Origin of the sequence: Burkholderia sp. Bmkn7, assembly GCF_041103175.1 — a bacterium.
GTDB classification, from domain to species: Bacteria; Pseudomonadota; Gammaproteobacteria; order Burkholderiales; family Burkholderiaceae; genus Burkholderia; species Burkholderia cepacia.
The window spans coordinates 1,415,958-1,473,628 of record NZ_JBGCUH010000002.1; the positions used below are offsets into that span (position 1 = coordinate 1,415,958).

Sequence of the window (57,671 nt, forward strand, 5' to 3'; positions counted from 1 at the left end):
TCCCGTCAGTTCTTCCATCAGTTGGGCTTCGGCCTGCGGTGCGAGCGCACCTTCGGGAATGTAGACGTCGATCATCGGCATGATGGTGTCCTGGTTCGGTGAGGATGGCGTCGCTTCGATGCCGGGCGACGTGAATCCAGTGTACGAACCGCGTGCCGGCACGCGGAGTGGCGAAACTGCCATTTGACGATGCCATTTCCGACACCGCACCCTACGACGGTTGCGCGCGCTTATCGCGTGAAGCGACGGCGATACTCGCCGGGGGAGATGCCGGTCTCGCGCTTGAACAGTTGCCGGAAGCCGCTGATGTCCGCATAGCCGACGCGCTCGCAGACGGTGTCGATCGCGAGCGTCGTTTCCGCGAGCAGCCGCTTCGCGACTTCGATCCTGAGCGTCTGCAGATACCTGAGCGGCGGCGCGCCCACGGCGTCCCTGAAACGGCGATGGAGCGTGCGTTCGCTCATCGCGACGTGATCGCTCAGCCGGGCGAGGCTGAACGGCTCGCGCAGGTGCTTTTCCATCCAGCGTTGGGCGCGTGCAATGGCCGCATCGTCGTGCCCGTCATGCCCCATCCGGCCGAGATCGATGAATGAATCCTGCGACACGCGGTTCACGTCGATCAGCATGACCTTGGCGACGGCCGCGGCAAGGCGCGCGTTCGCGAGTTTGTCGACGACCCGCAACGCGAGATTCTGATACGACGTGACGGCGCCGCCGCACAATATGCCGTCCTGTTCGGTCAGGACGTCCGACGCGCGCAATGCCACGTCCGGATAGCGTACGCGGAAGCTCGATGCTTTCGACCAGTGCGTCGTGGCGACGCGGCCGTCGAGCAGCCCGGCTTCCGCGAGCAGGAACGCGCCCGTGCAGTACGTCGCGATCAGTGTGCCGCGCGCATGTTGCCGGCGCAGCGCGTCGAACAGCGGCGCGAGTGACGCGGGCCGGGCGAGCAGCCGCTCGAGATCGGCGACGAACGGAGCGGTGAGCCAGATCGCATCGGCGGTGCCGTGACCGTCGATCGTGCCGTCGACCGCGGCGGCCTGGCCGGAAGCCGTGCGCACCGGCTTGCCGTCGATCGATTCGATGCGCCAGCGAAACGGGGCCTGCGGCCGGCCGATACGTAATGACGGGGCGAGATGATTGGCTGCCGTGAAGATGTCGGTCGGCGCGGCGATGCCAGACGCAAGGGCATGGTCGACAGCCCAGATCCGGATGAGTGGCATGGGTGGCGGGAATGGCCATGGACAGGGTCGATCCTACCATCGGTGCCACGCGGTCATGGAGGCGGTTGCAGGCGCGCGATGCGCCGGCTCGCGGCGTGCGCGGCAGTCGGGCTTTCCGCTCGCATCGTCGGTAGGGGGCAGGGATGGCACGGAACGCGCCGCTGAAAGCGACAAGGCCGCCCGGCGCTGAAGCGCACGGGCGGCATTGCCGGTCAGGCGAGTGCGTTGTCGCTCAGCACTCGCCCTTCTTCGCGTGCCCCGGCGGGCAGTGATAGCCGCGGCGATCCGGGCCGTGTTCGCGGTCGCGATAACGCTGGTGATCTTCCCATTCGCGGCGTTCCCAGTAGCGGTGGCCGTCCCAGTAGCGGTCGCCGTGCCAGCCGACGATGACCGCGGGTGCCGGGGCGACCACGACGGGCGCGGGCGCGACGACGACCGGTGCGGGCGTGCCGATGTTGACGTCGACGTTGACGGCGTGGGCGAGGCCGGACAGCGAAAGGCCGAGGCCGGCGAAGGCAAGGGCGATCAGCGAGCGTTGCATGTTCTTTTCCGTGATGTCGTTGTGAAAGGCCGGCGCGACGCGATGGAAGCGAGGGGGGATCGTTCCACCGGGGGAAACGCCGCACCGACACATGCAGTGTGCTGGTGCGCGACGGAAAACGCGAGGCGGGTTTGTTACGGCGGATTGGCGGCCGGCAGGGGCAGGGTACAGGCGCCGGGTCGCGTCATTTGACAATGGCGGCCCGCGTTTGCGGATGATTGCGCGCGTCGCGCGGCACCGGCCTCGCGAATTTGACATTCGACGGCGAACGGCGCGCCAGGCGCGATTAATGGCGCGTTACAAAGTGACACGCGGCAGGTGGCGGGATCGCCACGCCTGCCGCGCGGAAAGCGGGATGCCGGCCCTCGGGCCGGCGGTCTTCATCGACCGGTTACAGGTAGAACATCCGGTCTTCTTCGGGGCGCGGCGGATGGCCATCGTCGTCCGAACCTTCTTCCTCGCCGCTGTCCTCGTAGAACGCGAGCACGGCGTCGAGCACCTGGTCGGGATCGTCGATCACCTGCATCAGGTTCATGTCTTCCGGATTGATGAGGCCCATCGGGATCAGCTGGTCGCGGAACCATTGCAGCAGCCCCTTCCAGAACTCGCTGCCGACGAGGATGATCGGCACGAGGCGCGACTTCTTCGTCTGGATAAGCGTGAGCACTTCCGACAGCTCGTCGAGCGTGCCGAAGCCGCCCGGCATCACGATCACCGCATCCGAATTCTTCACGAACGTGACCTTGCGCGTGAAGAAGTGACGGAAGCGCAGCGAGATGTCCTGGTAGTGGTTGCCGGCCTGTTCGTGCGGCAGCTCGATGTTCAGGCCGACCGACGGTGCCTTGCCGGCGTGCGCGCCCTTGTTCGCGGCTTCCATGATGCCGGGGCCGCCGCCGGAGATCACGGCGAAGCCTGCATCGGACAGCTTGCGCGCGATCTGCGCGGCCAGCTTGTAGTGCGGCGTGTCGGGTTTGAGGCGGGCAGAACCGTAGATGCTGACGGCCGGGCGGATCTCCGACAGGTACTCGGTCGCCTCGATAAACTCTGCCATAATCGTGAACATCTGCCACGATGCGCGGGCCTTCTTGGCCGTCGCGCGCTCTTGATCTGCGAGTGAACGCAGACTCGGAATCACTTTTCTCTTGTTCATAATGCCTGAAGAACGAAATCTGGAAGGTAAGACCCTGCTATTGGTTGACGGTTCGAGCTATCTGTATCGGGCTTACCATGCGATGCCTGATTTGCGTGGCCCTGGCGGGGAGCCGACCGGAGCGCTCTACGGAATCATCAACATGCTGCGCCGTATGCGCAAGGAAGTCAGTGCAGAGTATAGCGCTTGCGTGTTCGATGCAAAGGGCAAGACGTTCCGTGACGACCTTTATGCCGACTATAAGGCAAACCGTCCGTCGATGCCGCCCGATCTTGCGTTGCAGGTCGAGCCGATCCACGGCGCCGTGCGTGCGCTCGGCTGGCCGCTGCTGATGGTCGAAGGCGTCGAGGCCGACGACGTGATCGGCACGCTCGCGCGCGAAGCCGAGCGGCACGGGATGAACGTGATCGTGTCGACGGGCGACAAGGATCTCGCACAGCTCGTGACCGACCGCGTCACGCTCGTCAACACGATGACCAACGAGACGCTCGATCGCGACGGCGTGATCGCGAAGTTCGGCGTACCGCCCGAGCGCATCATCGATTACCTTGCGCTGATCGGCGACACCGTCGACAACGTGCCGGGCGTCGAGAAGTGCGGGCCGAAGACGGCCGTGAAATGGCTGGCCCAATACGACAGCCTCGACGGCGTGATCGAGCATGCGGGCGACATCAAGGGCGTGGTCGGCGACAACCTGCGTCGCGCGCTCGACTTCCTGCCGCTCGGCCGCAAGCTCGTGACCGTCGAGACGGCCTGCGATCTCGCGCCGCACCTCGAATCGATCGAAGCGTCGTTGAAGACGGACGGCGAAGCCCGCGACCTGATGCGCGACATCTTCGCACGCTACGGCTTCAAGACCTGGCTGCGCGAAGTCGACAGCGCGCCGCCCGAAGGCGGCGGCGCCGATGCGCCGGAAGGCGAGCCTGCACCGGTGGTGGCGGCCGACATCGTGCGCGAATACGACACGATCCAGACCTGGGAGCAGTTCGACGCGTGGTTCGCGAAGATCGATGCGGCCGCATTGACCGCGTTCGACACCGAGACGACTGCGCTCGACCCGATGCTCGCGCGGCTCGTCGGCCTGTCGTTTTCGGTCGAGCCGGGCAAGGCCGCGTACCTGCCGGTCGCACACCGCGGCCCCGACATGCCCGAGCAACTGCCGATCGACGAGGTGCTTGCGCGCCTGAAGCCGTGGCTCGAATCGGCCGATCGCAAGAAGGTCGGCCAGCACCTGAAATACGACGCGCAGGTGCTCGCGAACTACGACATCGAACTGAACGGCATCGAGCACGACACGCTGCTCGAATCGTACGTCGTCGAATCGCACCGCACGCACGACATGGACAGCCTCGCGCTGCGCCATCTGGGCGTCAAGACGATCAAGTACGAAGACGTGGCCGGCAAGGGCGCGAAGCAGATCGGTTTCGACGAAGTGGCGCTTGCGGAGGCCGCCGCATACGCGGCCGAAGATGCGGACATCACGCTGCAGCTGCATCACGTGCTGTATCCGCAGGTTGCACGCGAGCCGGGCCTCGAGCGCGTGTATCGCGAGATCGAAATGCCCGTGTCGCTCGTGCTGCGCAAGATGGAACGCACGGGCGTGCTGATCGACGATGCGCGCCTGCAGGCGCAGAGCACCGAAATCGCGACGCGCCTGATCGAGCTCGAAGCGCAGGCGTACGAACTGGCCGGCGGCGAATTCAATCTCGGCTCGCCGAAGCAGATCGGGCAGATCTTCTTCGAGAAGCTGCAGCTGCCGGTCGTGAAAAAGACGCCGAGCGGCGCGCCGTCGACCGACGAGGAAGTGCTGCAGAAACTGGCCGAGGACTACCCGCTGCCGAAGCTGCTGCTCGAGCATCGCGGGCTGTCGAAGCTGAAGTCGACCTATACCGACAAGCTGCCGCGCATGGTGAACCCGTCCACGGGCCGCGTGCACACGAACTACGCGCAGGCCGTCGCGGTCACGGGCCGTCTCGCGTCGAACGACCCCAATCTTCAGAACATTCCGGTGCGCACGGCCGAGGGCCGGCGGATCCGCGAGGCGTTCATCGCGTCGCCGGGCCACCGGATCGTGTCGGCCGATTATTCGCAGATCGAACTGCGGATCATGGCGCATATCTCGGGCGATGCGTCGCTGCTGCGCGCGTTCTCGCAGGGCGAGGACATTCACCGCGCGACGGCCGCCGAGGTGTTCGGCGTGACGCCGCTGGAAGTCAATTCCGACCAGCGCCGGATCGCGAAGGTGATCAACTTCGGGCTCATCTACGGGATGAGCGCGTTCGGCCTCGCGTCGAACCTCGGCATTACGCGCGATGCGGCGAAGCTCTATATCGACCGCTATTTCGCCCGTTATCCGGGCGTCGCGCAGTACATGGAAGACACGCGCTCGGCGGCGAAGGAGAAGGGCTACGTCGAAACCGTTTTCGGTCGCCGCCTGTGGCTGCCCGAGATCAACGGCGGCAACGGCCCGCGCCGCCAGGCGGCCGAGCGCGCGGCAATCAACGCGCCGATGCAGGGCACGGCGGCCGACCTGATCAAGCTGTCGATGATCGCGGTGGACGACTGGCTCACGCGCGACAAGCTCGCGTCGCGGATGATCATGCAGGTGCACGATGAACTGGTGCTCGAGGTGCCCGACGAGGAACTGTCGCTGGTGCGCGAGAAACTCCCGGAAATGATGTGCGGCGTCGCGAAGCTCAAGGTGCCGCTCGTCGCCGAAGTGGGGGCCGGCGCGAACTGGGAAGAGGCACACTGACGCACCGCCACGCGGTTCCCGATTCCTGCGGCATATTGTTGCAGGGATGCTGAATATCGAGATGGTTTGCTTGTGGTCAACGCGCAAGCTCCCGGACAATGCATGTCATGGACACGGGGGCTTGCGCACCCCGCGTTCCCGGGGCGGTCGCATCGAAGTGCTTCGAACTGCACATCGATGATGTCCGAACCGGTTAATCCAACGGGTGGCGCGAATGCATCGCGTTCGCGCTGTCCGGCGGCAGCAGTGTCGAATCGCAAAGGGGGAACAGATGCATCGGATCATCATCGTAGGCGGAGGCGCGGGCGGCCTGGAACTGGCGACGCGGCTCGGCGACCGTTACGGCGCGCGCGGCAATCGTCCCGCGCGTGCGCTTGTCACGCTCGTCGACCGCAATCCGACCCACATCTGGAAACCGCTGCTGCATGAGGTCGCGGCCGGCAGCATGGATCCGTTTACGCAGGAGCTCGAATATGCGGCGCAGGCGCGCTGGCATGGCTTCGAATTCCAGCAGGGCGAGCTGACCGGGCTCGACCGCGCGGCGAAACGCCTGACGCTGTCACCCATCAACGACAGCGACGGCGAGGAACTGCTGCCGGCGCGCGAGCTGGAATACGACACGCTCGTGATCGCGATCGGCAGCACGACCCACTTCTTCGGCGTGCAGGGCGCATCGGAAAACGCGATCGCGCTCGATACGGTCGGCGAGGCCGAGCGTTTCCGCAAGCGGCTGATCGCCGCGTGCATGCGTGCGGAACATCAGGCGCCGGCGCCGACCGCGCGTGGCGAGGCGGCCGAGCCGCGCATCCAGGTCGTGATCGTCGGTGGCGGCGCGACGGGCGTCGAGTTGTCCGCCGAGTTGCGCAACACCGCGCAGGTGTTGTCGGCCTACGGGCTGCACAAGCTCGACCCGCGGCACGACGTCGGCATCGTGCTGATCGAATCGGGGCCGCGAATTCTCCCGGCGTTGCCGGAGCGCGTGTCGTCGGCGACGGCCGAACTGCTCGAAAAGATCGGCGTGCGGCTGATGCTTGCCGAGCGCGTGACCGAGGTGGCGCCCGGCGCCGTTCATACGGCGAGCGGCAAGACGGTGCGCGCCGATCTGACGGTCTGGGCCGCGGGCATCAAGGCGCCGTCCGTGCTCGCCAATCTCGATGGCCTCCAGGTCAACAAGCTCGGCCAGCTTGACGTGCGCCGCACGCTGCAGACCTTTACCGACGACAACGTGTTCGCGCTAGGCGATTGTGCGGCATGCGCATGGCCCGGCAACGAGCGCAACGTGCCGCCGCGCGCGCAGGCTGCGCATCAGCAGGCGAGCTTCCTGCTGAAGGCAATCGGCTGTCGGCTCGACGGGCGCCCGCTGCCCGAATTCACCTATCGCGACCTCGGCTCGCTCGTGTCGCTCGGCCACTTCAGCGCGGTCGGCAACCTGATGGGCGGGCTGATCGGCGGCAACATGCTGATCGAAGGGCTGTTCGCGCGCTTCATGTACATGTCGCTGTACCGGATGCACATCGCCGCGCTGCACGGCTATCCGCGCATGATGCTCGACACGGTTGCGCACTGGCTGCGGCGCACGACGCTGCCGCGCGTCAAGTTGCACTGAGCGCGCGTTCGCGGGGGAAGCGGGCGGGGAGCGCACGTCGTGCGTCGTCCCTGCCCGTCGTTTTTTTGCGTGCTGCCGTGCCGGCATGTGGCGGGCAACATCGACCGCGTGTTTTCCGTTTCAATTCGCCACCATCCGATCGCGCGACGGCGATCGACATGCGGCTTGTTGCATCGCGATTCGATGGGGCGCCTGCGGTTTTTGCGCGGCGATCGACGTGTCGAAGCAACGCGCCGTAATCGAGTCTTACATATCCGACAGTTGACGTGACAACGGATTATTGGGCATCTTGTCCGGGTTTCCGTTTGCGGCGGGGTGCCAACCGCCGCGACATCCGCGCCGCATGCCGGCGCGATGCCACGTCATGCCGTATCCGCGATCGTGACGTCGGCGCCCAATCGAGGAGTGCATTCATGTTGAAACCCGAAGTCGACAGCCTGGTTCCCCACGTTCCGTTCTCGCGCCGCAAGTTCATGCAGGCCGCGCTGGGCGGTGCCTTCGCAGCGGCGGTGCTGCCCGTATCGGCGCAGACGGTCACGACCGACAGCGAAGGGCTGGACGTCGACACTGTCGAGATCCGCTCGGGAGACGCGAGCGTGCCCGCGTATCGCGCGCAGCCGAAGGACAAGACGAACCTGCCGGTCGTCATCGTGATTCACGAGATCTTCGGCGTGCACGCGCACATCGCCGACGTCTGCCGCCGCTTCGCGAAGCTCGGTTATCTCGCCATCGCGCCCGACCTGTTCGTGCGGCAGGGCAATGCGGCGAAGTATCCGACGATCAAGGATCTGTCCGAGCACATCATCAGCAAGGTACCGGACCGGCAGGTGACCGAGGATCTCGATGCGACCGTCGCGTGGGCTGGCAAGAACGGCGGCGACCTGTCACGTCTCGGCGTGGTCGGGTTCTGCTGGGGCGGCCGTCAGAGCTGGCTGTATGCCGAGCACAACCCGCACGTGCGTGCGGCCGTTGCATGGTACGGGTTCGTCGAAGGCAAGACCGACGAGATGACGCCGTTCAACCCGGTCGATCATGCATCGTTGCTGAAGGTGCCCGTGCTCGGGCTCTATGGCGAGAAGGACGCGAACATCACGCAGGCATCGCTCGCCGACATGCGCAAGGCGATCCAGGCGAGCGATTCGAAGCTCGCGCGCGAATCGGAGATCGTCGTGTATCCGGATGCCGGCCACGCGTTCTTTGCCGATTACCGGCCGAGTTATGTGAAGGCCGATGCGGAGGAGAGCTGGAAGCGCGCGATCGCGTGGTTCCACAAGTACGGCGTGATGTAAACGGCAAGCGGCGGCACATGCCGCCGCTGCGTTGTGGCCGCGCTTACGGTGTCGGGCCGGTTGCGATCGGTCGCGACGGATCGGCGCTCCATTCGCTCCACGAGCCCGGATACAGCGACGCGCCGTGCAGGCCCGCCACCTCCAGTGCAAGCGCATTGTGGCAGGCGGTGACGCCGGAGCCGCATTGCAGGATCACGCGGTTCGGTTCGGTGCCCGCCAGCACCGCGGAAAACGCTTCGCGCAGTTCATGGCCGGTCTTGAAGCGGCCGTCCGCGGCGAGGTTGTCCTTGAAGAAGCGGTTGCGCGCACCGGGGATGTGGCCGCCCACACGATCGATCGTTTCGTTTTCGCCGCGGTAGCGGTCGGGTGCGCGCGCATCGATCACGACGCGCGTGGGTGTGCTCACGTTGGCGAGCACGGCTGCCGCGTCGACCGTCGATTCGAGCGGCGCCGCCGCGCGGAAATCGCCGGCGGCCGGGTGCGGCACGTCGGTCGCCAGAGGCTGGCCGGCTGCTTCCCAGGCCTGCAGGCCGCCGTCGAGCACGGCGACCGAATCGTGGCCGAGCCAGCGCAGCAGCCACCACAGGCGCGCCGCATAGGCGCCGCCCTGCGCGTCGTACGCGACGACTTGCTGGCCCTGCTTGAGGCCTCGGCTCGCGAGCAGCGTGGCGAGTGCGTCGCGGGTCGGCAGCGGATGGCGGCCGTTGGTGCCCGTCTTGCGGCCCGACAGGTCGCGGTCGAGATGAAGATACTGTGCGCCGGGGATATGGCCGGCCGCATACGCGGCTTCGCCGGCGGCGGGATCGGCGAGATCGAAGCGGCAATCGAACAGTACGACGCTGCCGGGCGCCGCCGCCAGGCGCTCGGCGAGATTGGCGGCGGAAATGAGCGTGGTGTAGTGGGTGTGTGGCATGACGGCTCCCTGGAGTGCGAATGGCCTGACATTCCAAGTCTAAACAAAAAAAGACGGGCCGAAGCCCGTCTTTTCGTCTGCCGGATGCCGTGCGGCGTCAAAGCGCCGCACCGGCTGTCAGATGTCGCCGAGGTGGCGGCGCAGGAACTCGTGGAAGTGCTGCATGCCGTCTTCCATCGGGCTCTGGTACGGGCCGACCTGCGACTCGCCGCGTGCCATCAGCGCACGGCGGCCTGCGTCCATCCGCATCGCGATCTCGTCGTCCTCGACGGCCGTTTCCATATAGGCGGCGCGTTCCGCCTCGACGAATTCGCGTTCGAACAGCGCGATTTCCTCGGGGTAATAGAACTCGACGATGTTGGTCGTCTTTTGCGGGCCTTGCGGGATCAGCCACGACACGACGAGCACGTGCGGATACCACTCGATCATCAGGCCCGGGTAGTAGACCATCCAGATCGCGCCGAACTCCGGCGGCACGCCGTTGCGGAACTTGAGCACCTGCTCGTGCCATTTCTGGTAAGTCGCGCTGCCCGGTTTCGCGAGTGCGTTGTGCACGCCGACCGTCTGCACGCTGTACCAGTCGCCGAACTCCCACTTGAGATCGTCGCACGACACGAAGCTGCCGAGGCCCGGGTGGAACGGGACGACATGGTAATCCTCGAGATAGACCTCGATGAACGTCTTCCAGTTGTAATCGCACTCGTGCACTTCGACGTGATCGAAGTGGTACTCGGAGAAATCGAAGTGATGCTTCGTGCCGAGATCGGCGAGATCGCGCGCGACATTTCGGCCTTCGGCTTCGAACAGCAGCCCCTGCCAGTTCTGCAGCGGGCTCTTGCCGAGGTTCAGGCACGGCTTGTCGGGGAAGTGCGGCGCGCCGAGCAGCTGGCCTTCCAGGTCATACGTCCAGCGGTGCAGCGGGCACACGATGTTCTGCGTGTGGCCACGCCCGTTGAGCATGATCGCCTGCCGGTGGCGGCAGACGTTCGACAGCAGTTCGATCTGGTTCGCGGGGTTGCGAACCAGCACGCGACCTTCCTTCTCGGACGGCAGCGCAAAATAATCCCCCGCCTCGGGCACCATCAACTCGTGCCCGACGTAACGAGGTCCTTTCTTGAAGAGGGTTTCGATCTCGCGCTCGAGTAGCGCCTCATCGAAGTATGCAGTGACTGGAAGCTGGCTGTGGGCCGACTTCAACTGAAGCGCATCGCTCAGATTGGACATTCCCACTCCCGGTGTTAGCGTGAAAGCAGTGAACAACCCAACCATCGAAAAATCGATTTAGGGAAACGGGCAATTATACCCGGTTCGCCTCGCAAGGCTAGGATTAAGTGCCTGATTTGTGTCAATTTTTTGTCGGGCGGCAATCGGAAGGCGCACAATGTGCGTCGAAGGTGGGGCCGGAATATGTAGCGGGTGCCCAAGACGGCAGGTCGGAAAATTCTCTTTTGCCGTAGAATGTCCGACTTGTTTTGAAATTTGACACCCTCGTCCATGGCGAAAACCGCATCCCCAGGCGCCACGCCGCCCGGCAATGGCACCGAACCGTTGCCGGACAATTATGAGATGGCGCTCGCGGAGCTCGAGACGCTGGTTGCCCGGATGGAAGGCGGCGCGTTGAGCCTCGAGGATTCACTGACGGCATATCGCCGCGGTGCGACCCTCGTTGCGTTTTGCCAACAGCAGCTTGAGAAGGTGGAACAGCAGGTTCGCGTGCTCGACGGCGCGACGCTGAAGCCGCTTTCGTCCGGAACGGCCGCCACGGACGGCGAAGACGACGATCTATGACATTCGAACAATGGATGCGGTCCGTGCTTGACCGTGTCGAGGACGCACTCGGCCACTATTTGCCCGCTGAAACCGCGGTGCCGGTGAAACTCCACGAGGCGATGCGCTACGCGGTCCTCGGCGGCGGCAAACGCGTTCGCCCGCTGCTGTGCCATGCAGCAGGCGAACTGACCGGCGCGACGGAAGCGGCGCGCAATGCGGCGGCGGCGGCACTGGAGATGATCCATGTCTACTCGCTCGTGCACGACGACATGCCGTGCATGGACGACGACGCACTGCGTCGCGGCAAGCCGACCGTGCACGTGCAGTACGACGAGCCGACGGCACTGCTGGTCGGCGACGCGCTGCAGTCGCAGGCGTTCGTCGCGCTGACCGACGCCGCTGCGCTGTCGCCGGTGCAGCAGGCCGCGCTCGTGCGCGAGCTCGCGCTGGCGAGCGGCTCGATCGGCATGGCCGGCGGGCAGGCGATCGACCTGGCGAGCGTCGGCCTCAAGCTGACGCGCGAGCAGCTCGAGACGATGCACCGGATGAAGACGGGCGCACTGCTGCGCGCGGCCGTGCGGATGGGCGCGCTGGCCGGCGAGACGCCGTCGGCGGAAACGATGGCGGCGCTCGATGTGTACGCAGGGGCCGTGGGTCTGGCCTTCCAGGTCGTCGACGACATTCTCGACGTCACGACCGATTCGGCGACGCTCGGCAAGACGGCCGGCAAGGATGCGGCGAACGACAAGCCGACCTATGTATCGATCCTCGGCCTCGAGGCGTCGCGCGAGCTCGCAGCACAGCTGCGCGCCGAAGCGCACGACGCGCTGAAACCGTTCGGCGCACGCGCTCAGCGTCTCGCCGAACTTGCCGACCTGGTAGTGAACCGGGTCAGCTGACGCGAAAGCCCGCCGCCGCGCACATGCTACGGTGCGTGCAACAGAATGCGGGCGCGTTTGATTTCCTACAATGGAACGACGATGTACGACTTGCTGAAAACCATCGACGACCCGGCGGACTTGCGCCGCCTCGATCGTCGCCAACTTCAACCGCTCGCGGATGAACTGCGCGCGTTCGTGCTCGACAGTGTGTCGAAGACGGGCGGCCATTTGTCGTCCAACCTCGGGACGGTCGAGCTGACGATCGCGTTGCACTACGTGTTCAACACGCCGAACGATCGCATCGTCTGGGACGTGGGGCACCAGACCTACCCGCACAAGATCCTGACGGGGCGTCGCGACCAGATGCATTCGCTGCGTCAGCAGGACGGCATCTCGGGTTTCCCGCGCCGTTCGGAGTCGGAATACGACACGTTCGGCACCGCGCACTCGAGCACGTCGATCTCGGCCGCGCTCGGCATGGCGATCGGCAGCCAGCTGAACGGCGACGACCGCTTCTCGATCGCCGTGATCGGCGACGGCGCGATGACCGCCGGCATGGCGTTCGAGGCGATGAACAACGCGGGCGTGTCGGAAGACGCGAAAGTGCTCGTGATCCTCAACGATAACGACATGTCGATCTCGCCGCCGGTCGGTGCGCTGAATCGCCATCTCGCACGCCTGATGTCGGGCCGCTTCTACGCGGCTGCGCGCGCGGGCGTCGAGCGCGTGCTGAGCGTTGCACCGCCGGTGCTCGAACTCGCACGCAAGCTCGAGGAGCACGCGAAGGGCATGGTCGTGCCGGCCACGCTGTTCGAAGAGTTCGGCTTCAACTACATCGGCCCGATCGACGGTCACGATCTCGATTCGCTGATCCCGACGCTGCAGAACATCCGCGAATTGCGCGGCCCGCAGTTCCTGCACGTGGTGACGAAGAAAGGCCAGGGCTACAAGCTCGCCGAAGCCGATCCCGTGCTCTACCACGGCCCGGGCAAGTTCAATCCGGCCGAAGGCATCAAGCCGTCCGCCACGCCCGCGAAGAAGACGTACACGCAGGTGTTCGGCGAGTGGCTGTGCGATGAAGCCGAGCGCGACACGCGCGTCGTCGGCATCACGCCCGCGATGCGCGAAGGCTCGGGCATGGTCGAGTTCGAGAAGCGCTTCAAGGATCGCTACTACGACGTCGGCATCGCCGAGCAGCACGCGGTGACGTTCGCTGGCGGCCTCGCGACCGAAGGGCTCAAGCCGGTCGTCGCGATCTACTCGACGTTCCTGCAACGTGCGTACGATCAGCTGATCCACGACGTCGCGCTGCAGAACCTGCCGGTCGTGTTCGCGATCGACCGCGCGGGCCTCGTCGGCGCGGACGGCGCGACGCATGCGGGCGCGTACGATCTCGCGTTCATGCGCTGCATTCCGAACATGACGATCATGGCCGCATCCGACGAGAACGAATGCCGCCAGATGCTGCACACGGCGCTGCAACAGCCGAACCCGACCGCGGTGCGTTATCCGCGCGGCGCGGGCACGGGCGTGGCGACGGTGAAGGAGTTCACCGAGATCCCGCTCGGCAAGGGTGAGGTGCGTCGCCACACGTCGCAGCCGGAAGGCAAGCGCGTCGCGATCCTCGCGTTCGGCACGATGGTCGCACCGTCGCTTGCCGCCGCCGAGGAACTCGATGCAACCGTCGCGAACATGCGCTTCGTGAAGCCGGTCGACGCTGCGCTCGTGCGTGAACTCGCCGAGACGCACGACTACCTCGTCACGGTCGAGGAAGGCTGCGTGATGGGCGGCGCGGGCTCGGCCTGCGTGGAAGCCCTGATGGAGAGTGGGGTTATCCGACCCGTACTACAATTGGGCCTCCCTGACCTGTTCATCGATCACGGCGACCCCGCGAAGCTGCTGTCGCAATGCGGCCTCGACGGCGCGGGTATCGCGAAATCGATTCGCGAACGCTTTCTGAATCCGGCGGCCGATGTCGCCGGTCAGGCGAAGCGCGTCGCATAAGCTGGCGCCGCCCGCGGGCGGTGCCGGTGCGACTGGCGCGACCGGTCTTCATTGATGCGGAAAACATGGGCCTGCGGGCCCATGTTGCTTTTCCGGCTGCCGCATGACGCGGCGTGCGCGTCATCGAACGCGCGGCTTACAAGGATTGAACAAGATGAACCAGATGAATCCCGCCTTCGTGATGCCCGACGTGCAGAGCACGGTGGATACCCGCCAGATTCCGATTCAGCGCGTGGGCGTGAAGGCGGTCCGGCATCCGTTGACGGTGTGTACCGAAGGCGGCGACGTGCAGCCGACCGTCGGCGTCTGGAATCTCGACGTCCGCCTGCCGGCCGACCAGAAGGGTACGCACATGTCGCGCTTCGTCGCGCTGCTCGAAGAGAATCGCGCACCGCTGACGGTCGAGCGTTTTCGCGCGATGCTCGCGTCGATGCTCGAGAAGCTGGAAGCCGAGGCGGGCCGCATCGAGGTCACGTTCCCGTACTTCGTGAACAAGACGGCGCCAGTGTCGGGCGTGCAGAGCCTGCTCGACTATGAAGTGACGCTCGCGGGCGAAAGCCGCAACGGCGACACGCGCCTGTTCCTCAAGGTGCTCGTGCCGGTGACGAGCCTGTGCCCGTGCTCGAAGAAGATCTCGCAATACGGCGCGCACAACCAGCGCTCGCACGTGACGATCGACGCGGAACTCGCGGCCGACCTGCCGGTCGAGGCGCTGATCCGCATCGCGGAGGAAGAGGCGTCGTGCGAGCTGTGGGGCCTGTTGAAGCGTCCGGACGAGAAGTTCGTCACCGAGCGCGCATACGAGAACCCGAAGTTCGTCGAGGATCTCGTGCGCGACGTCGCGCAGCGTCTCGACGCGGACGAGCGCGTGGTCGCGTATGTGCTCGAAGCCGAGAACTTCGAGTCGATCCACAATCACAGCGCGTATGCATTGATCGAGCGCGACAAGCGGCAGGCTGCATAACGCTGCGTCGTTTTGCCGCGCCGATGAAAAAGGCCGCTCGTATGAGCGGCCTTTTCGTTTGTCGGTGTGGCGTTGTGTCGCGGGGCGTCGCTCAGCGTGCGAGCGACGCGAGATCCCAGCGCGGCTTCACCGTGAAGGCGTAGTCGGCATTCGCCTGCTCGGGCCAGCGGCCGAGCCGCAATGCGCCCGCGAGCGCGATCATCGCGCCGTTGTCGGTGCAGAGCGCGAGGTCGGGGTAGTGCACGTCGAAACCGCGCTTGGTCGCGGCGGCCGACAGCGCGGCGCGCAACTGGCGGTTCGCGCCGACACCGCCCGCGACCACGAGGCGCTTGAGCTTCGTTTTCTTCAGCGCGGCGAGCGACTTCGCGACGAGCACGTCGACGGCCGCGTCGACGAAGCCGCGCGCGAGGTCGGCCTTCGCGCGTTCGAGCGCAACGCCCTCCAGCTTCGCCGCTTCGAACTTCTTCATCTGCGTGAGCACGGCCGTCTTCAGGCCGCTGAAGCTGAAGTCGAGATCGCCCGAATGCAGCATCGGGCGCGGCAGCACGACCGCACCCGGCGTGCCGGTTTCGGCGAGCTTCGAGACTTCCGGGCCGCCCGGGTAGCCGAGGCCGATCAGCTTGGCCGTCTTGTCGAATGCTTCGCCGGCCGCGTCGTCGAGCGTTTCGCCGAGCGTCTCGTACACGCCGACGTCGGTCACGCGCATCAGTTGCGTGTGGCCGCCGGACACCAGCAGGGCGACGAACGGGAACGGCGGTGGCTCGTCGACGAGCAGCGGCGACAGCAGGTGGCCTTCGAGGTGATGGATGCCGACGGTCGGCTTGTTCCAGGCAAGCGCGAGCGCATTCGCGATGCTCGCGCCGACCAGCAGCGCGCCGGCGAGGCCGGGGCCCTGGGTGAATGCGATCGCGTCGATGTCGTCGCGGCGCGTGCCGCTTTGCGCCATCACTTCCTCGAGCAGCGGCAGCGCGCGGCGGATGTGGTCGCGCGACGCGAGCTCGGGCACGACGCCGCCGTACTCGCGGTGCATCGCGATCTGCGAATGGAGCGCGTGCGCGAGCAGGCCGCGCTGCGTGTCGTAGAGCGCGAGGCCGGTTTCGTCACAGGAGCTTTCGATGCCGAGAACGAGCATGGGTGCGGGCAGGGCGCGCCGTATCGAGCGCGCCGCAGGAAGGTCAACGTAACCGGAAATTATAGCAGGCGGGGGCAGGTCGCCGCCGCAGGCAGCCCGGGCCGGAGGCCGGGCGGGTACAATCCGCGCCATGGAAACTTATGACATCGCCGTGATCGGCGCGGGCGCCGCCGGGATGATGAGCGCCGCGGTTGCCGGGCAGCTCGGCCGCCGCGTCGTGCTGATCGACCACGCGCCGCGGCTCGCCGAGAAGATCCGCATCTCGGGCGGCGGCCGCTGCAACTTCACGAATCTTTACGCGGGCCCCGACAACTATCTGTCGGCGAATCCGCATTTCGCGCGCTCGGCGCTGGCGCGCTATACGCCGCGCGACTTCCTCGGGCTGCTCAAGCGCCATCATGTGACCTGGCACGAAAAGCACAAGGGCCAGCTCTTTTGCGACCACGGCAGCGACGCGATCATCGACGTGCTTAAGCACGAGTGCGACGCGGGCGGCATCGCGTGGCGCAGGCCCGTCGTCGTCGACGCGGTGCGCCACGCGCCGGCCGACGGTTTCGCGCTCGACACGCAGCAGGCGGGGACGATCGGCGCGCGCGCACTGATCATCGCGACCGGCGGCCTGTCGATTCCGAAAATCGGCGCGACCGACTTCGGTTACCGGCTCGCCAAGCAGTTCGGCCACAAGCTGATCGACACGCGGCCCGCGCTCGTGCCGCTGACGTTCGCGCAGCAGGACTGGGAGCCGTTCGCGGCGTTGTCCGGTGTATCGCTCGAAGTGCGCGTTTCGACCGGCGACAGGAAGCGCGGCGGAGAATTCGTCGAGGACCTGTTGCTGACCCATCGCGGCCTGTCCGGGCCAGGGATCCTGCAGATTTCGAGTTACTGGCAGCCGGGCGACCCGATCCGCGTCGACCTGTTGCCGCAACGTGATACGGTGGCCGACCTGCTCGACGCGAAGCGCACGTCGAAGCGCCAGATCGGCTCGCTGCTCGCGGACTGGGTGCCGTCGCGCCTCGCGCATGCGTGGCTCGACACACATCGCGTCGCGGCCGACGCGCGGCTCGCGGACCTGCCCGACAAGACGCTGCGCCAGATCGGCGACGCGCTGTCCGGCTGGACGCTGACGCCGAACGGCACCGAGGGCTACAAGAAAGCCGAAGTGACGAAGGGCGGGGTCGATACGCGCGACCTGTCGTCGGCAACGATGATGAGCGCGCGTGTGCCGGGGCTGTTCTTCGTCGGCGAGGCGGTGGACGTGACGGGCTGGCTCGGCGGCTACAACTTCCAGTGGGCGTGGGCGTCCGGCACGGCGGCCGGGCAGGCTGCCGCGGAGTATTCGCGTGGCGCCTGACATGCCGGGCCGACGCCGTTTTGGCGGGACCAGGCCCCGTGCCTTTGGGCAATCGCTCTGCTATACTCGGTAGTCTTTCCCTGCAAACCTTTATTCGTGTCGGATCATGACGATCATTCGCGTTAAAGAGAACGAGCCGTTCGAAGTTGCAATGCGTCGCTTCAAGCGCACGATCGAGAAGAACGGGTTGTTGACCGAACTTCGCGCGCGCGAGTTTTACGAGAAGCCGACCGCGGAGCGCAAGCGCAAGAAGGCGGCAGCGGTGAAGCGTCATTACAAGCGTATCCGCAGCCAGACGCTGCCGAAGAAGCTGTACTGAACGATTGGGCGCCGCGCGGTTCGCTGAGCGGCGCACCGGCGACTCCGCGCGATCGGGCGATCGCGGAAGATCGAGCATGATCGTGCGACCGATCAGTCGAGCCGCCGATGCCGGATTCGAGCAACCCGCTTGAGACACAGTCCCAAGCGGGTTTTTGTGTTGACGCCCGTATGGCGGGCGTCGGATTCACGTTTCCTTCCCGGGTGAAAGATGAGTTTGAAAGAGCAGATCAGCGAAGACATGAAGGCCGCGATGCGCGCGAAGGAAAGCGAGCGCCTGGCAACGATTCGCCTGCTGATGGCCGCGATCAAGCAGCGCGAAGTCGACGATCAGATCACCCTCGACGACGCGGGCATCACGGCCGTGATCGACAAGATGATCAAGCAGCGCAAGGATTCGATCAGCCAGTTCCAGGCCGCCGGCCGTGACGACCTCGTCGCGAAGGAGCAGGCGGAACTGGTCGTGCTGAGCGGCTACATGCCCGAGCAGCTGTCGGAGGCCGAGGTGGCCGCCGAAGTCCAGGCCGCGGTCGCGCAGACGGGCGCGGCGGGCCCGCAGGACATGGGCAAGGTGATGGGCGTCCTGAAGGGCAAGCTCGCCGGCCGTGCCGACATGACGGCCATTTCCGCACTGGTCAAGGCCGCGCTTTCGAAGTAACACCTGTCTCCCCGGCGCGCGCGGTGCGTGCGCCGGGGTGTCGTATTGTCTTTTTTCGCTCGATCCCACGGTGATTCCGCATTCGTTCCTGCAGGATTTGCTGAACCGCGTCGATATCGTCGACGTGGTGGGCCGGTACGTGCAGCTCAAGAAGGGCGGCGCCAACTTCATGGGGCTGTGCCCGTTCCATAACGAGAAAAGCCCGTCGTTTACGGTCAGCCCGACCAAGCAGTTCTATCACTGCTTCGGCTGCGGCGCGCACGGCACGGCGATCGGCTTCCTGATGGAACACGCGGGTCTCACGTTCCCGGAAGCCGTGCAGGAGCTCGCGCAGTCGGTCGGCCTGACCGTACCGCACGAGCCGTCGATGCGTGGCGGCGGTGGGGGCGGTGGCGGTGGCGACTATCCGGCGCCGGTGTCGAAATCGGTTGCGACCGCGCTGTCCGATGCAATGACCGCCGCGTGCGACTACTACCGCAAGCAGTTGCGTGGCGCGACCGTCGCGATCCAGTACCTGAAAAACCGGGGCCTGACCGGCGAGATCGCCGCGCGCTTCGGGCTCGGCTATGCGCCGGACGGCTGGCAGAACCTCGAAGCCGCATTCCCCGACTATCGCGACGAGTCGCTCGTCGAGTCGGGGCTCGTGATCGTCAGCGAGAAGACCGATGCGCAGGGCGTCGCGCGCCGCTACGACCGGTTCCGCGAGCGGATCATGTTCCCGATCCGCAATGTGAAGGGGCAGGTGATCGGCTTCGGCGGCCGCGTGCTCGGCAGCGGCGAGCCGAAGTACCTGAACTCGCCTGAAACCCCGTTGTTCAACAAGGGGAGCGAGCTGTACGGCCTGTTCGAGGCGCGGCTCGCGATTCGCGAGCGCAAGTACGTGCTGGTCGTCGAAGGCTACATGGACGTCGTCGCGCTCGCGCAGCTCGGGTTCCCGAATGCGGTCGCGACACTCGGCACCGCGTGTACGCCGATTCACGTGCAGAAGCTGCTGCGCCAGACCGATACGGTCATTTTCAGTTTCGACGGCGATTCGGCCGGGCGGCGGGCGGCACGGCGCGCGCTCGAGGCATGCCTGCCGCATGCCGGCGACAACCGTACGATCCGGTTCCTGTTTTTGCCGGCCGAGCACGATCCGGACAGCTACGTGCGCGAATTCGGCGCGGATGCGTTCTCCGAACAGGTCGAGCGCGCGATGCCGCTGTCGCAATTTCTGCTGAACGAAGCAATTGCCGGCAAGGCGCTCGATCAGCCGGAAGGCCGCGCGAAGGCGTTGTTCGACGCGAAGCCGATGCTGCAGGCGCTGCCCGCGAACGCGTTGCGCGCGCAGATCATGCACATGTTCGCCGGCCGCCTCGATATCCCGTTCGAAGAGGTCGCGGGGTTGTCCGACGTCGATACGCGGATCGCGGCACCGCCGCGCCAGGCGCCCGCACGCAGCGAGCGGCGCCGCGTGACGGACAGTGAAAAGCGTGCGTTGCGCACGCTGGTGATGCATCCGCGCATCGCGTCGCAGCTCGACGATGAACAGATTGCGACCCTGCGTGCGTTGCCGCGCATCGGCGAACTGTTCGCGGAGGTCGTCGATCATGCCCGCGCGCTGGGCGACGGCGCGGAGTTCCGGCTGCTTTCCGATGTCCTGCGGACGTCCTCGAATGGAGCGACTTACGAGGAAATCTTCCGCGAAATTCTGGACTATGATGAAAACGTCCGCGATTTGCTGTTACAGAATCCGGAAGACGAGACGGTGCCCGAGCGGCAGCGTGAGCAGGAACGGATCGCGGGGGAGGAGTTGCAGGCCGCGGTGCTCAAGATGCGTTACGACGCTTGCTGTGACCGGCTCGACAGGCTGGCGCGGCAATCCACCTTCACACCCGAGGAATTGGCCGAATTGACGGAATTGAACCAGCAGCGAACCGACATGAAGCGTCGGCTCGGGCTGTAGGCGGCCGGGGAGCTTAGAGAGGGTTCCCCAGCGTGCTATAATATAAGGTTTCCAGCGGTTTGTTTTCCAAGCAAAGGCGAGAATCGCGATGGCAAAGACGACAGGCGGAAAGAAAGCAACAGGCAAGGGCTCGACGGAGCCGACCAAGAAGGTCACAGCGGCCAAGTCTGCTTCTTCCACCAGGACAACGTCTTCAGCCACGTCAGCCCCAGCAGGAAAAAAAACCGCGGCCGGCACTGCTCAGGCTGCGCCGGCGCCGGCAGCCAGAACACGGGCTGCCGCCAGACCCGACTCCGGGCCGGCCAAGCCGGCGGCGAAGCGGGCAAGTGCGAAAAGCGCAAGGGACACGACTGCCGCCGCGGACGAAACGGCAGTACGTACTACTCATGCACCCACGGTTCAACCGGCTGTCGTCCAGCAGCCGCGAGTCGATATAGCCGGTACGGCGAACTCCATGACCAAAAAGCTGAACGAAGTATCCGTCGAAGACGACGCAAATCAGAGCGACGAGCAGCCCGCAGCAGCAGCGGCTGCACCGGGCAAATCCAAGGTGCGCGACCGTCGCGCCAAGGAAAAGGCGCTGCTGAAGGAAGCGTTCGCGACGAGCACGCCGGGTACGGCCGAGGAGCTCGAAGAGCGCCGCGTGAAACTGCGCGCGCTGATCAAGCTCGGCAAGGAGCGCGGCTTCCTCACGTACGCCGAAATCAACGACCACCTGCCGGACAACTTCACCGAGACCGAAGCCCTCGAAGGCATCATCGGCACGTTCAACGACATGGGCGTGGCGGTCTACGAGCAGGCGCCGGACGCGGAAACGCTGCTCCTGAACGACAACGCGCCCGCCGCGTCGTCGGACGATGAAGTCGAAGAGGAAGCGGAAGTCGCGCTGTCCACCGTCGATTCGGAATTCGGCCGCACGACCGATCCGGTCCGGATGTACATGCGCGAAATGGGCACGGTCGAGCTGCTCACGCGTGAAGGCGAAATCGAGATCGCGAAGCGGATCGAGGACGGCCTGCGCCACATGGTGATGGCCATCTCCGCGTGCCCGACGACGATCGCCGACATCCTCGCGATGGCCGAACGCGTCGCGAACGAAGAGATCCGCGTCGACGAGCTCGTCGACGGCCTGCTCGATCCGAATGCTGCGGACGCCGCCGATACGGACGGCTTCTCCGCGAAGGAAGCGGAAGCCATCGAGAACGAGGACGAGGAAGCCGAAGAGGAAGAGGAAGAAGAGGAAGAGGAGGAAGATGACGGTGCCGCACAGGCATCGGCCAACGCCGCCCAGCTCGAAGCCCTCAAGCGTGCGTCGCTCGAGAAGTTCTCGCAGATCAGCGAGTGGTTCGACAAGATGCGCCGCGCGTTCGAAAAGGAAGGCTACAAGTCGAAGGCGTACCTGAAGGCGCAGGAAACGATCCAGACCGAACTGATGACGATCCGCTTCACCGCGCGTACCGTCGAACGCCTGTGCGACACGCTGCGTGCGCAGGTGGACGAAGTGCGTCAGGTCGAACGCCAGATCCTGCACATCGTCGTCGACAAGTGCGGCATGCCGCGTTCGGAATTCATCGCGCGCTTCCCGGGCAGCGAAACCGACCTCGACTGGGCCGAGAAGATCATGGCCGAAGGCCATTCGTACAGCGCGGTGCTGTCGCGTAACATTCCGGCGATTCGCGAACAGCAGCAGCGCCTGCTCGACCTGCAGGCGCGTGTCGTGCTGCCGCTGAAGGACCTGAAGGAAACCAACCGCCAGATGGCGGCCGGCGAACTGAAGGCGCGCCAGGCGAAGCGTGAAATGACCGAGGCCAACCTGCGTCTCGTGATCTCGATCGCGAAGAAGTACACGAACCGCGGCCTGCAGTTCCTCGACCTGATCCAGGAAGGCAACATCGGCCTGATGAAGGCGGTGGACAAGTTCGAATACCGTCGCGGCTACAAGTTCTCGACCTATGCGACGTGGTGGATCCGCCAGGCCATCACGCGCTCGATCGCGGACCAGGCGCGCACGATCCGTATTCCGGTTCACATGATCGAAACGATCAACAAGATGAACCGCATCTCGCGGCAGATCCTGCAGGAAACCGGTCTCGAGCCGGATCCGGCAACGCTCGCCGAGAAGATGGAGATGCCGGAAGACAAGATCCGCAAGATCATGAAGATCGCGAAGGAGCCGATCTCGATGGAAACGCCGATCGGTGACGACGACGATTCCCATCTCGGCGACTTCATCGAGGACACCAACACGGTCGCGCCGGCGGATGCCGCGCTGCATGCGAGCATGCGCGACGTCGTGAAGGACGTGCTCGATTCGCTGACGCCGCGCGAGGCGAAGGTGCTGCGGATGCGCTTCGGTATCGAGATGAGCACCGATCACACGCTCGAGGAAGTCGGCAAGCAGTTCGACGTCACGCGTGAACGGATCCGTCAGATCGAGGCCAAGGCGCTGCGCAAGCTGCGTCACCCGAGCCGTTCCGACAAGCTGAAGTCGTTCCTCGAAGGGAACTGATTTCCAGCGTCTCTCCTGCGAACGCCGCCGGTATCCGCGTGATGCCGGTGGCGTTTGTCTCCATTGTTGTTACAATGCCGGCCCGGCTTCTTTGCCGGGGCAGCGTGTGACACGCTTCGATTCTTTTCAGGGCTTGTAGCTCAGCGGTTAGAGCAGTCGACTCATAATCGATTGGTCGCGGGTTCGAACCCCGCCGGGCCCACCAGATTTCATGCGCGCGCTCGCGCCGCATGCCGAGAACCCGCGATGGCTTCATGCGTCGCGGGTTTTTCTTTGTATGGACGCGTGCCGCGATCAGGAAAGTACCGAGAGGGTGCCGCGCCGCTGTCAATCGAAGTATGCTGTAGCGCGGCCGTTCCACACGCGACACCGGGTACGGCCGAACGAAAACCAGGCAGCCCCGCGATCCATCCGGCGGCGAGAACAAACAGACTTCGGCCGGGAGCGGGACGGCAATCATGACCATGCTGCGTTCGTGGGGTGCGATTCTTTCGTTGCTGGCGCTCGTCGCATGCGCGAGCCTGCCGCCGCAGGCCGATCGCGCGCCGACGCACGCGTACACCGATACGGACGACACGCGGCTGGGCGTCGCGTTCCAGCAGCAAGCCAGCGCCCATCCCGGGCAGGACGCGTTTCACCTGCTGACCGATCCGGTCGACGCGCTGGATGCACGCGTGTTGCTCGCCGATCGCGCGGACCGTTCGCTCGACCTTCAGTACTACATCTGGCACGACGACCTGACCGGGCACGAACTGGCCGACGCGATCATTCGCGCGGCGGATCGCGGCGTCCGCGTCCGTGCGCTGCTCGACGATCTCGGCACGAACGCGGACGACCGCAAGCTGCTCGAGATCAGTTCGCACCCGAACATCGAGATCAGGCTGTTCAATCCGGTCGCCACGCGGCGGTTCAAGAAGATCGGCACGGTGTTCGAGTTCGCGCGCGTCAACCGGCGCATGCACAACAAGGCGATGATCGCGGACAACCAGGCGGCGATCGTCGGCGGCCGCAATATCGGCGACGAGTATTTCGGCGCATCGTCGATGCTGGAGTTCGGCGATCTCGATGTCGTCGTCCACGGCCCGGTCGTGAAGGACATCTCGACCGAATTCGACACCTTCTGGAATTCCCCGTACGCGTATCCGATCAGCGCGCTGGTCGGGCACGAGGCGGCACCGGGCGGGCTGGACCGCGAGCGCGAACGGTTGCGCGACTACCTGAGGGCCATGGAGGACAATCCGTACGTGCTCGAGGCCAGGCAGCGGCTCGACCGGATCGTTCACGGGCAGGGCACGGAACTGTCGTGGGGGCGCGCAACGGTGCTGTACGACGATCCGTCGAAGATCGCGCACGCGCCGAAGGACAGCGACGGGCATTTGATGCCGCAACTGCGGGCGCTCGCGTTGCAGCCCGAACATGACCTGCTGATCGTGTCGCCGTATTTCGTGCCGGGCAAGGATGTCGTCGAGCGGCTGCGCGCGCTCACGGCGCGCGGCGTGCGCGTCACGGTGCTGACCAATTCCCTCGCGTCGACCGACGTGGCGGCCGTGCATGCGGGCTACCGGCATTACCGGAGCGACCTCGTAGCAGCCGGCGTGCGACTTTACGAACGGCGGCCGTCGGGCGACAAGAGCATCTCGAAGCAGGTCATCATCGGATCGTCGCGTGCGTCGCTGCATGCGAAGACCTACGTGTTCGACCACAAGAGCATTTTCATCGGTTCGATGAATCTCGATCCGCGTTCGCTGAACCTCAATACGGAGATCGGCGTTTACTGCGAGAGCCCGGCGATTGCGTCGCAGGTGGCGAACGATCTGGAAGCGCGGCTCGATCGAATCGCGTGGCGCGTCGAGCCGAGGACCGATGCGGCAGGCAACGGGCAGCTCAAGTGGATTCAGACCGATTCGGACGGGAAGGTCACCGAGCTCGATCACGAACCGGAAGTGTCGGCCGGGCGGCGGATGGAAGTCTGGTTTCTCGGGCTGTTTCCGCTGGAATCGCAACTGTGAGCGAGGATGCCGCGTGTGACCCTCAGCCACGCGTGCGGCTCTGCTCGTCGATGACGGCTGCGAGCTGCATCGTCGCGGTCTCGATCGTCGCATCGCTCAGCCCGGAGTATCCCAGCACGAAGCCGTTGTACGGCCGGCCGTCGCCGACCCGGTAGCTGCTCAGCGGCTGAAGCAGCAGGCCACGCGAGGCTGCGGCGCGGGTGACGTCGGTATCGCGCAGCGGAAGCGCGAGATCCGCCGACAGATGCATGCCGCCCGGGCTTTCCCGAACGCACAGCGCGGTGCCGAGGTGGCGGGCGAGTGCCGTTTCCAGGTTGTTCCGCCGCTCGGCATACAGCGTCCTCATCCTGCGCAGGTGCCGCGCAAAGAGGCCGGTGTCGATGAACTCGGCCATCGCGAGTTGATCGGCCGGGTGGCCGCGATGAACGAGTTCGCGCAGCGTCCGGGTGAAGCGGTCGACCAGAATCGGCGGAACCACCATGAAGCCGAGCCGAAGGGCGGGAAACATCGTCTTGCTGAAGGTGCCGAGATAGCAGACCGGTGCGTCGGCATGCAGGCCCTGGATCGCGGGCAGCGGCTCGCCGTCGTGGCGGAACTCGCTGTCGTAGTCGTCCTCGATGATCCACGCGCCGCACGCACGTGCGTGCTCGACGAGCGCCGCTCGTCGCCGGGGGCTCATCAGCGCGCCGAGCGGGTATTGATGCGACGGCGTCGTATAGATCAGCCGGGGCGGCCGGGTGCGCCACTGTTCGTCGGTGGGCGCCATCCCTTCGTGGTCGACCTCGATCGGCACGATATCGAGGCCGGTCGAGCGGAATGCGGTACGGGCGCCGTTGTAGCAGGGGTTCTCGAGCCAGCCGGGTTCGCCGGGATTCGCCAGCATGCGCGCGCACAGTTCGAGGCTGCCTTGCGTGCCGTCGGTGATGAATACCTGGCCTGTTTCGCAGCGCACGCCTCGCGAGACGCGAATATAGGCCGCCACGGCACGCCGCAATTCGGGCAGCCCTTCGACCGGACCGTATGCGAGCTGCGCGGGCTTGATGACTTTCCATGCACGCTCGATGCAACGGCGCCATTGGGCAACGGGGAATTCGTCGAGCGACGGAAGACCGGGAACGAACGGCAGCATGCGTTCGGGTTCGGGATCGGCGTTCTCCAGCCCGTGCACGCGCTCGGACAAGCGAACCGTGGCCGGCCCGCTCTCGAGCCCGGCGCTCGAACGGCCGCATCCGTCCCAGCGCGTGATCGTACCGTTGCGCGTGGCCGACACGAAGCCTTCCTCGGCAAGGCGCTCGTACGCATAGACCGCCGAATTGCGCGCGATGCCCAACTCGGCCGCGAGCACGCGGGTCGACACGAGCCGTGTGCCGGACGGGATATGCCCGTCCAGCAGCATGTTGCGCAGGCTCCGGTAGAGGGCCTCCTGCTGGCTGTGGCGTGTCGTGCCGTCCTGTCTGGAAAGCGATGAGCGGAGCAGCGCGAGATCCATGGGCTGGTTCCAGAATTTTTCGGTGAGCTGGTTCTTTTGAAGATTCGGCGCGCATCGTATCGTTCACGTTCTCGCGGTGCCGGCCGGTGCGCGGGGCCTTCCGGCGATCGTCCCCGATTGCGGCACGCGCGTATTTTGATCGATTTGAAGCGCGACTGTCGACGGGGCGATCGATCGGTCGTTCAGGCGTGGAAGTCGCGCGCGTTCAATTCGATTAACTTCGCAGTACAAATGTATTCCGTGCGGATCATCGAGCCTTGCCGGAACGCGCGCCGCTCGATGTGCGCAAGGGCGCGCGAACAGGAAAACGAAACATGAAAGACCAGACCGTCATCGCTTCCACACCCCGCACCACCATTCGCCGCCTGCCGGAATTGGCGAGTCGCGATCGCACGACGCTTCATCGCATCGTGGACGAAGCCTACGTCTGCCACATCGCGTTCGGTGCAGGCGACGACACGCATTGCATCCCGACCGCGCACTGGAGACGGGGCGATGACCTCTATATTCACGGGTCCAACGGTAGCCGGATGATCAAGGCGCTGTCGGCGGGCGCGCCGGCCTCCGTCGCGATCACGTTGCTGGACGGGCTCGTGCTGGCCAGATCGGCCTTCAACCATTCGATGAATTATCGATCCGCGGTGATCTACGGGCGGTTCGACGTCGTGGCGGGCCGTGACGACAAGCTGGCGGCGCTGGATGCGTTGATGGACAAGATCGCACCCGGTCGCAAGCATGATGCGCGGCCCGGCAACGAGAAGGAAATCAATGCGACCAGCGTGCTGCGGATTGCGCTTGCGGAAGCGGCGGTGAAGGTCAGCGATTCGCTGCCTTCCGACAAGGATGAAGATCTCGCGCTCGCTGTCTGGACGGGAGTCCTGCCGCTGAAGACGACGCGCGGCGCACCGGTTCATGCCGACGGCAACATGCCGGTGCCGGACTACGTCCGGAACTGGGCCGAGTGAGTGGTGCGGCAAGGCCGCGCGGGTGCGCGAAACATGGCGGCGCACGGCGTGTGCGGCCGTGCTGTCTTCGCATGGCGGCGAGGTGCGAGCTTCGCCGGCCGGCAGCGCGAATGCCGCGCTGCCGTGACGGGTTGCGTTTCACTCGGCGCGATGCTCACGCGAGTCGTGCGGCGGATGGGGCTCGGCAGGGTGCGGTGCTGACGCGTGCTCGGAAGCCGGTTGCCGAGGCTGCGTTGCCGCGTGTTCCTGCGGCTGCGCTTCGTTGCGCGGCGGCATCTCCTTGTGCGGTTGCTGCTGAGCCTCGTTGCGTTGCTGTGTTTCTTCGCGCTGCTGTTGCTGAGCTGCATTGCGTTGCTGCATTTCTTCGCGCTGCTGTTGCTGAGCTGCATTGCGTTGCTGCATTTCTTCGCGCTGCTGTTGCTGAGCTGCGTTGCGTTGCTGCATCTCCTCGCGCTGCTGTTGCTCCGCTGCGTTGTGTTGCTGCATTTCCTCACGTTGCTGCTGCTGTGCCGCGTTGTGCTGTTGCATCGCCTCGCGTTGCTGCAGCGCCTCGTTACGCTGCTGTTGCTGCAATTGCTGTTGCTGCGCGACCGCGCGATTTTCCTGCGCGGCACGCGCCTGCTGCATTGCCTGCTGCCGCTCGTCGCGCATCGCGCCGGGTGCATGTTGCGCCGGTGTTTCGGCATGCGATTCGTTCGCGCGGTTCTGCACGAACGCGTCGGGCGAGGGTCGCGCGCCGGGGCGTGCGTCATTCGCGCCGAAGTGCGGCATCGTCATCGGCGCGGCGCCCGGGTGCTGCTCCATGACCTGGCCGCGCATCGGCTCCCCGCCCGGCTGCATCGTGTTGCGTTCGATCGTCGTGTTCGTCGTGTTGTTGGTGACGTTGCCGCCGTAGTTGTTCGTGATTCGCGTGTTGCGGATGTTGGTGATGTTGTTGATCACCGTGGTCGACTTCGACACGTACGTGGTGTGGTTGTACACCACGGCCGGCCGCTGCCAGCCGCCGTTCCAGCGGGGGCCGTCCGGATGCGGCGCGCCCCAGTTCATGCCCCATGCATGCCAGCCCCAGTCGTGGTGCCCGAAGGTCGCGGCGCCGACGGCGATGCCGACGCCGAACGTGATCACGCCGGCGGCAACGACTTCACCCGTGCTGTATGAAGGCGGCCGATACACGTAGCCGGGGTAGGTCGAAACCGGTTCGCCGTAGACGACCGTCGGGTTGTAAGACGGGACGTAGACGACGTCCGGCTCTGCGGACTCGATCTCGATGGCCTGGACGGGCGGCGGCACGATCGCCGGCCCGGCGTAGCCCACGGGCGCATCGGTGTCCGGTGTATAGCCGGCCGGTGCGGCCTGCGCGACTTGCGTGACCCGCATCGGGCCGCCCGTTCGGAGATGGCCGGACGTCTGCGCGCGCTGACGCATCACCTGGATCGCGTTCATCACGTCGGTCGGATCGTTGTAGTACGCCTGCCCGAGCGACGTGGTCCAGGCCGGGTTCGACGCCATCTGCGACAGCACGGCGGGGAACGCGGTCAATGCCTTGACGGACGGGTCCCACGGCTGCGTATCGGCGGCGCTTGCGAGTGCCTGCCCCTTCAACGACGGATTCTGCGTCACCCAGTTATTGGCGGCCGCGACCTGGTCCGGATACGTGGCACCCGCGAGCACCAGCGCGACGAGCTTGTCGGGGAAGAGTGCGACTGGCGCGACCATCTGATAGAGCTGGTCGGCCGTCGGCGGCGTGTAGGCGACGGGCGTCGAGGCAGGCAGTGCCGCCGCGGCCACGCTTGCGTCGCTGGCCGGAGCGGCGGGGCTGCGGCGCCGTTCTTGTTGCAGGCCGAGAGGCCGAGCAGCGACACGATGAGGGACGACGCGATCAGCGTTCTGACGGGGCGGTGTGCACGGGTGTTGTTCATGTTGTTCGTTCGGTGTGGTGTCGGCGTTGGCAGGCATGCGGGCCGCGCGATCGGCTTGAGCACTGTGCCGCGACCGTCAACGCGTGCTCTGGGGGCATCGGCCGGAGCAGGCGGCAAGGTCGTGTTCGCATGGTGGTGGTCCCGCAACGAATCGATATATCCAGTTAAACGCACGACACGCGCGGAAGTTGTCTGTGTGTTGTGTAACAGTATGTGCACCTTGCAATCCGTAAGCGAGCCGGCACTGCCCGGTAACGAATATGAAAATTGCGTGCGCAACGATTGAAAGCTCGACGCGTGCGTCGTCGCGCCGGTTGCCGCTCCGCGAGATTGCGCGGAATGCAAAAAACCCGCGATGGCCTTTCAGCCATCGCGGGTCTTTTTAGCGATCACATCCGGCCCCATGCGTGCGCTTCGGTGCGCACGCGGAACCGTGGCGGTTATCGGTTCATCAGCGCGCGAAATCCGGCGTGCTCTGGATGAACGCGTTCAGCTTCGAGATGTTCACGCTGCCGAAACCCGTCGTCGCGTCCCAGCCGGCCTTCGCCTTGTAGCCGTAGGTGCCGCTGCCGTTGTTGCCGGACGTGACATCGTGCAGCAGCGCCGCGTTGCTCGGGAAGTACTTGTAGAGGCTCGACGCGGGGAACCCGAGCGCATTGTTGTTCGCGGACTGCAGCCGCGCCCAGATGCCCGTGAAGATCGGCGCGGCGAGGCTCGTGCCGCCTTCGTTGTTCAGGTAGCCCGAGCCCCACAGCGTGTCGGACGTCTGGCCGTTCACGACGAGTATCGCGCCGGTGCGCAGGTCGGCATCGAAGCCGACGTCGGGCAGTGCGCGCTTGGTCGATCCCGTGAGGCTCGACGATTGCCACGACGGCGCGGCTTCGTACTTGCTGTACCCGCCGCCCGTCGACCACACGGTGCCCGGCTGCCAGCTCGGATCGTTCCAGACGATCTCGCTGTTGTAAGCGTTGGTCGACGTATTGGTGAACAGCGTCGTGCCGCCCACTGCGATCACGTACGGCGACGTTGCTGGCTCGCTCACCGTGTAGGTCGAGCGCGACGGCGTGCCGCCCGCGCATTCGTATGCGCCGTGGTCGCCGGCGGATACCGAGAAGGTTTGCCCCTGCGCGATCGCCTGCTTGAAGATGGTGTCGTCGGTTGCCTGCGAGCCGGTGCTGTTCGCGGACGATTCGCACACGCCGAGCGACACGTTGATTACCTTCGCGACGTTGTCGGTCACGGCCTTGTTGTACGCGGCGGTGATCGCGGTGAGCGTCATCGACGGTGCGACGTAGAACACGACCTGCTTCACGCTGCCGCCGGCCGCGCCGACGATCGACTGGCTGTCGAGGTTCCATTCGACGGTGCCGTCGGTGTCGGTGTACGAACTGCCGGACGGGCCCGTCTTCACGATGCTGCTGCTGATCGTGCCGAGGCCGTTGTTTGCGGCGAACGTGTTGAGGTCGCTCACGGTCTGCGACAGGTCGCCTTCGGAGATGATGCCGACAGTGGTCTGCGAGGCCGTCGGCGTACCGTTGCCGCCGTAGATCGACGAGAACTCGGTCGGGTTGTGCGGCACCGCCGATGCGCCGGCCGGAATCGTCAGGTTGCTGGTGTTGCCTTGCGGCTTGCTGCCCGCGCCCGTGTGCATCAGTTCGACGTTCTGCAGGCCCAGCACCGCGCCCACGACGCCGCCGATCGCATTCGGCACCTGCGCGGCGTCGGTATTCGCATAGACGCTGCGGCCGTTGCGCGTGAAGCGCTTGAGCGTCGTGCGGAACGCGGACTTGATGGTCGCCGCGGTGCCGGACGCGGACACCAGCAGGCGGTTCGGTGCGACCACGATGTTCACGAAGCCTTCCTTGCGCAGGTGCGCGACGACCGAGGCGACCTGCTGGTCGGTCGGTGCATATTGCGCGGCGAACTGCGCCGGCGTGAGGAACTGCCGGTAGTGCGGCGAGCCGGGCGTATGCAGGTCGTGCAGGTATTGGTCGAGCTGTGCTTCGTTGCGCAGGTTCAGTCCGAGCACGATGTCCACCGATTCACCGGGTGCCATCTCGATGGCTGCCGTGGCAGCGGCGGCCGTGCTGGCGGCAGGCGCGCCGGCCGTACCGGCTTCGCTCTGCTGCACGAGCGGCAGGAAGCCCTTGGTGCGCGTTTCCGTCCAGCCGGCCGCGGGCGCGGCGTGGACGGTCGCGATGCCGAACGATGCGGCTGCCGCGGCGGCGAAGGCGAGCTTGACGAAGCGATTGTGCTTTTGATTCTTGTCTGCAACCTGATTCATTTGAATTACCCCTCCGGTTGAACATCGAACGGCACGAACAACAACGGTCGACAGCGGTGCGGATCGTGCACCGCCGATTTCTGTCGCATGCGTGCGGATGGCGCGGACGCGACAGGGCCTTTCGCCCGATCCGGAAAGGTGTTGTTTCTCCGGGGGCGAAATTCGGAAAATGCGGTAGCGAGAGGGCTGCGTCGCGATACGGTGCAGTCGCGCGGACTGGGCGCGGGCGGGATTGCTAGAGCAACAGTTTCGTTGTCCTGCTCATTTGATTCGATCCTTCGGCCCGCTGCCGGATGGCAGTCGTCCAATGAAATGCATCGGGATGTCGCATGGCCGGCGCGCGAACGATACGGCCGGCGGCTGGCACTTCGGTGCGGCGGAAACGAAAAAAACGTGGAGCAGAAGCGATTGCGCAGTGAGCAATTTGTCAGATTGCTTGCATCGGACGGTATCAAGAACGAAAGCGGGGTGTCAAACTTTTTTTGGTTATATGAAACAAATTTAAAGCGAATAAATGCAATATTTTTGAAAATATTGGCAGTAATTTGTAATATTCGGCGCCAACGAAGAAAGTAATGCTGAATACAGTTCGCCGATCGTTTCCGGTTCGATACGTAATTGGTGCGACTGCGTCGACCGTGTTCGAGGCGCGACTCGAATCGCCGAGGCGAGATATCGAAGCCGAGCTCGGCAGTGAATGGGTCGCGCCTTTCGTCGACCGGTACGGAATCGGGCAGCCCGATCCGGGCCGGATCGCTTTCTCTTTCTATCGGCTGCTCAACGAGTTTTTCTGATTCATCGGGTGGTCACGGGCGGCGCGCGAAACGGTTTTTCTGTCCCGCGCGTCGCCGTGGTCGATGCGGTTGCAGCCGCGACAAACCCGGCCGCACGGCACCGCTCGACTCACCGTCAACCCGCGCCCGTCTGCCACCCGAGCCCGAGGCTCTTCTGCACCGACACGTAGTCCTTGATCAGTTCGGCCTGCCCGGCGATCACGTTCTGTTGCGCGGAAAGCGCTTCGCGCTGCGTATCGAGCAGGTCGATCATCGATGCGACGCCCGCGCGATAGCGTTCATCCATCAGCGATCGCGAATGCACGGCGGAGGTTTGAACCCTGGTGAGCGCAACGACGTGCTCGCGCTGGTGTCCGTAGCGCTGCAATGCCGTATTGGCATCCTGCAACGCACCGAGCACCGCCTTCTGATAGTTCGCTTCCGCTTCGTCGCGCGATGCTTCGGCCGCGCGCACCGCGCCGCGCGTGCGCCCGAAGTCGAGAATGTTCCATTGCAGATACGGCGCGCCGACCCACGTGAAGTTCTGCTTGCGGAGCAGGTGGCCCGGGTCCGTCGCGCTGAAGCCGAGATCGCCGAGCAGCGTCACCTTCGGGAAGTAATCGGCGACATGCTCGCCGATCTGCGCATTGCTCGATGCGAGCCGGCGCTCGGCCGCGCGAATGTCGGGGCGCTGCTTCAGCAGCGTGGCCGGATCGCCGATCGCGACGCTGTCGGGCAGCGACGGCAGCGGCGCGGCCGGTGTCGTCAGCGCCGCGTCGAGCGCACCCGGCGCGCGCCCCGTCAGGATCGCGAGCCGGTCGAGCGATTCCGTCACTTGCGCGTCGAGCGGGATCAGCGAGGCTCGCGTGTTCTCGACCTGTGTCGTCAGGCGTTCGATGTCGGCATCGGCCGCGACGCCGCGCGCGCGGCGCTGTTGTGTGAGTTCAAGCATCTTCTGCTGCAACTCGGCGGTGCGTCGCGACAGCGCAAGCCGCTGCTGCTGGTCGCGGAGGTCGACATACGCGTTCGCGACTTCTGCCGCGATCGACACCTGCGTGTCGGCGAGATCGGCGTCGACTGCTTCTGCTTGCGCGGACGCGGCTTCGACCGCCCGGCGCGTACCGCCGAACAGGTCGATTTCCCAGGTTGCGTCGAAGCCTGCCGAATAGAGCTGCAGCGGACCCGAGCCGCCCAGCGACGGCGATGCACTGCCCGACTGGTTCGAGCCGTTCGACGGCAGCAGCGAACCGAGCGCGCCGACGTCCGGCTCGCGCATGCGGATGGCGGCGACGGTGGCGGACGATTTCGGCAACTGCGCCGCGCGCTGTTGCGAGAGCTGCGCGCGCGATGCGCGCAAGCGTGCCTGCGCAGCGTGCAGATCGGGGTTGTACGCGAGCGCCGCAGTGATGAGGTCGTCGAGCTGGCGATCGTTGAGCGCGTGCCACCACGCGCTCGGCGCGGGCGCGGCGGTGTCGACACCGGAGGCCGGCGCGCGCACGAAGATCTGCGCATCCGGTGTGGCGGGCGCGCCGCGGTAGTCGGGGCCGACCGTGCAGCCGGCGAGCAGGCACGCGGCCGCACACAGCGTGAGCACGGGGCGGCGGGGCAGGAAGAAGGGTTTCATCGCGTAAGACGGTTCAGTGGCCGGACGACATCGGCTGCGGCCCGCGCGGCGTTCTCAGCAGCAGCGCGAGCGGCACGCAGGCGAGCAGTGCAAGGCCCAGCAGATAGAAGGTTTCGGAATAGGTCATCACGACGGCCTGGACCTGGATCTGTTGCGCCAGCTGTCCGAGCGCGCGCATGTTCGAATACGCGAGATCGCCGGTGTGTGCGAACCAGTTGGCCGCGTAGGCCGACAGCCGGTCCTGCCCGATCAGCGAGTTCGCCGTCACCGATTCGCGCAGCGCGGCCGTATGGAAGGTCGTGCGCCGGTCGATCACGGTGCCGATGATCGCGAGCCCGATCGAGCCGCCGAGGTTGCGTGCCATGTTGTAGAGCCCGGCTGCATCGCCGGAGTCTTCGCGTGCGACGGCCGCCATCGATGCCTGGTTGAGCGGCATCATCGCGAGCATCTGCGCGACGCCGCGAATCAGTTGCGACCAGACGAAGTCGTGGCCGACGCTCTGCGCGGTCAGGCTGATGTCGAGCATGCAGCTCAGGCAGAACAGCAGCAGCCCGGAGATCACGAGGATGCGGAAATCGACCTTGCCGAGCAGGCGCGGCAGGATCGGCATCACGAGAAAGGCCGGCAGCCCCGACAGCAGCATGATTGCACCCGCCTGTTCCGCGTTGTAGCCGGCGACGATCGCGAGGAACTGGGGCAGCAGGTAGGACACGCCGTACAGGCCGGCACCGACCGCGGACACGATCACGATCACGCTCGCGTAGCGCGGGTTGCGCATCAGCGACAGCCGCATGATCGGCCGCTTCGCGAAGCGTTGCGACAGCGCGATCAGGATCATCCCGGCGAGCGACACCAGGCTCAACGTGACGATCATCTGCGATTCGAACCAGCGTTCGCGCTGGCCTTCCTCGAGCACGACGGTGAGCGAGCTCAGCCCGATCGCGAGGCCGGCGATCCCGAGCCAGTCGGCGTTGAAGAACGTGCTCCATTGCGGACGGTCGGACGGCAGCCCGAACCACAGCAGCCCCATCAACAGCACGCACACCGGCAGGTTCAGGAAAAAGCACCAGCTCCAGTTCACGTTTTCCGCGAGCCAGCCGCCGAGCACCGGGCCGAACAGCGGCCCGAGCAGCACGATCAGGCCGAACAGCGTCATGCCGACCGGCAACTGAGACAGCGGCAGCCGCGTGCGGATGATGGTCTGCGCGGTCGGGATCAGCGCGCCGCCGGTGAAGCCCTGGCCGATCCGGCCGGCGATCATCATCGGCAGCGAATGCGACCAGCCGCACATCATCGAGAACGCGATGAACAGCGCGGAATTCGTCAGCAGGAAATTGCGCAGCCCGAACACGCGGGTGAGCCACGCGGCGAGCGGGATCATCACGATCTCCGACATCAGGTAGCCGGTCGAGATCCACGTGCCTTCGGTGCCGGTCGCGCCGATTTCACCCTGGATCTGCGGAAGCGCGGAATTCGTGATCGAGATGTCGAGCGTCGCCATCAGCGCGCCGAGCGCGCCGGCCGCGACCGCGATCCAGTCGGTCACGCTCGCACGGCCTTCATGCGGCGGCGCGGGCATCGTGGCGGACGGTTCAGCCATGATGCGACTCGTCGCGGGCCGAGCGTGTATCGACGTCGACCGTCACCGACAGCCCCGGCAGCAGCATGCGCTGCGCGCGGGCGTTCGCGGCGAGGCGGATGCGCACCGGCACGCGCTGGACGATCTTCGTGAAGTTGCCGGTCGCATTCTCGGGCGGCAGGAGGGCGAACTGCGCGCCGGTGCCGGGTGCGAAGCTGTCGACGACGCCGGACAGCGCACCGTCCGGCAATGCGTCGACATGCAGTTCGACCCGCTGGCCGATACGCATGTTGCCGATCTGCGTTTCCTTGAAGTTCGCGACGAGGTAGATCGAATCGACGGGCACCACGGTCAGCAGGCGCGTGCCGGGCTGCACGTATTGACCGACGCGCACCGTGCGATCGCCGACGCGGCCGGCGAGGGTGCTGCGCACGATCGTGTTGTCGAGGTCGAGCTGCGCCTGTGCGGCACTGGCCTGCGCGGCTTCGAGCTGCGCGCGCGCCTGCTGGAGCTGGGCGGTGAACGACGCGATCTGCGTGCGTGCGGCCGCGATCGACGCAGTGTTCGCGGCGAGCGTCGCGACCGCCTGATCGCGCGTGCTCTTCAGGTCTGCCACACGTTCGTGCGTCTCCGCACCGGTCGCCGCGAGCGGCGCATAACGCGCGTATTCGTCGCCGGCGTGCTGCGCATTGATCCGCGACACCTTCGCCTGCGCGTCGGCCTGTTCGAGATTTGCACGCTGCTGGCTGATGTCGGCCTCGGCGCGTGCGATATCCGCGCGGCGTGCATCGACGGTCGCAAGCGATTGCGCGAGCGCAACCTGGTACTGGCGGACGTCGAGTCGCACGAGCGGATCGCCGGCCTTCACGGCCTGGTTGTCGCGGACATACACATCGGTCACGTAGCCGGCGACCTTCGGCGCGGCAGTCATGCTGTCCGCCTGCAGGTACGCGTCGTTGGTACTTTCGATGAAACGGCCGACCGTCCACCAGCGGCCGAGCCAGACGGCGCCGCCGATCGCCGCGAGCACGGCGACGACGAGCAGGATGCGCCGTTTCGATCCGTTTCCGGATTTGCCTCCCGAGCCGCTTCCGTTTCGCGGTGTTGTTCCGTTTTCCTGACGATCTGCTTGCTGTGGCGGGTCTTGCGGCGTCGACATTCCGGTGTCCAATTTATTCCAAGTGGAAGAATTATTCCAGTTGATAAAATTGTGTCAAGTAGAATATCGATCGATCGAATGACGGGGAAGGCATGAACGAAGCGAAGAAGCTGCGCCGGACGTCGGCGGGCGGCTACGCCCGCGGCGACGAAACGCGCCAGCGGATCATCGAGGCGGCGATCGAACTGTTCGGCGAGCGCGGGTTCGCGGGTGCATCGACACGCGAGATCGCCGCGATGGCCGGCGTGAACGCGCCGGCGCTCCAGTATTACTTCGAGAACAAGGAAGGCGTGTACCGCGCGTGCGTCGAGGCGATCGCGGAGAACGGCAGGGAAGTGTTCGCGCCGTCGGTCGGCCATGCGAGGGCGATGCTCGATGCGGACGCGGACGTCGACGTGCTGATCGACGCGTTCATCGGGCTGCTGCGCGCGCTGTCGGACCGGATGTTCACCGCGCCGAAGACGATGAACCAGCGGATGTTCTTCGCACGCGAGCAAGGCGGCCAGGAGCCGGCGAGCGCGAGCGAGATCCTGATGAAGCGCATGCGCAAGCCGCTCAACGACGTGAGCGCCGAACTGATCGGCCGTATTTCGGGCCGGCCGGCCAACGATCCCGTCACCCGATTGCGCGCGCTGAGCCTGTTCGGGCAGATCACGGTGTTCCACATCGCGCAGCGTTCGGCGCTGCAGTTGCTCGAATGGGAGGCGTTCGAGGGCGAGCGCGCGGCATTGCTGATCGACACGATCGCCGACCAGACACGCGTGCTGCTCGAGCAATGGCATGCGCAGCGCGACGTATCGGCTGCCGATCCGGAAGCCGGCGCGAAGCGCGGGCAGGGCGCGGCGGCGAAACGTGCGGCCAAGGCGAAGGCGGGGGCATCGGCGCCCGCCGCGACAAGCACGCGGCGCGTGAACAAGCCCGCCTCGCGTTGAGCGCGGGACGGCATCGCACCAGGCCGATCAACCCGGCTTGCGCCCCGGTTCGGCGGGCGACGGCGGCCGGGCCGCCGGTTCTGCAGCATGGCCGTTGCCGCTGTCGTCACCGTCGCCGCCATTGTCGCCATTGCCGCCGTTTTCGCCTTCGACGACAGGCCGCGATCCGTCCGCATAGGCGACGACGCTGCGCTGCGGATTGGCGATCCGGATGCCGCGTTCGCGGAACGTCTCCGCGATCCGCCGGTTGAATTCACGCTGCACGCTCCAGCGCGTCGCGTCCGTGCATTGCATCTGTCCGGACAGCGCGAGTGCCGCGCCGTCGACCTGGTCGATCCCCCAGTAGCTGAAGTCCGACAGGATGCCGTCGCGGTATTTCGGATCGTCGCGCAACGCCGCGCCGATCTCCTTCAGCGTCGCGATCGCGCGATCGATATCCTCGCCGTAGGCAATACTGATCTTGACGGCGGCGTTGCCGAGCCCGCGATTCGTGTTGTTGACGGTCGTCACGGAGCTGAACGGGATCGTGTACAGCGACCCGTCGCCCGCGCGCAGCCGCACGGTGCGGATCGACAGGTACTCGACCGTACCCGACACGCCGGCGAGCGTGACCCAGTCGCCGACCTGCATCGCGTTTTCCATCAGCAGGAAGATCCCGGTGATGAAATCCTGCACGAGCTTCTGCGAGCCGAAGCCGAGCGCGACACCGAAGATGCTCGCGCCGGCAAGCAGCGGGCCCACGTTCACGCCGAGCTGGCTGAGGCCCGTCAGCACGACGACGAGCGCGATCATCACGAACAGCAGCGAGCGCAACATCGGCAGCAGCGTGCGCAGTCGCGCCGCGCGCACGAGATTGCCTTCGCGCGTCCACCGCTGCAGGCGGCGCTCGATCGCGATGTTCGCGGCTTCCCACACGAGGAGCGCGACGATGGCCGCGATCGCGATCGTCACCAGCGCCGACGCGAGGCGGTGGCCGATGGTGCCGGTTTCGAACGCGCGGAAGATCGGCACGCCCCAGATCTGCAGCAGCAACACGACGGTCACGATGCCGATCGCGCCCGACACGATCTGGCGCAGCAGCGGGTAGTAGCGGTACGCGTGCAGGTGGACGAGCGTGCGGTCTTCGTCGCGGCCCTGGAACAGCCGCGCGAGCGCGCCGAACACGACGATCGAGACCATCCGCATGCCGATCGTCACGGCGATCGAGCGGCCGCCGAGCGTGATCAGCACGCGATAGCCGTTGTGGACGTCGAGTGCCCACACGAACCACAGCGCCATCACGATGAATACCGACACGGGGGCCCACGCGTCCGCGAGCGCATTCGCGACCATCTCGAAGGACGCACGGTCGTCGCCGGCCGCGCGAATCCGCGCGGCGACCGGCTGGCGGCACCGCAGGATCAGTGCCGACACCATCAGGTGCCCGACGAGCGCGACGGCTTTAAGCAGGGCGACATGACCGGCCTCGCTGAGCCCGAAGCTCGCGGCGATCTCGACAGCGGCCGTGCAGGCGCCGACCACGATCACGATCCGCGCGATCGAGCGTTGCGCGAAATCGGCCCACGCATCGCTGATGTGCAGCAACCGCAATTGCCGCGCATCGGGCTGGAAGAACAGCCGGCTGACGATCGTGACGAGCCGGCAGATCACGTAGATGTCGATCAGCGCTTCGAGCGCGGATTCGATCGGGGTGCCCGTCTCTCCGATCGCGGACATCGTCAGGCTCGCGACACCGACGAACACGAGCAGCGGCACGGCCCGCAACGCAAGGCTGACGAGCGCGCGCGGCATCCGGTGCAGCAGCGTGGTGTGGCGGCGCGCGTGGCCTCGGCCTGGTGACGACGCGGGGGCGGTGTCGGGTGCATTGGCGGGATCGGCGGCGTCGGGTTTGGCGGGGGTGTCCGGCGGTGCGTCGTCGTCATCGGGCGTGGCGGAGTCCGGCGCGGTGCGGCGCGACGTGTCGGCACGCCGTGCGGCCACCGCGGCCAGCGCGCGTCGCAACAGCCGCTTTGCCAACCATTCGACGAAGAGCGCGGGCACGAGCATGGCGACGATGATCCAGAACGCGTGCGCGAGATCCGCGCGCTCGTCGGCTCGCACCAGCCTGTCGTGCCACCAGCTTCCGACCGAGCCGACATCGAGCAGCGAGTGCAGCGACTCCTTCAGCGCGCCGCCGATTTCGGTGGCCCAGCGCGATCCCTGCCGGACGAGCATCGACGCGAGCCCGTTCGACGTGAGCGCGCCCGGGGCCGCGGCAGCCGATGCGCCGCTGGCCGCCACCGCATTGCTTGCAGCGACCGCGGGTGCGCTGAGCGCGCCGACGGCCGCGATCGCACGCAGCGTCGTTTCGACCTGCGCACGATCGCGGGGATTTTCGAGCACGTCGAGTGCCTGCCGAGCCTGTTGCGGCGTCAGTGCGGGCGCGGTGCCGGAAGCGGCCGACGCGGCGGCCGGGGCGGGAGCGGCCGCGTGAGCGGCCGTGACGACGGCGGCAAGCAGCCAGCCGAGGAGGATATGTCGCATGGAGTGGGCATGCGGGCGCGCATCGGCGCGCGGCCCGCCGGGCTGAACGATGGACGGGAAGTTAACATGATCGCGCCCGGAACCGAATAGTTCCGTCGACGATCATTCGAATCGGGCATGCACGACGCGGCACGGCCGTTCGCGGCGCGTTTCCGCAGTCATGTGGCTGACGCAGGGAGGGTGAGGCGACTCGATTGCCGGCGTGTAAGGCGCGCGTAATGCCCGCTTGCGGGCAACGGCGAGCGCCGCGCGCATCGCGCCGAATTCATCCGGAATCCTGCCAATCATGCTTCCCCGTCGTGAAAAACCGGCAGGACGTGTTCCGCGATTTCTTCTATGACGTCGCGCACGGGCCGGTCGGAGCCCGGATTCAGCGTGACGTGATGTGTTCCTGCCGCGCGCATGTTCCGCAGGATGTCGATCAATGCGCGGCGTCCGGTTGCATAACCGAGCGGCAATGCGGTGGCCGGCGCATCGGGATCCGCGACGAGGTCGACGCGCATCGACACGCCGAACGCGCGAAAGGCCGGCGACGCGAGCCTTTCAACCGCCGCGCGCCACATCGAATAGCGTGCGCGTTGCGTGTCCGGATCGCGGTGATACGTCATCCAGCCGATCGAGTGACGCGCGATCCAGTCGACGCTTTGCCCGCCCGAGCCGACCGCCAGCATCGGCACCGCGTCGGCGCCGCGAGGCAGCAGCGTGAAGTCGGGCGCATCGGGCGGCGCCTCGTCGGGCAGCACGCGCGATGGCACGCCGAGCGCGGCCGCGACGACGTCCCAGTGCGCGCGGTACCGGTCGCGGCGCGTTTCCGCGTCGACACCGAACGCCGCATATTCGGGCGGCCGGTCGCCGGAGCCAAGCCCGAGGATGAAGCGCCCGCCCGACAGCGTCGCGACCGACAGCGCGCCTTTCGCGATATGCAGCGGATGGCGCAGCGGCAGCACGATCGCGCCGCTGGCGAGTGCAATCCGGCGCGTGCGTGACGCCAGTGCGCCGAGCAGGACCCACGGGTCGAGGTGGCCGACCGGGTCGGGATAGTCGGCGCTGTTCAGCGGCACGTCGCGAATCCACAGCGCGCGAAAGCCGAGCGTGTCGGCCAGCGCCGCGAGTTCGAGTTGCTCGTTGAAGTCGGCGACGACATGGCCGGTGCGAAGCAGCGGCAACGTGAGGCCGATAGACAGCTGCCCGGCCGAAAAGACGCGATGCGCGACGTCGGGGCGGGCAGGGGCGGGCGTGGTCATGTCGGGTCCTTGGAGGCGGGGCAAAGCGGGCGCGACGTTGCGTGTCCGAATGCTAGCGTGTTTGCGCGCCGGCTGCGCGGCGCGGCATGCGCAGCGTCCGATCGGGCGTGAGCGGTGGCGTCGAGGTAACGGGAGCCATGCGGGCAGCGGGCCGGGCATAATCGGTGCTTTCGATCATTGGGAACGGCGAATCCGGATGAATACGCTTCAACACGCGGCGATCGGTCTGGCGGCGAGCGCGATGTTTTTCACGGTTGCGTTCGACGCGCGCGCGGACGATGCGCAGCGCACCGCTATCTGCAAGACCGCCGAGGAAACGGGCTACACGGCCGACATCCGCAATTGCCTGCGGCTGAAATATGACGAGGCCGACCGACGGTTGAATGCCGTCTACAAGACGAAGATGGCGAGCCTGGATGCACAGGGCAAGGCGCGGTTGCGCGACGACGAGCGCCGCTGGCTAAAGACGCGGGATGCCGCCTGCGCCGAATCGCGGCAGCCCGATGCAGGCGGTACGCTCGGGCTCGTGGAGGTTGACAGTTGCTTCGTCGGCGAAACCGAACGCCGCGTCAAGGTCATCGAGGCCTTTCGTTGAGGTGTCGCGCAGGCCCCCGCGTTATGCCACCCGCAGCGTCGTGCCGCACAGCGTGAGGCCGAGGCGCGACGCCACGCGCTGTGACGCGCGGTTGTCGCTGTCGGTGCTGTAGAACAGCGTGCGGGTTCGAAGCGACGGCAGCCGCGACCACGCGGCGGTCACGGCTGCCGCGAGGCCGCGCCCCCGGAATGCAGGGGCCGTCGCGAGACCGAGTTCGGCACCGACTTCGGACAGCCGCGCGGCGAATGCGACCGATGCGACTTCTCCGTCGACGACGGCCGCACACCACGGCGCCCACAGATCGGCGGCGCCTTGAAACCCCATCGAGAACAGGCCTTCGGGCATCCCGCGCGTCGACAGTGCGTGCAGCAGATGCCGGCCCGCGTCGCTGTCGCCGTCGATCAGCTCGACGTGTGCGTCGGTGTCGAAACCGAGTGCGTGCGGCAGCGCGTAGACGAGGCCGATGTTCCAGTGCGGAACGGGGGCGAGCAGCGCCAGATAGCGTTCGAGATGCGCGGGCTGGGTGAAGTCCGCCGATGGCGTTTCGCTGTCGGCCAGCCGCGCCAGTTCTTCTGCGACAGGAAAGGGCACGTCGGCGCGTACGCCCGCGAGGTTGCGTTCCGCGCATCTGCCGAGCCAGAAGCGGGGCCCGGGCGAGCAGTCCGGATCGTTCTCGCGTTCGATCCGGTGATCCGGATGCAGCCGGAACAGCGTCCGGTAGTCGATATCCAGCCAGTCGTGTGTGTCAGGCATAGGTCGGGCAGGTGGCTCCCGTCAGGTGGCGGCGAGTTGCGCGAAGCAGGCCGGGGCGGGCCCGCGCGTCCGTTCATGCGTATGCGGCACTGTGGGGCGATTGTAAGCCGGTCGGCAATCGCGCGCAGATGCAACGACGCGACATCGGTGCGGGCCGTGCCGGCACGGCATGACGGCATGACGACATCGCGGCATGCCCGGCCGAGGGTCGCCGATCCGGCACGCGTTTCAGTTTCGAAACGTTCGCGCTGCTTGCCGGTGCGCGATTCGCCGCGATGGCCCCGCTGTGGCCCGCGCGGCCTTGCGGCGTGAAGCATGGTGCGCTCCTTGCATATCTGTACGGGCCGTGAGCGCGGTCGCGGACGCAGTCGGTCCGGCGATCGCTTCAGTGGGTCGGACGTATCGGATACGGGGACAAGAGAATGAAAACAGACCGAATCGCAACATGTCGTGTTGCAAACATGAATCGCCGACCTGCCTGGGTACTCGCTTCGCCGTTGATCGAGGCGACCTGAGCGCGCGGCTTTCCGTTCCATCCGAGCAATCGGGTTTGTTCTGAACGACGACGTGCAGGTGTGACGCACGAGGCCGACTGGTGCCGGTCGGCCGTCGGGGACGAACTTCGACCAGCTGTGGATGGCCCGGCCCGGAACCCGGATCGTCATGCTGGCGCGCGCAACGCGAGTCGTCGCGCGGCGCGGGCGTTCGTGCGCAGTGTATCGCGCCGGCGCGACGGGCCCGAACCGGATCGCACCGGATCGCACCCGAAAGCCGGCCGCGCATCGATGTGTCCGGCACCGCGGAATACATGCAGTCCAGGGGAAGCGTTCGCCGGCCGCGGCATGGCGGGCGCCGCGAAATTGTGCTGTCAGTTGATCCACTACCCCGATGGATCAATTGTTGAAGCGCCCATCGCCGAGTGGCTGATGGGCGTCTTTTTTTGTGCGCCGATTTGCGACGCGGGCCATCGGCCCAATCGCGCGGCGTTCTGTATCATGTGCTGGCGTGCCTGGCTGCCCGTGCGGGCGCACGGCTTGCCGGCGCACCCGATCACGCGTTGCCAACATGAACGACACAGCCCTGCACGACCCCTCAACCGCCGGCATCGATCCGGCCGCACTCGATGCGCTGCAGACGTTCGTCGAACGTCATCCGCGCCTGCTGGTACTGACCGGCGCGGGCATCAGCACCGACTCCGGCATTCCCGGCTATCGCGACCGCAACGGCCAGTGGATGCGCTCGCCGCCGATTCAGCTCCATGAATTCCTCGGCTCCGATGCCGCGCGGCGGCGTTACTGGGCGCGCAGCATGATCGGCTGGCCCGTCGTCGGCCGCGCGCGGCCGAACGGATCGCACGTCGCGCTCGCGCGGCTCGGCGGCGCGGGGCGGATCGAGCGTCTCGTCACGCAGAACGTCGACGGCCTGCACCAGCGCGCGGGCAGCGGCGACGTGATCGAGCTGCACGGCGGCATCGACGGCGTCACGTGTCTCGACTGCGGCGCGCATCATGCGCGCGCGACGATCCAGGTCATGCTCGAGGCCGACAATCCCGAGCTGCTGGGCGCGCAGGCCGAGCCTGCCGCGGACGGCGACGCGCATCTCGAATGGGCGGCGCTCGACACGTTCCGCATCCCGGCGTGCCCCGCGTGCGGCGGGCTGCTGAAGCCGGCGGTCGTGTTCTTCGGCGAAAACGTGCCGCGCGAGCGCGTGGCGCTCGCGTCGCAGGCACTCGATGCGGCCGATGCGCTGCTCGTCGTCGGCTCGTCGCTGATGGTGTATTCCGGCTACCGTTTCTGCGTGTGGGCGCAGGCGCAGCACAAGCCGGTCGCCGCGCTCAATCTCGGCCATACGCGCGCCGATCCGATCCTGACGCTGAAGGTCGAGGCGCGCTGCGCACCCGCGCTCGACGCACTCACCGCGCGGCTGGGCCTCGCGGGCCACGCACCGGAGCACGCATCGTGACCGATCCGACCGCTTCGCCCGATCCGTCCGCGCGGCTGTCGGCGCCGGCAGCCGAACGCAATCGCGGGCCGATCCTCGACGTCTTGCGCCGCGTGTTGCCGGCGAGCGGCCGCGTGCTCGAAATCGCGAGCGGCACGGGCCAGCACGTCGTCCACTTCGCACAGGCGCTGCCAGGCCTGCACTGGCAACCGAGCGATCCCGATGCGCAGGCGCGCCGCTCGATCGCCGCGTGGGTTGCCCATGCGGGCCTCGCGAACGTTGAAGGGCCGCTGGCGTTCGACGTGCGCGACGCGTCGTGGCCGGTCGACGCGCTCGACGCGATCGTCTGCCTCAACATGATCCACATCTCGCCCTGGGCCTGCACCGACGCGCTGTTCGCGGGCGCGTCGCGCCTGCTGCGGCCGGGCGGCGTGCTGTTCCTGTACGGGCCGTATCGCCGCGAGGGCCGGCACACGGCGCCGTCGAACGAGGCATTCGACCTGCAACTGCGCAGCCGCGACCCGTCGTGGGGCGTGCGCGATCTCGAAACCGTCGTCGCGCTCGGCCTCGATTGCGGGCTCGACTGCATCGAGGTGGTCGAGATGCCGGCGAACAACCTGAGTGTCGTGTTCCGGCGGCTGCCGCACGCGGAGCAGTGACACGCAAGCGCGCATCGCCGCCGGGTTTCCACTATCCTTTCGCCTGTGCGCGCGACCCGGTTCGGGTCGCGCCCCGTTTTTTCCGGAGAATTGACTAATGGGCAAACAAGCAATCGGTGTGATCGGGCTCGCGGTGATGGGCCGCAATCTCGCACTCAATATCGAGAGCCGCGGTTACGCGGTGTCTGTGTACAACCGCAGCCGCGAGAAAACCGACGAACTGATCGCCGAATTCCCCGGCCGCAACCTGGTGCCGACCTATACGCTCGAGGAATTCGTCGCGTCGCTCGAAACGCCGCGCCGGATCCTGATGATGGTGAAGGCCGGCGAAGCGACCGATGCGACGATCGCATCGCTCAAGCCGCTGCTCGAGAAGGGCGATGTGCTGATCGACGGCGGCAACACGCATTTCACCGACACGATCCGCCGCAACCAGGAGCTCGCGCAATCGGGCCTGCACTTCATCGGCACCGGCGTGTCGGGTGGCGAAGAGGGCGCGCTGCGCGGCCCGTCGATCATGCCTGGCGGCCAGCGTGACGCGTACGACCTCGTCGAGCCGATCCTCAAGCAGATCGCCGCGAAGGCGCCGTCGGACGGTGAGCCGTGCGTCGCGTACATGGGCCCGGACGGTGCGGGCCACTACGTGAAGATGGTCCACAACGGCATCGAATACGGCGACATGCAATTGATCGCCGAAAGCTACTCGGTGCTGAAGGACGTCGCGGGCCTGACCAACGACGAACTCGGCGCGGTGTACACCGAATGGAACCAGGGCGAACTCGACAGCTACCTGATCGAGATCACGTCGAAGATCTTCGGCAAGAAGGACGAAGAGACCGGCAAGCACCTCGTCGACGTGATCCTCGATCGCGCCGCGCAGAAGGGCACCGGCAAGTGGACGAGCCAGAACGCGCTGGATCTCGGCGTGCCGCTGCCGCTCATCACCGAGTCGGTGTTCGCGCGTGTGCTGTCGTCGCTGAAGACCGAGCGTGTCGCGGCCAGCAAGATCCTGTCGGGCCCGGCCGCCGCGCCGTTCGACGGCGATCGCGCCGCGTTCGTCGAAGCGGTGCGCCGCGCGCTGTACCTGAGCAAGGTGATCTCGTACGCGCAGGGCTTCGCGCAACTGCGCACGGCATCCGAAGAATACGGCTGGAACCTCGATCTCGGGACGATCGCGAAGATCTTCCGCGCGGGCTGCATCATCCGCGCGCGCTTCCTGCAGAAGATCACGGACGCGTACGCGAAGGATCCGGCGCTCGCGAACCTGCTGCTCGATCCGTACTTCAAGGACATCGCCGCGAATTACCAGGCGTCGCTGCGCGACGTCGTGGTGGCCGCGGTGAAGGCAGGCGTGCCGGTACCGGCGTTCGCGTCGGCCGTCGCGTACTTCGACAGCTATCGTTCGGAGCGGCTGCCGGCAAACCTCGTGCAGGCGCAGCGAGACTTCTTCGGCGCGCACACGTTCGAGCGCACCGACAAGCCGGGCAGCTTCCACGCGAACTGGTCCTGACCGGCTGGCGGGGGCGGCATTGTTGCGAAAATCTATTCTTTGAATAGGGTTTTTCTATCCCGGATGCCGGCATTGTTGGCTCCGGGGAAACAGTGTTTTCGTTCTTTCATGGTTTTCCCTAGGTGTTCCCGGGACTAAACTCTGTTCCATCGCTGCAGACATGGTGTGTGCGGCGGAGCAAAAAAATCCCGGAGGTAATCATGAAATCGCTGATCGCAACGTTCGCCGCAGCTGCCGTTCTCGCCGTTCCCGCCGTCTCGTTCGCCCAACAGAATGCGCCCGTCACCCGTGCACAGGTGAAGGCCGACCTGGTCGCCGTCCAGCAGGCCGGCTACAAGCTGGGCAGCGACCGTACGAACTACCCGGAAAGCATTCAGGCCGCTGAAGCCCGCCTGAACCCGCAACAGAACGTTGCCGCTGCCGACACGACCGGCTATGGCGCACAACCGGCTGCCGCGCAAGAATCCGGCGCACCGGCCAAGGCCAAGACCGGCTGGCAAGTCAAGCGCATCGCTGACGACGCGCCGATCTACAAGGGTCGTTAATGCGGGTTCGGTCGGTGCGGCCGCGTTGGCGGCCCGATCCGTCCCCTGAAGTACGAACAGCCCGTCGTTCCGGATAGCGGAACGACGGGCTGTTTTCATTGGTGGCGCGCGTATCGCGCCGACCGTCGGTTCAGTGCAGCGGGCGCCTGCCGCGCCCGATACCCCGGAACAGCGCTTCCGCCGGTTCCAGCACCTGCAGCCACGTTTCGTCGTAGCCGCTCAGCGTGTCGAGCGCGTCGCGCAGCCGCTCGATCGCGAGGACCGGCAGCTCGACGCTGTGGCGCGTGGCGCCGGTCATGTGCGCGACGCTCGCCAGCTGGACGAGCGCATCGGCCGCCTCGGCGACGTCGGTCGCGAACAGCAGGTGCCGGTTGAGCAATTCGACCAGGCCGCTGGAACCGGAGAAATCGTCGGCGTTGAGCTGCACGGAAAGAAACGTCGCGTTGTTCATTGTCATGCTCCTCGTTGTCGTTGGGTCGCGCAGTGCATCACCGAGTATAGGTGGCGATCGCGGGGGAGAATGTGACGGGATCGATACGGCAGGCGCGGGTGGCGAGGCGTGCGGAAGATCCGGGGCAAGCCCGCCCGGCGGGGCTCGCAGGTGGCCGGCACGCTGCTGCGGCACCGCAAGATTGTTGCCGGATCAGGCATCGGGCGCGGCCTTGACCGCCACAAATGGTATCTTTGCCGATCGGAACGGCGCGAAAAAGGGGCCGGTGAGCCCATCGCGCCGATGTTCCGCTGTGGAAACTGACGGCCGCGAGAGCGGTCGGATACTGATTGGTCCGGCCGTCCGGCCGGACATCGTGCGTCGCGCGCCGGGGGGCGGTGGGCGGCGCAACGACGCAAATCCGGGAGGACCCTTGAGAGAAACTATTCCCATCCACGATGCGCCGACGCGCTGGCTGCCGCAGGCGGCACTCGTTGCCGCGGCCATCGCGCTGACGGGTTGCACGATGACGCCGTGGACCGACAGCTGGCAGCCGGCGCGCCAGTCGGCACCCACGTCGGCCGCGACGCCGGGCGTGATCGCCGGCTATTACCGCGTGAATCCGGGCGATACGCTCGCGGGTGTCGCGAACGCGTACGGGCAGCGCGTGCAGGACGTCGCCAGCTGGAACCACATGGCGCCGACCGATGCCGTGTATCCCGGGCAGGTGCTGCGCGTCGCCCCGCCGCCTGCGGCGACGTCGCTCGGGCAGCCGCCCTCGGCGGCCGCGCAGCCGGGCTCGCTCGCCTGGCCGGCCACCGGTGTCGTGGCGACGCCGTTCACGGCCGGCAGGACGCGCGGCATCGTGATCGCCGCGTCCGGGCCCGACCATTCGGTGCGGGCCGCGGCGGCCGGACGCGTGGTTTATGCGGGGTCCGGCGTCAAGGCCTACGGCCCGCTCGTGATCCTGAAGCATGAGAACGGGCTCATCACGGCCTACGGGCACAACGGCAAACTGCTGGTCAACGAAGGCGACGCGGTGCGCCAGGGCCAGCCGGTCGCCGAAATGGGCACCGACGCGAGCGGCCGTTCGACGTTCGAGTTCGAAGTGCGCCAGAACGGCAAGGTCGTCGATCCGATCAACTTCCTGCCGCGCAACGGCGGCTGACGGCCCGCCTCGCCCCGTGTGCGCCGGGCGGCGCACACGTTCAGGCGTTTCCCGCCCTCATCCTTTCCCGAGCGTCACCGCGGCCGACTGTCTCGCGTGATTGCCGAGCCAGCGAATGCCCAGTGCGAGCGCCGCCGCGCCGATTGCGATCAGCGAACACTGGATCGCGACCGGCAGGTAGCCATGCGGCCGCGGATCGACGAACGGGTAGGGATACCAGTTCTCCAGCGCGCCGCGCACGAGCGTATAGCCGAGATAGACGACCGGAAAGGCGAGCCACGCGAACGCGCTGCGCCGTGGGATCGGCAGGCGCGGCTCCACGTACAGCCAGTCGCACAGCACGACGAGCGGCACGATCCGGTGCAGTACCCAGTTGTTGAACGCCGGCGTGACGTGGCGCAGCGCATCGAGCCGCGCGAGCAGGAGCTCGTAGACGATCGCGGTGATCAGGACGTACAGCACCGCGGCGCCGCGCATCGATTCGTAGCGAGCCGAGCCGGGGCGGGCGATGCGCCAGAGCCCGGCGGCGAGCATCGCGGCCGCGTAGAGGCTGCTCAGTTGCGTGAAGTAGCTGAGGAAGTTGCCGAGCTCGAATGCAGGCATGCCCCAGTAGCCGGCGATGCTGTGCAACGTCGTCGACACCGCGAGCAACGCGGCGGTCAGCCGATAGGCCGCAACGAAGAACGCCTTGCTCATGATGCGCGCGCAACGTCGACACCAAAGCTTCATCGTGCCACAGCCGTTTACGGGCGCGATGCGGATTTTCCATATGACGGCCCTGCGCGGCGCGTGCGTTGACGATTCGTCCGATATTTGACCTTGCCGCACAAAACCGGACGCGCGTGCGGCTACAATCGTGGCAGCTTTGCCGGGCTGCCGAGCCGATTGCGGCATGCGCCCATCCCCGCATACAACACGAGACGAAGCATGAGAAACATCCTCGCGAAACAGACGCGCTACAGCTCGCCCGCGATCTTCTTCCACTGGGCCGTGTTCGCGCTGGTGGCGCTGGCCTACCTGGCCATCGAGATCCGCGGGCCGAAAGGCAGCGACAGCCGGGTGTTCTGGATGAACGTGCACCTCACCGCGGGCACGCTCGTGCTCGTGCTGTCGGTGCTGCGCGTGCTGTGGCGAGTCGTCAGCCGCGTGCCCGAGGCCATTCCGCAAACGGCGCTGCTGCGCTGGCTCTCGAAGCTCGCGCATCTCGCGCTCTACGTATTCATCATCGCGCAGCCGCTGCTCGGCATCATGATGATCAACCTGGGCGGAAAGCCGGTGTCGCTCGACTGGCTCGGCGTGTCGTTCACGCTGTTCGGCCCCGACAAGGCGCTGCGGCCGACGATCAAGGAAGCGCACGAGTTGATCGGCAACGCGTTCTATTTCGTGATCGGATTGCACGCGCTGGCCGCGCTCTACCATCATTTCATCCGGCGCGACGACGTACTGCGGCGCATGGCGCCCTGAACGACACGTTCGTTCCGGAAGCATGCAGCAGGCGGGGGCGCATGGTTGTGTTGACAACCATGCGCCCCCGCTCCGTTTACCGCCATCCGCGCTGGTCAGCGCGTTAAACATTCTGTAACATCTCGGCTGTTTTTACATTCCGCTTACTCTGCGCCGCGCATGCTGCACCGACATCGTCACCTGACCGCCTGGCTTGGCGTGCTCGCGATCTGGTTCGCGATCGCGGCGCCGCTGGTGTCGCAGTGGCGCGTCGCGCAGGCGGCCACGCCCGACGCAATTGTCTGCAGTGCAGAGCATGGCGCGCATCGGTCACCCGATGCAGGCCGCATGCACGATCACGCGCTGCATCTCGATGCGTGCGGCTACTGCGGTTTCTTCGCGCACAGTCCCGCGATCGGCGGGCCCGCCGCCGCGGCACTCGCTGCCGTTCCCGTCGTTTCCGTCTCCGCCGTCGCGCCGCCTGCCGTCGCGGCGCGCACCGACCGCTATCCGCGCGCGTACCCGCGCGCACCGCCCGAGCGCGCCTGACGCGCTGTTTTCCGTTCTTTTCACCGCCGCTATCCGTGCGGCCCGTCGAGGCCGTGCGGAGGGCGTCACTCGGGCTTTCGATCATGACCATTTTCCAGTTGCGTGCGCCGCGGGCGTCGCGCAATGCCTGTGCGCGGCGCATGCCGCGCGTGCTGAAACTCACCGTTCCCGCGCTCGCAGCCGGCGCACTGGCCGCGAGCGCCGCGGCAGCCGAAACGGCGCGCGCGGCCAGTGCGCCGGCCGACGATACGGCCGTGCCGCTGCCGGCCATCGAAGTCGTCGCATCGCCGCTGACGACGCCGCTCGTCGTCGTCACGGATCCGAAGACCCCGCGCCAGCCGCTGCCCGCCAGCGACGGCGCGGATTACCTGAAGACGATCCCCGGCTTCACGTCGATCCGCAGCGGCGGCACCAACGGCGACCTCGTGCTGCGCGGGATGTTCGGCTCGCGGCTGAACATCCTGGCGAACGGGATGTCGACGCTCGGCGCATGCCCGGGCCGGATGGATGCGCCGACGTCGTATATCGCACCGGAAAGCTATGACAAGGTCACCGTCCTGAAGGGGCCGCAGACCGTGCTGTACGGCCCCGGCGCATCGGCCGGCACCGTGCTGTTCGAGCGCGTGACACCGCGATTCGACAAGCCCGGCATGCGCTTCGAGGGCAGCCTGGTCGGCGGGTCGTTCGGCCGCAACGACCAGAACGTCGACGTGACGGCCGGCACGCCGGATGTCTATGGCCGCGTGACCGCGAACCACGCGCATTCGCAGGACTACAAGGACGGCAACGGCAACACCGTGCCGTCGCAGTGGGACAAATGGAACGCCGATGCGGCGCTCGGCTGGACACCGGACGACCACACGCGCGTCGAGTTGACCGCCGGCACCGGCGACGGTTATGCGCGCTACGCGGGGCGCGGAATGGACGGCGCGCATTTCCGCCGCGAGACGTTCGGCCTGTCGTTCGACAAGAAGCATATCGGCGACGTGCTCGACCGGATCGAGGCGCGCGTGTACTACAACGAAGCCGATCACGTGATGGACAACTACACGTTGCGGCAACCCGACCCGACCAGCAGCATGCCGATGCGGATGGCGTCGGAAGTGCGGCGTCGCACGGTCGGCGCGCGCGCAGCCGCGACGTTCCGTTTCGCCGGCGACTTCAAGCTCGTGACGGGCGTGGATGCGCAATCGAACCGGCTCGATTCGCGCTCGGCGATGGGGCGGCAGAACTACGGCGACCAGCCGTGGGATGCGCAGGCGACGATGTGGAACGCAGGCGTGTTCGGCGAACTGACGTGGTACGCGAGCGAAGTGTCGCGCGTGATCGGCGGCGTGCGCGTCGACTATGCGAGCGCACGCGACAAGCGCCCGACGACGAGCGGCATGATGAAGAGCAAGCCGAATCCGACCTTCGACGACGATCGCACGCGCGTGCTGCCGAGCGGCTTCATCCGCTACGAACGCGATCTCGCCTCGCTGCCCGTCACGTGGTACGCGGGGATCGGCCATACGGAGCGTTATCCCGATTACTGGGAGCTGTTCTCCGCGAAGCGCGGGCCGGCCGGTTCGGTCAACGCGTTTTCGGCGGTGCAGCCGGAGAAGACCACGCAGCTCGACATCGGCGCGCAATACAGGAGCGACCGGCTCGATGCATGGGTGTCGGCCTACGCGGGCTACGTGCAGGACTTCATCCTGTTCAACTATTCGGCCGGCATGATGGGCCCGACCACGCAAGCGACCAACGTCAACGCGCAGATCATGGGCGGCGAGGCGGGCGTGTCGTGGCGGCCGGTTGCGCCGCTGCGCGTCGAGACGTCGCTCGCGTATGCGTGGGGGCGCAACGTCGCAAGCGGCGATCCGCTGCCGCAGATGCCGCCGCTCGAAGCACGCATCGGGCTCGAATACACGCGTGGTGCGTGGTCGGCAGGGGGCCTGTGGCGCATCGTTGCGCCGCAGCATCGTTATGCCCTGAACGAGGGCAACGTGGTCGGCAAGGACTTCGGCCCGAGTGCCGGATTCGGCGTGCTCTCGCTGCATACGCAGTACAACGTGAGCAAGACCGTGCAGGTATCGGTGGGCGTCGACAACGTGCTGAACAAGGCCTATACCGAGCACCTGAACCTCGCCGGCAACGCGGGCTTCGGCTATCCGGCGAACTCGCCGGTGATGGAGCCGGGCCGGACCGCCTGGGTGCGCGTGAGCGCGAAGCTGTAACGCGTCGCGCGTGTGCGTTGCAGCATGCGCACGCATGAACGCGGCCCCGCCTGAACGGGCGGGGCGCGTCAACCGATTAGAGAACCGTGTCTAGTCAGGGCGCAAACGTTCGCGAGTCGTGATTCACTCCCGCATTCGACGCACACGGTGCACGCGACGTTCGCGATGCATCGTGTGTGTCGATCCGGCTTCATTCGCACCGGCAGCACAATAATCAGGAGAACATGCATGGCCAGGACGATGCGTTCCAGGGTGGTGGCAGGGGCAGTGGCATGCGCGATGAGCATCGCGCCGTTCGCGGGGACGACCGCGGTGATGACGCTCGCGACGACGCACGCGGCAATGGCGGCGACCACGCCCGCCGATGGCTACGCGGCGACGCGTTACCCGATCATCCTCGTGCACGGGCTCTCGGGTACCGACAAGTACGCGGGCGTGCTCGAGTATTGGTACGGCATCCAGGAGGACCTGCAACAGAACGGTGCGACCGTCTACGTCGCGAACCTGTCGGGTTTCCAGAGCGACGACGGCCCGAACGGGCGCGGCGAACAGCTGCTCGCTTACGTGAAGACGGTGCTCGCGGCCACGGGTGCGACCAAGGTGAATCTCGTCGGCCACAGCCAGGGCGGCCTCTCGTCGCGCTATGTTGCTGCCGTCGCGCCCGATCTCGTTGCATCGGTGACGACGATCGGCACGCCGCATCGCGGCTCGGAATTCGCCGACTTCGTGCAGAACGTGCTGGCGTACGATCCGACCGGGCTTTCGTCATCGGTGATCGCCGCGTTCGTCAATGTGTTCGGGATCCTGACGAGCAGCAGCCACAACACCAACCAGGACGCGCTCGCCGCACTGCAGACGCTGACCACCGCACGGGCCGCCACCTACAACCAGAATTATCCGAGCGCGGGCCTGGGTGCGCCGGGCAGTTGCCAGACCGGCGCGCCGACCGAAACCGTCGGCGGCAACACGCACCTGCTGTATTCGTGGGCCGGCACGGCGATCCAGCCGACGCTCTCCGTGTTCGGCGTCACGGGTGCGACGGACACGAGCACCCTTCCGCTCGTCGATCCGGCGAACGTGCTCGACCTGTCGACGCTCGCGCTGTTCGGCACCGGCACGGTGATGATTAACCGTGGCTCCGGGCAGAACGACGGGCTCGTGTCGAAGTGCAGTGCGCTGTACGGCAAGGTGCTGAGCACGAGCTACAAGTGGAACCACCTCGACGAGATCAACCAGCTGCTCGGCATGCGCGGCGCGTATGCGGAAGATCCGGTCGCGGTGATCCGCACGCATGCGAACCGGCTGAAGCTGGCGGGCGTGTAATCGATGACGGCACGAGGAGGAAGCACGCCGCTGGCGCGCCGCGCCGTGGTTTATGGTGTCGTGGGGCTGGCGGCGATTGCCGGCGTGGCGATGTGGAGCGGCGCGGGCCGGCATGGCGGGCCGGGCGCATCCGGCGAGCCGCCGGATGCGTCGGCGGCTCGCGGGCCGGCTGCCGCACCGCCGCAGGCCGCCGTGCCGGCAAGCACGGGCCTGCCGCCGTCGCTCGCCGGTTCCAGCGCGCCCCGCTTGCCGCTCGATGCCGGCGGCCATCTCGCGAAGGCGCGCGCGGTGCGGGATTTCTTCGACTACTGCCTGACCGCGCAGAGCGACCTGAGTGCGGCCGGGCTCGATGCGTTCGTCGTGCGCGAGATTGCCGCGCAGCTCGACGGTACCGTTGCGCAGGCCGAGGCGCTCGACGTGTGGCACCGGTATCGCGCGTATCTCGACGCACTCGCGAAACTGCGCGATGCCGGCGCGGTCGACAAGTCGGACCTGGGTGCATTGCAGCTCGCGCTCGACCAGCGCGCGTCGATCGCGTACCGCACGCTCGGCGACTGGAGCCAGCCGTTCTTCGGTGCGGAGCAATGGCGGCAGCGCTACGACCTCGCGCGGCTGAAGATCGCGCGAGACCCCACGCTGACGGATGCGCAGAAGGCCGAACGGCTCGCGGCGCTCGAACAGCAGATGCCGGCCGACGAACGCGCGGCGCAGCAGCGCGTCGACCAGCAGCGGGCGGCGATCGACCAGATCGCGCAATTGCAGAAGAGCGGGGCGACGCCCGACGCGATGCGCGCACAACTGACGCAGACGCTGGGCCCCGAAGCGGCTGCGCGTGTCGCGCAGATGCAGCAGGACGACGCATCGTGGCAGAGCCGCTACGCGGACTACGCGGCGCAGCGTGCGCAGATCGAGTCGGCCGGCCTGTCGCCGCAGGATCGCGACGCGCAGATCGCCGCGCTGCGGCAGCGCGTGTTCACGAAGCCCGGCGAAGCCGTGCGCGCGGCGTCGCTCGATCGCGGGGCCGGCAGCACGCAGTAACACGGGCGGCGCGGCGCATGACGGTCGTTATGCCGCGCGCGTGAGATCGCGAGGCAGGTGTTGCTCGATGGTATTCGCGAGCGTGTCGAACGCCGGCCGGATGCCTTCGTGCGCGACGCACGCATAACCGAGCAACAGGCCGCGCCGCGCGGTGTCGAGGCTGCTGTAGTAGCTGGTGAGCGGACGCACGATCACGCCCGCATCGAACGCGCTCTGCGTGACCGCGCGGTCGTCGCAGGCGTCGGGCAGGCCGAGCACGAGATGCAGGCCGGCCTCGTCGCCCATCACGGGCAGCGCGTCGCCGAAGCGCGCGCGGATCGCGTCGATCATCAGCTGCCGGCGCTCGCCGTACAGCGTGCGCATCCGTCTGACGTGCGAAGTCAGGTGGCCGTCCATGATGAATTCGGCGAGCACGGCCTGCTGCATCAACTGGCCCTCGCGATACAGCTCCGATAACCCGGTGCGGAACGTGTCGACCAGATGCTCGGGCACGACCATGTAGCCCATCCGCAGCCCCGGGAACAGCATCTTGCCGAGACTGCCGACGTAGATCACGCGGCCGCCGTCGTCGAGCCCCTGCAGCGACGCGAGCGGGCGGCTGCCGTAGCGGAACTCGCTGTCGTAGTCGTCCTCGATGATCCAGCAGCGGTGCTGTCGCGCGTATTCGAGCAGCATCCGACGCCGTGCGAGGCTCATCACCATCCCGAGCGGGTACTGGTGCGACGGCGTGACGAGCACGAGCCGGGGCGGATGCTGCATGTCGCTGGCGCGCGGGTCGAGGCCTTCCTGGTCGACCGGCACCGGCGTCAGCGTGAGGCCCGCCGCCTGCAATACGCTTCGCACACCCCAGTAGCACGGTTCCTCGACCCACGCGCGATCGCCGATGTCGGACAGCAGCCGCACCGCGAGATCGATCGACTGATGGATGCCCGTCGTGATGATCACCTGGTCCGGCGAGCACTTGACCGAGCGCGCGACGCGCAGGTAATCGGCGAGCGCGCGCCGCAACGGCCGGTAGCCGCCGCCCGGCGCATAGGTCAGCAGCTCGGGGTTCGCTTCCTTCCACAGCCGCGCCTGCAGGCGGCTCCACGTCCGGCTCGGGAACTCCGACACGTCCGGCACGCCCGGCATGAACGCACCCCATTGGCGTCGCGATACCCCCGCATGCTCGATCAGTTGCCGGCCGCGCATCGACAGGCCGCCCTGCGCGTCCGGCTGCGGCGCCGCATCGGCGCTCGACGGCGGCGGCGCGGCGCCCGGCACGTGGATCGCGGCAGCATCCGGCCGCGTGTCGGCCACATAGGTGCCGCTGCCGGTGGTCGTCAGCACGTAGCCTTCGGCGGTCAGCTGGTCGTACACGTGCAGCACGGTATTGCGCGCGATCGACAGGTCGGCCGCGAGCGTGCGGGAACTCGGCAGCTTCGTTCCTGGCCCCAATTCTCCGGTCAGGATGGCCTGCTGCATCCACTGCAGCAACTGCCGGTACATCGGCTCGGGCGAGCTGCGGTCGAGACGGGCGGAGAGCCAGTCGGCGAGGATCACGGTATCCAAAGTGGTCCTACTAGTAATATTGAAATGGTTCCCTATTGTAGAACCGTGGGCGCCGTATAGTGGCTCGCATCTCAAAATCAATTGTCGCGAAGCAAGGGGACAGCCACGATGAAGTCCGATGATGTGATCGTCAGCTTTCGCGGCGTGCGGAAGACCTACGACGGTGAAACGCTGGTCGTCAAATCGCTCGACCTCGATATCCACCGCGGGGAATTCCTGACGCTGCTCGGGCCGTCGGGCTCCGGCAAGACGACCTGCCTGATGATGCTGGCCGGCTTCGAATTCCCGACCGGCGGCGAGATCCGCCTCGACGGCGAGCTGCTGAACAACGTGCCGCCGCACAAGCGGAACATCGGCATGGTGTTCCAGAACTACGCGCTGTTTCCGCACCTGACGGTCGAGCAGAACGTCGCGTATCCGCTGACCGTGCGCAAGCTGCCG

General features: G+C 66.5%; 45 protein-coding genes, 1 tRNA gene and 2 pseudogenes (2 of these 48 cut by a window edge). 29 read left to right on the forward strand and 19 right to left on the reverse strand.

Annotated features, from left to right (window positions below):
- The 4 genes from AB3K92_RS12375 to AB3K92_RS12390 all read right to left on the reverse strand — a co-directional run.
- A protein-coding gene (locus AB3K92_RS12375; protein ID WP_048022169.1) for a Tautomerase enzyme crosses the window boundary here: on the reverse strand, positions 1 to 81 show its start. The gene continues 483 nt to the left of window position 1, outside the view; the window shows 81 of its 564 coding nt (coding positions 1-81); its start codon is at positions 79 to 81; the stop codon falls past the left edge of the window.
- 149 nt (positions 82 to 230) lie between these two features.
- Positions 231 to 1,223 carry a GlxA family transcriptional regulator gene (locus tag AB3K92_RS12380; protein ID WP_027791071.1) on the reverse strand — a complete coding sequence of 331 codons (993 nt, stop codon included), beginning with the start codon at positions 1,221 to 1,223 and terminating at the stop codon, positions 231 to 233.
- Positions 1,224 to 1,455: 232 nt separating this feature from the next.
- Positions 1,456 to 1,764 carry a hypothetical protein gene (locus AB3K92_RS12385; protein ID WP_021160843.1) on the reverse strand — a complete coding sequence of 103 codons (309 nt, stop codon included), beginning with the start codon at positions 1,762 to 1,764 and terminating at the stop codon, positions 1,456 to 1,458.
- Positions 1,765 to 2,155: 391 nt separating this feature from the next.
- Positions 2,156 to 2,914: a TIGR00730 family Rossman fold protein gene (locus AB3K92_RS12390; RefSeq protein WP_048022163.1), complete on the reverse strand. Its 759-nt coding sequence runs from the start codon at positions 2,912 to 2,914 to the stop codon at positions 2,156 to 2,158.
- A gap of 1 nt (position 2,915) precedes the next feature.
- On the opposite strand from AB3K92_RS12390, the gene polA reads away from it, so the two are divergent.
- From polA to AB3K92_RS12405, 3 genes are all read left to right on the forward strand, one after another.
- Entirely contained in the window at positions 2,916 to 5,669 is a 2,754-nt protein-coding gene (gene polA, locus AB3K92_RS12395; protein ID WP_048022161.1) for a DNA polymerase I, read from the forward strand.
- A gap of 271 nt (positions 5,670 to 5,940) precedes the next feature.
- Positions 5,941 to 7,275 (forward strand): NAD(P)/FAD-dependent oxidoreductase, encoded by a 1,335-nt coding sequence (locus AB3K92_RS12400; RefSeq protein WP_369465183.1) that lies wholly within the window; start codon positions 5,941 to 5,943, stop codon positions 7,273 to 7,275.
- Positions 7,276 to 7,688: 413 nt separating this feature from the next.
- Positions 7,689 to 8,564: a dienelactone hydrolase family protein gene (locus AB3K92_RS12405; RefSeq protein WP_021160848.1), complete on the forward strand. Its 876-nt coding sequence runs from the start codon at positions 7,689 to 7,691 to the stop codon at positions 8,562 to 8,564.
- 43 nt (positions 8,565 to 8,607) lie between these two features.
- Here AB3K92_RS12405 and AB3K92_RS12410 read toward each other — a convergent pair whose 3' ends face one another.
- Complete coding sequence (locus AB3K92_RS12410) at positions 8,608 to 9,477, reverse strand: sulfurtransferase (protein WP_021160849.1); 870 nt, start codon at positions 9,475 to 9,477, stop codon at positions 8,608 to 8,610.
- Between the two features lie 117 nt (positions 9,478 to 9,594).
- A complete protein-coding gene (locus tag AB3K92_RS12415; protein WP_048022159.1) occupies positions 9,595 to 10,701 on the reverse strand; it encodes an aromatic ring-hydroxylating dioxygenase subunit alpha in 1,107 nt (368 codons plus the stop codon).
- Positions 10,702 to 10,971: 270 nt separating this feature from the next.
- Here AB3K92_RS12415 and AB3K92_RS12420 point away from each other — a divergent pair, with 270 nt between their 5' ends.
- The 4 genes from AB3K92_RS12420 (at position 10,972) to folE2 (ending at position 15,096) form a co-directional block, all read left to right on the forward strand.
- Complete coding sequence (locus AB3K92_RS12420; protein WP_011355806.1) at positions 10,972 to 11,265, forward strand: exodeoxyribonuclease VII small subunit; 294 nt, start codon at positions 10,972 to 10,974, stop codon at positions 11,263 to 11,265.
- Positions 11,262 to 12,146, forward strand: a complete 885-nt coding sequence (locus AB3K92_RS12425) for a polyprenyl synthetase family protein (RefSeq protein WP_042975833.1) — start codon at positions 11,262 to 11,264, stop codon at positions 12,144 to 12,146. Before AB3K92_RS12420 ends, AB3K92_RS12425 begins: the two co-directional genes overlap by 4 nt.
- Positions 12,147 to 12,227: 81 nt before the next feature.
- A complete protein-coding gene (gene dxs, locus AB3K92_RS12430) occupies positions 12,228 to 14,132 on the forward strand; it encodes a 1-deoxy-D-xylulose-5-phosphate synthase (RefSeq protein ID WP_021160852.1) in 1,905 nt (634 codons plus the stop codon).
- Positions 14,133 to 14,286: 154 nt separating this feature from the next.
- On the forward strand, positions 14,287 to 15,096 hold the full coding sequence (folE2, locus tag AB3K92_RS12435) for a GTP cyclohydrolase FolE2 (protein WP_021160853.1): 810 nt from the start codon (positions 14,287 to 14,289) through the stop codon (positions 15,094 to 15,096).
- Between the two features lie 91 nt (positions 15,097 to 15,187).
- On the opposite strand, the gene tsaD is transcribed toward folE2, so the two are convergent.
- Positions 15,188 to 16,228, reverse strand: a complete 1,041-nt coding sequence (gene tsaD, locus AB3K92_RS12440) for a tRNA (adenosine(37)-N6)-threonylcarbamoyltransferase complex transferase subunit TsaD (protein WP_042975834.1) — start codon at positions 16,226 to 16,228, stop codon at positions 15,188 to 15,190.
- Between the two features lie 130 nt (positions 16,229 to 16,358).
- On the opposite strand from tsaD, the gene AB3K92_RS12445 reads away from it, so the two are divergent.
- From AB3K92_RS12445 to AB3K92_RS12475, 7 genes are all read left to right on the forward strand, one after another.
- A complete protein-coding gene (locus AB3K92_RS12445) occupies positions 16,359 to 17,579 on the forward strand; it encodes an NAD(P)/FAD-dependent oxidoreductase (RefSeq protein WP_021160854.1) in 1,221 nt (406 codons plus the stop codon).
- Between the two features lie 106 nt (positions 17,580 to 17,685).
- Positions 17,686 to 17,898 carry a 30S ribosomal protein S21 gene (rpsU, locus tag AB3K92_RS12450; protein ID WP_006479415.1) on the forward strand — a complete coding sequence of 71 codons (213 nt, stop codon included), beginning with the start codon at positions 17,686 to 17,688 and terminating at the stop codon, positions 17,896 to 17,898.
- Positions 17,899 to 18,108: 210 nt separating this feature from the next.
- Positions 18,109 to 18,555 (forward strand): GatB/YqeY domain-containing protein, encoded by a 447-nt coding sequence (locus AB3K92_RS12455; protein ID WP_021160855.1) that lies wholly within the window; start codon positions 18,109 to 18,111, stop codon positions 18,553 to 18,555.
- A 70-nt stretch (positions 18,556 to 18,625) separates the two neighbouring features.
- Positions 18,626 to 20,500, forward strand: coding sequence for a DNA primase (gene dnaG / locus AB3K92_RS12460; RefSeq protein WP_369465184.1), 1,875 nt, complete (start codon positions 18,626 to 18,628; stop codon positions 20,498 to 20,500).
- Between the two features lie 88 nt (positions 20,501 to 20,588).
- Positions 20,589 to 23,009, forward strand: coding sequence for an RNA polymerase sigma factor RpoD (gene rpoD, locus AB3K92_RS12465; protein WP_081052572.1), 2,421 nt, complete (start codon positions 20,589 to 20,591; stop codon positions 23,007 to 23,009).
- Positions 23,010 to 23,138: 129 nt separating this feature from the next.
- Positions 23,139 to 23,214 (forward strand) — tRNA-Ile (locus AB3K92_RS12470).
- A gap of 253 nt (positions 23,215 to 23,467) precedes the next feature.
- On the forward strand, positions 23,468 to 25,018 hold the full coding sequence (locus AB3K92_RS12475) for a phospholipase D family protein (RefSeq protein WP_059815078.1): 1,551 nt from the start codon (positions 23,468 to 23,470) through the stop codon (positions 25,016 to 25,018).
- Positions 25,019 to 25,040: 22 nt separating this feature from the next.
- On the opposite strand, the gene AB3K92_RS12480 is transcribed toward AB3K92_RS12475, so the two are convergent.
- A complete protein-coding gene (locus tag AB3K92_RS12480) occupies positions 25,041 to 26,507 on the reverse strand; it encodes a PLP-dependent aminotransferase family protein (protein ID WP_369465185.1) in 1,467 nt (488 codons plus the stop codon).
- 314 nt (positions 26,508 to 26,821) lie between these two features.
- On the opposite strand from AB3K92_RS12480, the gene AB3K92_RS12485 reads away from it, so the two are divergent.
- Entirely contained in the window at positions 26,822 to 27,472 is a 651-nt protein-coding gene (locus AB3K92_RS12485) for a pyridoxamine 5'-phosphate oxidase family protein (RefSeq protein ID WP_048022149.1), read from the forward strand.
- A gap of 138 nt (positions 27,473 to 27,610) precedes the next feature.
- On the opposite strand, the pseudogene AB3K92_RS12490 reads toward AB3K92_RS12485, so the two are convergent.
- Both AB3K92_RS12490 and AB3K92_RS12495 read right to left on the reverse strand, forming a co-directional pair.
- Positions 27,611 to 29,391 (reverse strand): annotated as a pseudogene (locus tag AB3K92_RS12490) (DUF3300 domain-containing protein).
- Positions 29,392 to 29,842: 451 nt separating this feature from the next.
- Positions 29,843 to 31,675 (reverse strand): protease pro-enzyme activation domain-containing protein, encoded by a 1,833-nt coding sequence (locus AB3K92_RS12495; RefSeq protein WP_021160862.1) that lies wholly within the window; start codon positions 31,673 to 31,675, stop codon positions 29,843 to 29,845.
- A gap of 668 nt (positions 31,676 to 32,343) precedes the next feature.
- Here AB3K92_RS12495 and AB3K92_RS12500 point away from each other — a divergent pair.
- A pseudogene (locus AB3K92_RS12500) lies at positions 32,344 to 32,469 on the forward strand (APH(3') family aminoglycoside O-phosphotransferase); the annotation flags it as partial.
- A gap of 115 nt (positions 32,470 to 32,584) precedes the next feature.
- Here the strand turns inward: AB3K92_RS12500 and AB3K92_RS12505 are convergent.
- From AB3K92_RS12505 to AB3K92_RS12515, 3 genes are read right to left on the reverse strand one after another with little or no spacing between them, the layout of a single operon-like run.
- The gene (locus tag AB3K92_RS12505) at positions 32,585 to 34,072 is read right to left on the reverse strand and encodes an efflux transporter outer membrane subunit (RefSeq protein WP_369465186.1); all 1,488 of its coding nucleotides are present in this window, start codon (positions 34,070 to 34,072) and stop codon (positions 32,585 to 32,587) included.
- Between the two features lie 13 nt (positions 34,073 to 34,085).
- Positions 34,086 to 35,672, reverse strand: coding sequence for an MDR family MFS transporter (locus AB3K92_RS12510; protein ID WP_021160866.1), 1,587 nt, complete (start codon positions 35,670 to 35,672; stop codon positions 34,086 to 34,088).
- Positions 35,665 to 36,810, reverse strand: a complete 1,146-nt coding sequence (locus AB3K92_RS12515) for an HlyD family secretion protein (protein WP_369465187.1) — start codon at positions 36,808 to 36,810, stop codon at positions 35,665 to 35,667. The genes AB3K92_RS12510 and AB3K92_RS12515 overlap by 8 nt, the downstream gene beginning before the upstream one ends.
- 92 nt (positions 36,811 to 36,902) lie before the next feature.
- On the opposite strand from AB3K92_RS12515, the gene AB3K92_RS12520 reads away from it, so the two are divergent.
- Complete coding sequence (locus AB3K92_RS12520) at positions 36,903 to 37,742, forward strand: CerR family C-terminal domain-containing protein (protein WP_059484073.1); 840 nt, start codon at positions 36,903 to 36,905, stop codon at positions 37,740 to 37,742.
- A gap of 27 nt (positions 37,743 to 37,769) precedes the next feature.
- Here AB3K92_RS12520 and AB3K92_RS12525 read toward each other — a convergent pair whose 3' ends face one another.
- Together AB3K92_RS12525 and AB3K92_RS12530 are read right to left on the reverse strand one after the other, a co-directional pair.
- Positions 37,770 to 40,265 (reverse strand): mechanosensitive ion channel family protein, encoded by a 2,496-nt coding sequence (locus AB3K92_RS12525; RefSeq protein WP_369465188.1) that lies wholly within the window; start codon positions 40,263 to 40,265, stop codon positions 37,770 to 37,772.
- A 284-nt stretch (positions 40,266 to 40,549) separates the two neighbouring features.
- The gene (locus AB3K92_RS12530) at positions 40,550 to 41,509 is read right to left on the reverse strand and encodes an LLM class oxidoreductase (protein WP_369465189.1); all 960 of its coding nucleotides are present in this window, start codon (positions 41,507 to 41,509) and stop codon (positions 40,550 to 40,552) included.
- A gap of 61 nt (positions 41,510 to 41,570) precedes the next feature.
- Between AB3K92_RS12530 and AB3K92_RS12535 the strand changes: the two genes are divergently transcribed.
- The gene (locus tag AB3K92_RS12535) at positions 41,571 to 42,104 is read left to right on the forward strand and encodes a lysozyme inhibitor LprI family protein (RefSeq protein WP_369465190.1); all 534 of its coding nucleotides are present in this window, start codon (positions 41,571 to 41,573) and stop codon (positions 42,102 to 42,104) included.
- 21 nt (positions 42,105 to 42,125) lie between these two features.
- Here AB3K92_RS12535 and AB3K92_RS12540 read toward each other — a convergent pair whose 3' ends face one another.
- Positions 42,126 to 42,857 carry a GNAT family N-acetyltransferase gene (locus AB3K92_RS12540; RefSeq protein ID WP_369465191.1) on the reverse strand — a complete coding sequence of 244 codons (732 nt, stop codon included), beginning with the start codon at positions 42,855 to 42,857 and terminating at the stop codon, positions 42,126 to 42,128.
- A 1,065-nt stretch (positions 42,858 to 43,922) separates the two neighbouring features.
- On the opposite strand from AB3K92_RS12540, the gene AB3K92_RS12545 reads away from it, so the two are divergent.
- From AB3K92_RS12545 to AB3K92_RS12560, 4 genes are all read left to right on the forward strand, one after another.
- Entirely contained in the window at positions 43,923 to 44,819 is an 897-nt protein-coding gene (locus AB3K92_RS12545; RefSeq protein WP_048022133.1) for an NAD-dependent protein deacetylase, read from the forward strand.
- Complete coding sequence (locus AB3K92_RS12550; protein ID WP_369465192.1) at positions 44,816 to 45,457, forward strand: DUF938 domain-containing protein; 642 nt, start codon at positions 44,816 to 44,818, stop codon at positions 45,455 to 45,457. The genes AB3K92_RS12545 and AB3K92_RS12550 overlap by 4 nt, the downstream gene beginning before the upstream one ends.
- A gap of 97 nt (positions 45,458 to 45,554) precedes the next feature.
- Positions 45,555 to 46,967 (forward strand): NADP-dependent phosphogluconate dehydrogenase, encoded by a 1,413-nt coding sequence (gene gndA / locus AB3K92_RS12555; protein ID WP_021160879.1) that lies wholly within the window; start codon positions 45,555 to 45,557, stop codon positions 46,965 to 46,967.
- 200 nt (positions 46,968 to 47,167) lie between these two features.
- Entirely contained in the window at positions 47,168 to 47,512 is a 345-nt protein-coding gene (locus tag AB3K92_RS12560) for a DUF4148 domain-containing protein (protein ID WP_021160880.1), read from the forward strand.
- Positions 47,513 to 47,642: 130 nt separating this feature from the next.
- Here the strand turns inward: AB3K92_RS12560 and AB3K92_RS12565 are convergent, their stop codons facing one another.
- The gene (locus AB3K92_RS12565) at positions 47,643 to 47,963 is read right to left on the reverse strand and encodes a hypothetical protein (protein WP_060071417.1); all 321 of its coding nucleotides are present in this window, start codon (positions 47,961 to 47,963) and stop codon (positions 47,643 to 47,645) included.
- Positions 47,964 to 48,375: 412 nt separating this feature from the next.
- On the opposite strand from AB3K92_RS12565, the gene AB3K92_RS12570 reads away from it, so the two are divergent.
- Positions 48,376 to 49,110: a peptidoglycan DD-metalloendopeptidase family protein gene (locus tag AB3K92_RS12570; protein WP_059484066.1), complete on the forward strand. Its 735-nt coding sequence runs from the start codon at positions 48,376 to 48,378 to the stop codon at positions 49,108 to 49,110.
- Positions 49,111 to 49,167: 57 nt separating this feature from the next.
- Here the strand turns inward: AB3K92_RS12570 and AB3K92_RS12575 are convergent, their stop codons facing one another.
- Entirely contained in the window at positions 49,168 to 49,806 is a 639-nt protein-coding gene (locus AB3K92_RS12575; protein WP_369465193.1) for a Pr6Pr family membrane protein, read from the reverse strand.
- Between the two features lie 231 nt (positions 49,807 to 50,037).
- Here AB3K92_RS12575 and AB3K92_RS12580 point away from each other — a divergent pair, with 231 nt between their 5' ends.
- The 5 genes from AB3K92_RS12580 (at position 50,038) to AB3K92_RS12600 (ending at position 55,679) form a co-directional block, all read left to right on the forward strand.
- Positions 50,038 to 50,574, forward strand: coding sequence for a cytochrome b (locus tag AB3K92_RS12580; RefSeq protein WP_048022125.1), 537 nt, complete (start codon positions 50,038 to 50,040; stop codon positions 50,572 to 50,574).
- A 159-nt stretch (positions 50,575 to 50,733) separates the two neighbouring features.
- Complete coding sequence (locus AB3K92_RS12585; RefSeq protein WP_048022123.1) at positions 50,734 to 51,102, forward strand: DUF2946 domain-containing protein; 369 nt, start codon at positions 50,734 to 50,736, stop codon at positions 51,100 to 51,102.
- A gap of 83 nt (positions 51,103 to 51,185) precedes the next feature.
- Positions 51,186 to 53,318: a TonB-dependent copper receptor gene (locus tag AB3K92_RS12590; protein WP_060071420.1), complete on the forward strand. Its 2,133-nt coding sequence runs from the start codon at positions 51,186 to 51,188 to the stop codon at positions 53,316 to 53,318.
- A 228-nt stretch (positions 53,319 to 53,546) separates the two neighbouring features.
- A complete protein-coding gene (locus AB3K92_RS12595; protein WP_369465194.1) occupies positions 53,547 to 54,641 on the forward strand; it encodes a triacylglycerol lipase in 1,095 nt (364 codons plus the stop codon).
- Between the two features lie 3 nt (positions 54,642 to 54,644).
- On the forward strand, positions 54,645 to 55,679 hold the full coding sequence (locus AB3K92_RS12600; RefSeq protein WP_369465195.1) for a lipase secretion chaperone: 1,035 nt from the start codon (positions 54,645 to 54,647) through the stop codon (positions 55,677 to 55,679).
- 27 nt (positions 55,680 to 55,706) lie between these two features.
- Here the strand turns inward: AB3K92_RS12600 and AB3K92_RS12605 are convergent, their stop codons facing one another.
- On the reverse strand, positions 55,707 to 57,230 hold the full coding sequence (locus AB3K92_RS12605) for a PLP-dependent aminotransferase family protein (protein ID WP_059591759.1): 1,524 nt from the start codon (positions 57,228 to 57,230) through the stop codon (positions 55,707 to 55,709).
- Between the two features lie 108 nt (positions 57,231 to 57,338).
- Here AB3K92_RS12605 and AB3K92_RS12610 point away from each other — a divergent pair, with 108 nt between their 5' ends.
- On the forward strand, positions 57,339 to 57,671 hold the 5' portion of the coding sequence (locus tag AB3K92_RS12610) for an ABC transporter ATP-binding protein (RefSeq protein ID WP_042974229.1). 774 nt of this gene lie beyond the right edge of the window; only the first 333 of its 1,107 coding nucleotides appear in the window; it begins with the start codon at positions 57,339 to 57,341; its stop codon lies off the right edge, out of view.

Coding starts and splice junctions, on each gene's coding strand:
- AB3K92_RS12380 (WP_027791071.1), bottom strand. CDS start 1,223: ATGCCACTCATCCGGATCTGGGCTGTCGACCATGCCCTTGCGTCTGGC.
- AB3K92_RS12385 (WP_021160843.1), bottom strand. CDS start 1,764: ATGCAACGCTCGCTGATCGCCCTTGCCTTCGCCGGCCTCGGCCTTTCG.
- AB3K92_RS12390 (WP_048022163.1), bottom strand. CDS start 2,914: ATGAACAAGAGAAAAGTGATTCCGAGTCTGCGTTCACTCGCAGATCAA.
- polA (WP_048022161.1), top strand. CDS start 2,916: ATGCCTGAAGAACGAAATCTGGAAGGTAAGACCCTGCTATTGGTTGAC.
- AB3K92_RS12400 (WP_369465183.1), top strand. CDS start 5,941: ATGCATCGGATCATCATCGTAGGCGGAGGCGCGGGCGGCCTGGAACTG.
- AB3K92_RS12405 (WP_021160848.1), top strand. CDS start 7,689: ATGTTGAAACCCGAAGTCGACAGCCTGGTTCCCCACGTTCCGTTCTCG.
- AB3K92_RS12410 (WP_021160849.1), bottom strand. CDS start 9,477: ATGCCACACACCCACTACACCACGCTCATTTCCGCCGCCAATCTCGCC.
- AB3K92_RS12415 (WP_048022159.1), bottom strand. CDS start 10,701: ATGTCCAATCTGAGCGATGCGCTTCAGTTGAAGTCGGCCCACAGCCAG.
- AB3K92_RS12420 (WP_011355806.1), top strand. CDS start 10,972: ATGGCGAAAACCGCATCCCCAGGCGCCACGCCGCCCGGCAATGGCACC.
- AB3K92_RS12425 (WP_042975833.1), top strand. CDS start 11,262: ATGACATTCGAACAATGGATGCGGTCCGTGCTTGACCGTGTCGAGGAC.
- dxs (WP_021160852.1), top strand. CDS start 12,228: ATGTACGACTTGCTGAAAACCATCGACGACCCGGCGGACTTGCGCCGC.
- folE2 (WP_021160853.1), top strand. CDS start 14,287: ATGAACCAGATGAATCCCGCCTTCGTGATGCCCGACGTGCAGAGCACG.
- tsaD (WP_042975834.1), bottom strand. CDS start 16,228: ATGCTCGTTCTCGGCATCGAAAGCTCCTGTGACGAAACCGGCCTCGCG.
- AB3K92_RS12445 (WP_021160854.1), top strand. CDS start 16,359: ATGGAAACTTATGACATCGCCGTGATCGGCGCGGGCGCCGCCGGGATG.
- rpsU (WP_006479415.1), top strand. CDS start 17,686: ATGACGATCATTCGCGTTAAAGAGAACGAGCCGTTCGAAGTTGCAATG.
- AB3K92_RS12455 (WP_021160855.1), top strand. CDS start 18,109: ATGAGTTTGAAAGAGCAGATCAGCGAAGACATGAAGGCCGCGATGCGC.
- rpoD (WP_081052572.1), top strand. CDS start 20,589: ATGGCAAAGACGACAGGCGGAAAGAAAGCAACAGGCAAGGGCTCGACG.
- AB3K92_RS12475 (WP_059815078.1), top strand. CDS start 23,468: ATGACCATGCTGCGTTCGTGGGGTGCGATTCTTTCGTTGCTGGCGCTC.
- AB3K92_RS12480 (WP_369465185.1), bottom strand. CDS start 26,507: ATGGATCTCGCGCTGCTCCGCTCATCGCTTTCCAGACAGGACGGCACG.
- AB3K92_RS12485 (WP_048022149.1), top strand. CDS start 26,822: ATGAAAGACCAGACCGTCATCGCTTCCACACCCCGCACCACCATTCGC.
- AB3K92_RS12495 (WP_021160862.1), bottom strand. CDS start 31,675: ATGAATCAGGTTGCAGACAAGAATCAAAAGCACAATCGCTTCGTCAAG.
- AB3K92_RS12505 (WP_369465186.1), bottom strand. CDS start 34,072: ATGAAACCCTTCTTCCTGCCCCGCCGCCCCGTGCTCACGCTGTGTGCG.
- AB3K92_RS12510 (WP_021160866.1), bottom strand. CDS start 35,672: ATGGCTGAACCGTCCGCCACGATGCCCGCGCCGCCGCATGAAGGCCGT.
- AB3K92_RS12515 (WP_369465187.1), bottom strand. CDS start 36,810: ATGTCGACGCCGCAAGACCCGCCACAGCAAGCAGATCGTCAGGAAAAC.
- AB3K92_RS12520 (WP_059484073.1), top strand. CDS start 36,903: ATGAACGAAGCGAAGAAGCTGCGCCGGACGTCGGCGGGCGGCTACGCC.
- AB3K92_RS12525 (WP_369465188.1), bottom strand. CDS start 40,265: ATGCGACATATCCTCCTCGGCTGGCTGCTTGCCGCCGTCGTCACGGCC.
- AB3K92_RS12530 (WP_369465189.1), bottom strand. CDS start 41,509: ATGACCACGCCCGCCCCTGCCCGCCCCGACGTCGCGCATCGCGTCTTT.
- AB3K92_RS12540 (WP_369465191.1), bottom strand. CDS start 42,857: ATGCCTGACACACACGACTGGCTGGATATCGACTACCGGACGCTGTTC.
- AB3K92_RS12545 (WP_048022133.1), top strand. CDS start 43,923: ATGAACGACACAGCCCTGCACGACCCCTCAACCGCCGGCATCGATCCG.
- gndA (WP_021160879.1), top strand. CDS start 45,555: ATGGGCAAACAAGCAATCGGTGTGATCGGGCTCGCGGTGATGGGCCGC.
- AB3K92_RS12560 (WP_021160880.1), top strand. CDS start 47,168: ATGAAATCGCTGATCGCAACGTTCGCCGCAGCTGCCGTTCTCGCCGTT.
- AB3K92_RS12565 (WP_060071417.1), bottom strand. CDS start 47,963: ATGAACAACGCGACGTTTCTTTCCGTGCAGCTCAACGCCGACGATTTC.
- AB3K92_RS12575 (WP_369465193.1), bottom strand. CDS start 49,806: ATGAGCAAGGCGTTCTTCGTTGCGGCCTATCGGCTGACCGCCGCGTTG.
- AB3K92_RS12580 (WP_048022125.1), top strand. CDS start 50,038: ATGAGAAACATCCTCGCGAAACAGACGCGCTACAGCTCGCCCGCGATC.
- AB3K92_RS12585 (WP_048022123.1), top strand. CDS start 50,734: ATGCTGCACCGACATCGTCACCTGACCGCCTGGCTTGGCGTGCTCGCG.
- AB3K92_RS12590 (WP_060071420.1), top strand. CDS start 51,186: ATGACCATTTTCCAGTTGCGTGCGCCGCGGGCGTCGCGCAATGCCTGT.
- AB3K92_RS12595 (WP_369465194.1), top strand. CDS start 53,547: ATGGCCAGGACGATGCGTTCCAGGGTGGTGGCAGGGGCAGTGGCATGC.
- AB3K92_RS12600 (WP_369465195.1), top strand. CDS start 54,645: ATGACGGCACGAGGAGGAAGCACGCCGCTGGCGCGCCGCGCCGTGGTT.